Below are 57,671 nucleotides of genomic sequence, written 5' to 3'. Positions count from 1 at the left end.
AGGACCACGGGGTCGACTGCTCGTCGGTGCGGATCTCGCAGACCGCCCACACCGCCCGCTTCGTGTGCACTACCGACCTGGACATGGCGCAGATCGCCTCGTTCTACCCCGGTGCGATGTCCGAGGCCCGCGAGATCTCCATCGCCGACGTGGTGAGCAAGCACAGCGTCGACCTCGTGCTCGTCGGCGCCAACGATCCCGACGCGATGATCCGGCACACCGAGGAGTGCCGCCGGCTCGGCGTCCCGTTCGTCGCCGACCCGTCCCAGCAGCTCGCCCGCCTGGACGGGCAGCAGGCCGAGCAGCTCATCGACGGCGCCGAGTACCTGTTCACCAACGAGTACGAGTGGGGACTGCTGCTGCAGAAGACCGGTCTCACCGAGGACGAGGTGCAGACGAAGGTCGGCATGCGCATCACCACCCTCGGCGGTGACGGCGCGACGATCGTCGACCGCGACGGCAACCAGGTGCAGGTCGGTGTGGTGCCCGAGCGCGCAAAGGTCGACCCCACCGGTGTGGGCGACGCCTTCCGCGCCGGCTTCCTGCTCGGACACCGCTCCGGTCTGAGCATCGAACGGGCCGCGCAGCTGGGCTCGCTGGTCGCGGTGCACGTCCTCGAGACCACCGGCACGCAGGAGTGGAACTTCGACCGCACCGACGCCCTCAAGCGTCTCGCCGACGCCTACGGCACCGCCGCCGCCGACGAGATCGGCGCGATTCTCGGCGCCTGAGCGGCGGAACACCCGATCCTGGAAACGCGACGGCCGCGAACATCCCTGGGGATGTTCGCGGCCGTCGCGTACGGGTCGGGTGATCAGATCTCGACCGGGTAGGCCGGCTCCTGGATCTGCGGCACGATGCGCTTCTCCACGAAGATGCCGTGCCAGACCATGAAGCACAGCACCGTCCACAGACGACGGCTGTGATCGATCGGGCCGGTCCGGTGCTCGTCGAGCATCTTCGCCACCGCGCCCTTGTCGAGCAGGTGATCGGTCTGCGACTCGGCGATCACCTCGTGCGCCCAGTCGAACAGCTCCGTGCCGGCCAGCCAGTGCCGCAGCGGTACCGGGAAGCCCAGCTTCGCGCGGTGCAGCACGTGTGGCGGGACGATGCCCTCCAGCGCCTGCCGCAGCGCATACTTCGTCGTCTGTTTCGTGATCTTCTGGTCCAGCGGAACCTGCGACGCCACCCGGAACACCTCGGAGTCCAGGAACGGCACGCGCAGCTCGAGCGAGTTGGCCATCGTCATCTTGTCGGCCTTGACGAGGATGTCGCCGCGCAGCCACGTGAACAGGTCGAGATGCTGCATCCGTGCCACCGGATCCCAGCCGGCAGACTGCGCGTAGATCGGGGCGGTGACGTCCTGGTGCGTCCATTCCGGACGGAAGTCGCGCAGCACCGAGCGCAGCTGCGCGTCGTTGAAGCTGCGGGCGTTGCCGTAGTAGCGCTCCTCGAGCGTCATCGAGCCACGGTGCAGCAGGCTCTTGCCTCGGGTGCCCTCGGGGATGCGCTCCGAAAGCTTCCCGGCAGCCCGGCGCAGCGCCGGCGGCAGGAACTCGAACGGACGCAGCGACAGCGGCTCGCGGTAGATCGTGTAACCGCCGAACAGCTCGTCGGCGCCCTCACCCGACAGCACGACCTTGACGTGCTTGCGGGCCTCCCGGGCGATGAACCACAGCGGCACGAGCGCCGGGTCGGCCACAGGGTCGTCGAGGTACCAGATGATCTCGGGGATAGCCGCGGCGAACTCGCTGGGGGAGACCACCCGCACCACGTGCCGGGCACCGATCGCGGCCGCCGACTCTGCGGCGACGTCGACCTCGGAGTAACCCTCCCGCTCGAAACCCGCGGTGAAGGTGATGAGCTTCGGGTTGTGGCGCATCGCCAGCGCGGCGATGGCCGTCGAATCGATGCCACCCGAGAGGAACGACCCGACGGTCACGTCGGCGCGCATGTGCTTGGCCACCGAGTCCTCGAGGGCCTCGGCGATCTCGCGGTAACGATCCTGTTCGCGGCCCGCCACGAACGGCCGGACCGGGAAGGTGGGATGGAAGTATCGCGTGGTCTCCGGCTCGGCGCCGGGCGTGATACGCGCGTAGCAGCCCGACTCGAGGCGGCGGATCCGCCGGTGCAGCGTCTCGGGCTCGGGAACGTACTGCAGCACCGTGTAGTGCTCGATCGCACGAGAATCGAGCTCGGTGTCGATGCCGATCACGTCGGCGAGCTCCAGCAGACTCTTTTTCTCGCTGCCGAAGGCGGTACCGCCGGTGCCGGTCGCGAGGAACAGCGGCTTGATGCCGAACGGGTCGCGGGCGACGAACAGCTCGCGGGTGTGCGTGTCCCAGATCGCGAAGGCGAACATACCCCGCAGGCGCTGGACCGCGCGCACTCCCCAGTGGTGGTAGGCCGCGACGATCGCCTCGCTGTCGCCCTCGGTCGCGAAGGAGGTACCGAACGTCTCGGTGAGCTCCTTGCGCAGTTCGAGATAGTTGTAGATCTCACCGTTGAAGGTCAGCGCGTAGCGGTCGGGCTGCTCCGGCGGGCCCCAGCGCAGCGGCTGGTGCGAGTGCGCGATGTCGATGATCGACAACCGGTTGAATCCGAAGACGAGGTCGGCGTCGTGCCAGGTGCCGTGCTCGTCGGGGCCGCGATGGCGCAGGCAGTGCATCGCGGAGTCCACCTTCGCGACGGCGTCGTCGCTGGTGCCGTCAGTGGTCAGAAACCCGAGCAATCCGCACACGCGTGGGTTACCTCATTCCGGTCGGGGGTGTCGCGAAGAACCCCGGTGGGTGCCCAGCGCGGGACACCGCACCGCGCATGACACCGGGAACTACCACTCGGGGTCCGGCGTTGGTTCTACCGAAGTATGCCGCAGACGGTCGACATCGGGCAGCCGCGCCCGGACGCCACTGACGATCACTCGCCCGACAGGAGAAAACCGACGTCACGAGCCGGGTCTTCCGGTCGAAACGCCCAGTCCGACACTTTCTTCGTGCCCCGGCGATGGATAGCGCCCGGGTTTGGTCTACGCTGCGTAGTAATTGGGCCGGCCCTCCGGGTGTGCCCTAGTGGAATTGCGGCGATCAGGAAGGCGTGAACGTGGCGCAAGGTCGGATCCTTCGGCGGTTCGGGCTCGCAGCATCACTCGGCATTGCAGCCTTGGTGCTGACCGGGTGCTCGAGCGAAGAAATCCTTCGTTTCGGCTGGCCGGAGGGCATCACTCCTCAGGCCGAGCGTATGCGTGAACTGTGGACGTGGTCGGTTGTCGCCGCCCTCGTCATGGGAATTCTCGTGTGGGCACTCACCTTCTGGGTGATCATTGCCTACCGGCGTCGGAAGGACGATCCGGAGTTCCCGCGTCAGACGGCATACAACGTGCCGCTCGAGCTGGCTTACACCGCGGCGCCGTTCGTCGCCGTGTGTGTCCTCTTCTACTTCACGGTCGTGGTGCAGAACTACGTCCTGGAGAAGGAAGACAACCCGAACGTCGTGGTCGACGTGACGGCGTTCCAGTGGAACTGGAAGTTCGGCTACCGGACGATCGATCTGCAGGACGGCACGGCCCCTTACAACGGTATCGACGAGGTCGCCGAGGCGGCAGTCGCACAGGAGCCGTTCGACCCGTCCACCGCGCACGGTGAATCGGGTGAGGAGCACGAGGCTCCGGGAGCGATCCACGGCAAGCCCGCCGAGGACCTGTCCTACCTGCACTACGACAAGATCGAGACGATCGGCACCAGCGAAGAGATTCCGGTGCTCGTTCTTCCCACCGGGAAGCGCATCGAGTTCCAGCTGGCGTCCTCCGACGTCATCCACGCCTTCTGGGTGCCGGAGTTCCTGTTCAAGCGCGACGTGAACCCGAACCCGCGTGAGAACAACTCCGATCCGGTCTTCCAGATCTCCGAGATCGAGCGTGAGGGCGCGTTCGTCGGCCGCTGCGCCGAGATGTGCGGCACCTACCACGCGATGATGAACTTCGAGGTCCGCGCGGTCAGCCCGGAGGACTTCGCCCGGTACATCGAGCTCCGCAAGCCGGTCGAGGACGGCGGCGAAGGCCTGTCGAACGCTCGTGCGCTCGAAGCCATCGGCCAGAGCCCGATCGCGACCTCGACGACTCCGTTCAAGACCGACCGCACGGATCGGTCGGCGACCGTCGCCGCAGGCGAGTGACGGCCACCCCCTCCGACAAGGACAAGTGCTGATATGAAGATCGAAGCCAAGCTCTTCGAGGTCGTGACGGTGTTCTTCGTGCTCGTCGCCATCGTGTACGGCGTGTTCACCGGGCTCTCGGACAAGGGCATCGAATGGGCCGGCCTCACGGCCATCGTCCTCTCCGCCGGTCTGACCCTGATCGTCGGAACGTACTTCCGCTTCGTTGCTCGTCGTCTCGACACCCGTCCCGAGGACTACGAGGACGCCGAGATCAGCGACGGTGCGGGCGACCTCGGTTTCTTCAGTGCGGGTAGCTATTGGCCGATCCTGCTCGCCGGCGCAGCAGCGTTCGCCGCCATCGCACTGGCCTTCTACCAGCCGTGGATGATCGTCCTCGCGGTCGCGCTCATCATCGCGGCAGCAGCCGGCCTGGTGTTCGAGTACCACATCGGACCCGAGAAGCACTGAGCCGGTACCCTCGACCACACGGGCGCCGCACCTTCGGGTGCGGCGCCTGCGTCGTTTCCGTCGTCGTTTCCGTCGTCGTTCTCGAGGTTCAGTTCTTCAGGGAGGCCGACGCGTGGTGAGGACGACCCTCGCGGTCGCTGCGACCGTACGATTCGGATCGTCGGTCAGAGCCTCGAGCGCGTCGTCGGCGGCCGACCCGGGGATCTCCGCGAGTGCCTGCGTGAGACGTAGCCGGGCACCGGCATCGTCCGAGCCGCCGAGCGCGTGCTGCAGCAACCGCACGATCTCGGCGGACGACAGCGGCCGATCTGCGAGCAGGCCGAGTACCTCGGCGGCCTCGACGTCCGACCGGCCCTCCACGATCATCTCTACGAGCACGGGGACGGCCACGTCCACCCCTCGCGCCCCGAGCGTCAGAGCCGCCGTGGAACGTGCTTTGGGATCGGTGTCGTCGAGGGCCCCCTCCAGGAGCCTCGTCGATTCGGGCACACGGAGTTCCGCGAGTGTCGCGATCGCCCGTCGCCGCACCGGCACCTCGTCGGAGTGAAGGCCCTCCGCGAGTGCCGGCAGCGCAGCGTCGAATGCCTCCGCTGCTCGGGCGAGCGACCAGCGCAGCGCGCCGGCGACGAACGGATCCTCCTCTGACAGCGCCGCCCGGACCAGCGCTGCGACCGGCAGCGTCGTGTCCTCGTCCTGGGACAGGATCGCCTGCTGGCGGCGGGAGCCGGAATCGGATTCGAACGCGCGCAACAGCGCGACGAGGCGCAGGACGTCGTCCCAGCCGCTGGGGGAGGCCGAGTCGACGCCTTCGAGACGAGCGAGGAGTTCGGTCTCGGCGGCGATCCGTTCGCGCGTGTGCCGGATCAGCTCCTGCACCAGATCCGCCGGAGCGAAATCCGGTTCCCCCAGCGCACGTCCGACCTCGTTCAGCGACAGGCCGAGACTCCGGAGACTCTCCACGTGGAAAAGCCTCCTGAGGTCGTCCTCGGTGTACTCGCGGTAGCCGCCCGAGGTACGGCCAGTCGGCGTCACCAGCCCCAGGCGGTCGTAGTGCCGCAGCATGCGGCTGCTGACACCGGAGCGCCGCGAGACCTCACCGATCAGCACCGGCTCACTCCCGGATACCGTCGGCGCCGAGTGCGGCGACGCGTTTCGCCGACTCCACAGAGAGGACGAACGCGCTGTCGGGGTCGACGCGGATCCGTTCGGTGGCCTCCGCGTGAGCGCGGACGTGCGGGTCGGGGCTGTTCATCGCCGTGTCCAGGACCGGCGCCGCGGCCTCGTCGAGTGCCGCGAGAGCGCGACCGAGGCTCAGTTGTAGGTCGCGGTCGCCGCGGCCCAGTTCGGCGCCGAGAGCCGCAGCGAGGCCGCTTTCCGAGCCCGGTGGCACGAGAGCGACCGCCGCGCGCCACGCGCTGCGTGCCACCTCGTCGTGCTCGTCGTGGAGCATCCCCGAAACCTTCGGCCATGCGACGGGATCGCCGATCTTCGACAACGTGTGCAGGGCCTGACTGCGTGCCTGTGAGACATCCGAACCGAGCTCGGCGAGCAGACGCGGCACGGTCACCCCGGCCGGCAGACGGCACAGCGCCCAGGTCAGCATGTCGCGGACGAAGAAGTCCGGCTCCACCGCGCACCGGTCGACGAGAGCGGTCACCGTTCCGGGATCGGGTGCGGTACCCGACTCGAGTGCGGCGCGCAGACGCACGGAGGCGTCGTCGGCGGACAGGGCCTCGACGAGGCGGGTGGACAGGGCCTCGACGAGGCGGGTGGACGGGTCCTGATGTGTGCGCATGGGAGGCACCTCCTTCACGACCCATTCGAGCGCTTGTCACAGTGTCAAGGTCAAGACGTACGCTCCGGACGATATCCGGTGGGGGATGGGAGAACCCCCGAACGACGAACGGGGCCCCGGACCGTGATGGTCCGGGGCCCCGTTACGAGCCGCTGATGCGGATCAGTGCTGCGACTTGTCGGGCAGCTGGGCTGCGCCGTCTCCGTTGCCGTGGACGCGCTCCTGGTACTCGCGGAGCGTGTTCCGCAGCTCGAGCTCGGCCTCGTGGTGGGCGGCCTCGAGAGCGGCGGCCTCGTCGGCCGGGTCCGGGCTCCACCAGCTGCCGGAGCCGGGCTTGCCGGCGGTGCCGAGCTTGTTCATCCGCTTCGGAACCGGGGCGGCCTGGTACTCCAGCGGGATCGGGTGGCCGTGCTCGTCCACCGGGCCGAGCGGCTGGTGGATTTCGATGTACTCGCCGGTCGGCAGGCGACGGACGATGCCCGTCTCGATGCCGTGCTCGAGCACCTGACGGTCGCTGCGCTGCAGACCCAGGCAGAACCGGTACGCGATGTAGTAGGCGAGCGGCGGGAGCAGGACGAGACCGATGCGGCCCATCCAGGTCGTCGCGTTGATCGAGATGTCGAACTTGTACGCGATGATGTCGTTGACACACATGATCGTGGCGACGGCGTAGAACGCCAGGGCCATGAACCCGATGCCGGTGCGGACCGGCACGTCGCGCGGACGCTGCAGCAGGTTGTGGTGTGCGTCGTCCTTCGTGAACTTCTTCTCGATCCACGGGTAGACCGTGAGCACGACGAACACCAGGCCCATGATCAGCGCGATCCAGAACGGCTGCGGGATCGTGTACCGGCCGAACAGGTACAGCTCCCAGGCGGGCCAGATACGGGCCATGCCGTCCGTCCACATCATGTAGATGTCGGGCTGCGAGCCGGCGGACACCTGCGACGGGTTGTACGGGCCGATGTTCCAGACCGGGTTGATCTGCAGCAGGCCGGACATCAGGGCGAGCACCGCGAAGGTCATCGCGAAGAAAGCACCCGACTTGACGGCGAAGACCGGGAGGATACGAACGCCGACGACGTTCTGCTCCGTGCGGCCGGGGCCGGGGAACTGCGTGTGCTTCTGGTACCAGACCAGCGCGAGGTGCGCGGCGATCAGGGCCAGGATGATGCCCGGGACGAGCAGCACGTGCAGGACGTAGAAGCGCGGGATGATCAGCTCACCCGGGAAGTCGCCACCGAAGATCGCCCAGTGCATCCACGAACCGATGATCGGGATCGAGAGCGTGATGCCCGAGAACGCGGCGCGGAGGCCGGTGCCCGAGAGCAGGTCGTCGGGGAGGGAGTAACCGAAGAAGCCTTCGAACATCGCCAGGATGAGCAGCAGCGAGCCGATCACCCAGTTGGCCTCACGCGGACGCCGGAACGCACCGGTGAAGAACACGCGCAGCAGGTGGACGACGATCGACGCTGCGAACATCAGTGCTGCCCAGTGGTGGATCTGTCGCACGAACAGACCACCGCGGACCTCGAAGGAGAGGTTCAGGGTCGTCTCGTAGGCGCGGGACATACCCACACCGCGCAGCGGCGTGTAGACGCCCTCGTAGATGACGTGCGCCATCGAGGGGTCGAAGAACAGGGTGAGGAAGATACCCGAGATCAACAGGATGACGAAGCTGTAGAGCGCGATCTCACCCAGGAGGAAGGACCAGTGGGTGGGGAACACCTTGTTGATCTGGCGGCGGATGCCCGCGGACAGGTGGTAGCGAGAATCGAGATTCTCGCCGATCTGTGCGGCGCGGGACGGGGTTGCAGTACTCACGGGCGACGCTCCCAGAATGCCGGGCCGAGTGCCTCGATGAAGTCACCGTTGGCGACCAGGAAGCCCTCTTCGTTCACTGTAATCGGAAGCTGCGGCAGTGCGCGAGCAGCGGGACCGAAAATCGGCTTGCCGTACTCCAGCGCATCGAACTGCGACTGGTGGCACGGGCACAGGATGCGGTGCGTCTGCTGCTCGTAGAGCGAGGTCGGGCAGCCGAGGTGCGTGCAGATCTTCGAGTACGCGAAGTAGTCGCCGTAGTTGAAGCTCTCCTGGCCCTTGCGCTTGACGACACGCTCGGTGTCCTCGGTGCGCAGGCGGATGAGCATGACGGCGTTGCGGATGCCGCGCAGGCTCTGCAGCAGAGCGTGGTCGTCACCGCGATCGGACTCGCGGAACGGGAACACCGTCTCCATACCGCCGGCGTCGAGGTCCTCCGGGCGCACCAGGACGATGTCCTGGGGGCGGCCGGTGTCGCGACGCAGGTAGATGGTCTCGCCGGGGTAGCGCGGAGTCCAGCCCGACACCCACAGCGACGACTGGTCACCCTCGGCCCACGGATTCTTGATCAGGCCGCCGAGCGGCATGATCAGACCGAGGCCGAGCGCGCCACCACCGAAGATCGCGGTGCGCTTGATCAGCTTACGGCGCGGCAGGGTGGACGTCTCGAGCGAGTCGGAGAGCTCGGCGACGATCGTCTTGCGATCGACCTCGGGCGAGCCGCCGTCGTGCCGATCCTGGATCGACACCTCCTCGGGGATGAACTTCTTGGTGAACTGCACCGCGCCCACGCCGATGCCGAGGATGGACAGACCCAGGGTCAGTCCGAGCATCGGGGTGTAGAGGCTGTACCAGCCGTAGTTCTCGTCGCCGATGCCCTGGTACTCCCATGGCCAGAACAGGTAGATCGCGATGAACGCGACACCCGCGATGCCCGCGAGGGCGAACCAGAAAGCGACGTTGCGCTCGGCCCGCTTCTCGGCACGCGTGCCTTCGACGGGCCAGCGATCCTTGCGGAACGCGACGTCGACGCCGTCGAGGTTCGTGCCGAGCGTGACGAGATCGTCCCGGCTCATCCGGTCGAGATCTTCGACCGTGTGCTTGTTCGGCGTTTCGCCGCCACTCATGACCTTGCTCCGATCCACAGTGCAGCGCCGACGACGGCGACCATGCCGACGACCCACATGGTCGGCCCTTCGGCACCGGGGCCGAAGCCGCCGAGCCCGTAGCCACCCGGGTCTCTCGTCTCACTGGCGGACTTGATGTACGCGATGATGTCCTTCTTCTCCTCGACCGTCAGCTGACGATCGGAGAACTTCGGCATGTTCTGGGGGCCGGTGAGCATCGCGGTGTAGATCTGCTGCTCGTTGGCCGGATCCAGGTTCGGTGCGAACTTGCCGGACGAGAGCGCGCCGCCGCGTCCGGTGAAGTTGTGGCAGGACGCGCAGTTCTGGCGGAAGAGCTCCGAACCGCGTCCGATGTCGTTGCCGCGCAGTGACGACTGGGCGATCTCGCCGTTCTCGTCGCGGATGACCGTCGGGCCTCCACCGTTGGCCTGGATGTACGCGCCGAGCGCGTCGGTCTGCGCAGCGTCGAACTTCGGGTCCTTGCGGAGGGCCTGGGCCTCGTTGCGCATCATCGGCATGCGGCCCGAGGAGACCTGGAAGTAGACGGCGGCCTCGCCGACACCGATGAGGCTGGGACCGCGGTCCTGGACGCCCTGAAGATTGACACCGTGGCAGGTCACGCAGGAGGTCTCGTAGAGCTGCTGACCCTCGCGGATCAGAGCGCTCTGGTCGTCCTGCGCTGTAGCCACCTGCGGGGCAGGTGTCAGCGCGGAGGCGATGAAGCCTGCGCTGAGGAGACCGAGCGCAAGGACCAACGCTCCGGTGACGCGCCGGCGCATCTTGCGCTGGCGGCGGGACTTCGCAGCATCGGCTGCAGAGGATCGACCGGGCATGTCACCCTCGGAGGCGAGAGGTGGGGATGAACTCATCTGTATCCCTTTTTTTATGTCGGGACGGACTGGACGTCAGGGGGCTGCCTGGGCGTTCAGCTGGCTAACGGATGAAATAAATCGTGGCAAACAGCGCGATCCAAACGATGTCGACGAAGTGCCAGTAATACGAAACGACGATGGCCGCAGTGGCCTGTGCAGGCGTGAACTTGCTGACCTTCGTGCGGAACAGCAGGAACACGAATGCGATGAGGCCGCCGATGACGTGCAGGCCGTGGAAACCGGTGGTCATGTAGAACACCGAGCCGTACACGCTGCCGGGGATGGTCGTGCCGTCCTTCACCAGGGTGATGTACTCGTAGCCCTGACCGAGCACGAAGAAGGTGCCCATGCCGAGGGTGATGATGTACCACCGTCGCAGGCCGAAGACGTCGCCGCGCTCGGCGGCGAAGACGCCCAGCTGGCAGGTGAAGGAAGAAGCGATCAGCACCATGGTGATCGGTACCGCCAACCACAGGTTCAAGTGGGTGGGCGGGGGCGGCCACATGCCCTCCGGGGCCTGTGCCCGTGCCACGAAGTACATGGCGAAGAGCCCTGCGAAAAACATGAGCTCACTGGACAACCACACGATGGTGCCGACGCTGACCAGGTTGGGCCGGTTCAACGAGTGCACGCGCTGTGTGATTGCAGATCCTGAAGTCCCTACTGCGCTCGTCACGCTGGCTAGTATGACCCGTCGTAGTACGTCTTGGGCAATCGGGGCCGAAATCGGCGCGTCCGTGCAGGTCCCGGACCTGTATTTCTCCAGGTGGGCACTCGGTGGCGGGTGCTCGGAGGGGTGCCACACGGGACATTTCGGAGGGTCGCGGAGGTCACGTGCGATCGTGGTGACATGAGTACCGGAAAGGGTGTTCGGGGGTGGCTGCGGTCCCTGATCGGTCGGCGCAGCGAACCGCTCGACGCGAACCGGCCCGACCTGGTCGTGGTCGTCTCGTCCTTCGACGACGCGGAGGCGTGTTCGACGGCGCTCGAGCGTGCCGCCGAGGCGACACCTGTGTGGCAGGCCGAGGACGAGGCGGTTCTGCGGCACCACCTCGCCCTGCCCGCCGACGGGGTGGACCGGGCGGCGGAACTGGCCGGGCAGGACGGCTACGTCGTGGCCGGGACCGGCGACGGGAACGTCCCAGCGGCGGCCGTCGCGGGCGCCTCGGTGATCCTGCAGCGCGTGCAGGTCCTCGATGCACTGCACTGTGCGCAGGAGAAGTCGCGCATGGCCTCGCTCGCCCAGCGGCTCGGTGGAACGGCCCTGGGATGGGACGCTCTGCAACCGCAGGATTCCGCTGGCTAAGCTGACCGGTCGGAGGGCACGCCGGTGCCCGGTGAGGAGCGAGATGCGGCGAGGGCAGGTGCGATGAACGCGACGCGAGACGCGGACGAGGTGACGCAGAACTGGCCCTCCGTCCTGGGAGTGCTCACGGCCGGGCAGAACCTGTCCGCCGCGGAGGCGCGATGGGCGATGAGCGAGATCTTCTCCGACAACGCCACTCCCGCTCAGATCGCGGCCTTCGGTGTCGCTCTGAAGATGAAGGGCGAGACACCCGAGGAGGTGCGGGCACTCGCCGACACGATGCTCGACTACGCCCGGTTGGTCCCGGTCGACGGTGACGTGGTCGACGTCGTGGGCACCGGTGGCGACCGGGCGAACACCGTCAACATCTCCACGATGGCCTCGCTGGTCGTCGCCGCAGCGGGTATCCGCGTGGTCAAACACGGCAACCGCGCCGCCTCGTCCAAGAGCGGCGGCGCCGACGTGCTCGAAGCGCTCGGAGTGCACATCGATCTCGGACCCGACGAGGTGGCCCGCTCGGTCGCTGAGGCCGGGATCGGATTCTGCTTCGCGCCGGTCTACCACCCGGCGCTGCGTTTCGCGGCCGCACCGCGCAAGCAGATCGGCATCCCGACGGTCTTCAACGTCCTCGGCCCGCTCACCAATCCGGCCCGCCCGAGCGCCGGCCTGATCGGGTGCGCCTTCGAACCGCTCGTCCCGACCGTCGCCGGTGTGCTCGCGCAGCGCGGCAATTCGGCGCTCGTCGTCCGAGGCGACGACGGTCTCGACGAACTGACCACCTCCACGACCTCGCGCGTGCACGTCGTCCACGGCGGCGAGGTCCGGGTCGTGACGCTCGATCCGCGCGATCTCGGTATCGAACGGGTTCCGCTCGAGGCACTCCGCGGAGGCGACGCCACGGAGAACGCGGCGATCGCGCGGGCGATGCTGGCGGGGGAGACAGGGCCGGTGCGCGATGCCGTGCTCCTCAACGCCGCCGGGGCAATCGCGGCTTTCCGGGGCGTCGACGGCGTTCTCGAGGATGCCCTCACGGCCGGGCTCGAGACGGCGGCAGAGGCGATCGACAGCGGCCGGGCCACGGCCGTCCTGGAGCAGTGGGCCGAGGTCACCACGCGGCTGGGTGCCGGTTCCGGACAGAAATGACCGGAGAAGAGTAAGGACACACGAACGACGGGCCCGCACTGCATCGGTGCGGGCCCGGCGGTCGTCGGTGGTGCTGCGGGGTGTCAGTTCCCGATCGAGAAGCCGGCCTCGACGTCGGCGCTCGAGTACGACTGGAATGCGATGTGGGTGACGGTCTTCGTCACGCCGTCGATCTTGTTGATGCCCCGGGTGACGACCTCCGCGATCTTCTCGTGGTCGCGGACCCGGACCACGGCCACGAGGTCGACGTCGCCTGCGCAGGAGTACACCGTGTCGACACCGTCGAGGTCGGCCACCGCTTGCGCGGTTTCGGGGATACGGTTCGCCTCGGCGTCGATCAGGACGATCGCGTTGATCATGTGGTCTCCTTCAACCTTCCTCGGGGATTGCATCAGCCTAAGCGGTGCGGGTCGTCGGCGGAGAGGAGCCTGCGGACCGCGCGGGCGTCGCGGGCGAGCTCGGCCCACGTGCTCCACCGGCCCGCACCCCGTGTCGGTTCGCACCAGCCCTCGCTCGCCCGGACGATGCGGATGCCCTCGCCGTCGAGCCAACGTGCGACCAGACCGATCTCCTCCGGGGACGCGCCCCGGAGCGGGCCGGGTGACGGCCGCACCGTCTCGGCCGCGGCGACGATCGCCTCGACGACGGGCATCGGGCGCACACCGCGCGGTGCCACTCCGGCGGACGCGAGACGACCGGCGCGCACGACGGCGAACTCCCACCCGCCCTCGGCCCGCGGTCGCGCGGCGACGAGTTCGTCGACGGCCGCCAGTGCCGCGAGGCGTTGCGTGCGCCGCAGCGCGACGAGGGCGGTGGCGAGGCGGTCGCGCAGGCGGGCGGCGTTCTCGAACAGCTGGTCGCGCACGAGGGCGTCGAGTCGCTGCTGCGCCGATTCGACGGCGTCGTCGGCGGTTCCGCGGACGACCGCGCGCGCACGCTCGACCTGGGCTGCGTAGGCGGAGGCGTCCTGGACCCCGAAGGCGGCTGCGGCGCAGCCCCCGACCGCGACGGGCGGGCAGCGGTCGCCGTGGCGGGCCGTACGGCCGATCCTGCGCGTGCACGTGCGCAGACCGCACATCTCCGCGAGCAGTGCCGCGACATCCGCGGCGTCGGCGCGCACCGAGAACGGGCCGACCGAGTCGGGTCCGGGGGTGCGGCTCACGGCGAGGCGCGGGAACGCCTCGTCGGTGAGGATGATCCACCAACCGCGCATCGGATATTTCGACCGGCGGTTGTAGGGAGGGGTGTGGGCCGCGATCAACCGGAGTTCGCGGACGCCGGCCTCGAGCCCGTGGGCGCATTCGACGTGATCGATGCGTGTAGTGAGCGCGACCATCTCGCGCAACCGCGGTCGCGTCTCGGAGCCCGTGAAATAGGTACGGACACGCCGGTGCAGGTCGACCGCCGTGCCGACGTACAGCACCTCGTCCGACGGGCCGCGGAACATGTAGACACCCGGTTTGCGCGGCAGATGCGCGGCGAGTGCGCGTTTGGCCCTCTGCTCGGCGGTGACCACCGGCATATAGTCGCGCAGTTCGGTGAGGCTGTGGACGCCCTGGTTGCCGACCCGTTCGATGAGGGCGTGCAGGACGTCCACGGTGGCGCGTGCGTCGTCCAGGGCGCGGTGGGTGGGCACGGTGGAGACCCGGAACAGTTCGGCCAGCGCGGACAGCTTCACCGACGGCGCTTCGTCGCGTCCGAGGACGCGGCGGGCCAGCTTGACGGTGCACAGCACCTGGAAGCGGGGCCACGCGAGTTCGCACTGCGCTGTGGCGGCCTCGAGGAAGCCGACGTCGAATCCGGCGTTGTGTGCGACGAGCACCGCTCCGGACGCGAATTCCAGGAAGGCGGGCAGCACCTCCTCGATCTTGGGGGCCGCGTAGACCATGGCGGTGGTGATGCCGGTGAGCTGCACGATGTACGGGGGGATGGGTCGTCCCGGATCGACGAGGGTCGCGAACTCGCCGAGCACCTCGCCCCCGCGGATCTTCACGGCGCCGATCTCTGTGATGGCGTCCTCGGCTGCCTTCCCGCCCGTCGTCTCGAGGTCGACGACGACGAAGGTGGTCTCGCGCAGGGGAGTGTCGAGCTCGTCGAAACCGAGTTGCACGCCGAGGGCGGATGGTTGCGGCGAGGTCATGCGGCAGAGCCTAGGAAGCGTCACCGACACGCCGTCGAGCGGGCTTCGGAGCGGGGGGAGACGAGGATCACACTGCGTTCTTTTCGGCTCGATGAAGGGTAAACGGAGGCCGGAGAACAGACCGATCGGCCTCCGGGAACGACAATCCGGCGAATCGGGCGCATCGCCTCGTCGACGGTCGATGAGTCAGCGTGCCCTGACCTGGTTCTTCCGGAAGGAACTCGGGTGAAACGGGCGCCGGGCCTCTCCCGAGCGGAGGCGCGCCGGACAGTGGCCGTTACCGCGCCGTTATCGGACCGTTGCCCCGCGACGGCATTCCTCCAGGGGTGGGCCGAGAAGGTCGGGTCGCACGGCAAGGCGGTCGACTTCACCGATGCCGTTTCGTAATCTTTTCGAGACCGAGCGGAGAGTTTCCGCCCCACCCCCGGGTCGGAGCCGCACGGTTACCGCCTAATCGCTTCTCCCGTCTGCGGGAGCGGTGAGCCGGGGACCCACACGTAGTACTCGGGGTGAATCCCCTCCGCTGCTCGCGGGGAGGGGTAGGGCTGATCTTCCGGCCCGAACCCGTCAGCTAACTCGGTCGGCGGGTGAACGGAAGAAACGGAGAACGTCCCCTCGTGGTTTCGAACAACAGCACGCGCATCGTCCGGCGCGCACTCGTCGCCGGTGCCATTGCTCTCGGAGCAGTCACCGTCTCGGCCGGCCCGGCGATGGCCGAGCCGATCAACATTCCCGGTGTCGGAACGTTCGACCTCCCGGCCGGTGTGACCGTGCCGCCGGAGATCGCCAACATCGTTCCGCCGGCCCCCGAGGCCGCCCCCGCGCCTCAGTCCGGTTCCTTCACCGCCCCCTTCAGCTCTGTCGGCCAGCGCGCTGCCGACGCCGCGCAGTCGAAGATCGGTGCCCCCTACGTCTACGGCGCTGCCGGCCCGAGCTCCTTCGACTGCTCGGGTCTCGTGCAGTGGGCCTACAAGCAGGCCGGTCTGAGCGTCCCGCGCACCAGCTACGAGCAGGCCTCCGCCGGTGCCCCGGTGGACGTCGCGGCTCTGCAGCCCGGGGACGTCGTGTCGTTCTACGGCGGCAGCCACACCGGCATCTACATCGGCGGCGGCAACATCGTGCACGCCTCCACCTCGAGCCAGCCGGTCAAGATCGCACCGCTGAACTCGATGCCCGTCGACGGCGCCCGTCGCTTCTGATCGGTCGGCGCCCGTCGCTTCTGATCGGTCGGCGCCCGTCGCTTCCGATCGGGCTGAGCACCCCCGCTCCAGCGCCGACGCACTGCCCGAGGAGGGTGGGTCCGGTACGTACCGGACCCACCCTCCTCGTGTGTCTGCACGTCCTTTCCGATGCAGGAACTGCTTGCACAAACGGCCGCTGCGCGGGAGGGCTACTCGCAGGTAGACACAAACCTATGCAATTCCGTAACCTGATCGAGACCTTTGGGAAAGGATGCGAGCCCACGTGGTTTCCGACAGGACGAAGCACCTCGTACGAGTGCAGGACAGGCGACGGACCGGCCGTCCGGCGCTCGTCGTAGCCCTCGTGATGATGGTCCTCGGTTTCACCCTGGCGCCGGCGACGGCGCAACCCGCAGGGGAGAGCCCGGCAGCACGCCTCGAGCACCTCGCGGATCTGTCGCGTCGCAGCGAACAGGCCACCGAGGCGTTGCACGCCGCCGGGGCCGATCTCGAAGCGAAGGTCGCTGCGCAGCACGAGGCCGAGGTGCGTGCCGGCCAGGCCGACGACGCGCTCGGCGCCGCTCGCGCCGAGATCGCCCGCTTCAAGCCCACCGTCGACAAGCTCGCGCGGGCCAACTACCGCGGTGCGCGCACCAACCGGCTGTTCGCCGTCATGGTGAGCGACTCGCCCCAGCAGGTGCTCGACCAGATGGTCCTGCTCGACGTCCTGGGCGAGCAGACCTCGCGTGAGGTCGAGGGCTTCCGGGCGGCCACCGCCGCTGCGGCCGAGGCGGCCGTCGCCGCGCAGCATGCCGCCGACGAGGCGCGTGCCGCCGCCGAGCAGGCCCAGACCCTCCGCGACGAACTCCAGCGGCGACAGGCCGAACTCGAGGAGCAGATCGAAGGGGTCCTGAACGCCTTCGAGGCGCTGAGCGACGCGGAGAAGGCAGAACTCGCCGGCACTCCCTTCCCTCCGGGCCTCGACGCCGAGAAGATCCTGCAGCACCTCGTCCCCGGCAGCAACGGCGCCGCGCTCCGCGCCGCCCTGTCGCGGATCGGCTCGCCGTACGTGTGGGGCGCGACCGGCCCCGACCAGTTCGACTGCTCGGGACTCATGGTGTGGGCGTACAACCAGGTCGGCAAATCACTGCCCCGGTCGAGTCAGGCCCAGGCGCAGGGCGGCATCCCCGTCTCCCGCGACAATCTGCAGCCCGGCGACCTCGTGATCTTCTACGACGACGCCTCCCACGTCGGCATGTACGTCGGCGATGGCAACATGGTGCACGCGTCGACCTTCGGTGTGCCGGTGAAGGTGCAGTCGATCGATCGCTTCCCGTTCCACAGCGCCCGGCGGTACTGACCGGGTAGAGGCGGGATCGCAGCCGGTGGGCGAGGGCGTACGGGACCACCCTCGGACACCGACCTAGACTGACGCGGTGCCCGCGCGATCGTCCTTCACCGCCGGTACCCGCAAGTGGGAACGTCTCGGCCTGGCCGGACTCGTGGTCGCGCTGGTCACGGCAGGACTGCTGCTGGCCGTCGACCCGGTGGACACCGACGACGCCGACAGTCGGGTACGGGCCGAACTGCAGGTCGTGCTCGACGACTGGGCGCACGCCGTCCGGACCGGCGACGACGGGTCCCTCGCGGAGTTGATCGACGACGCGTCTCCGGAACTCCTCGACGCCGAACGGGAGCGGATCGCGGCGATCTCCGCCGTTCCCCTCGCCGATCTCGGCTACGAACTCGCCTCCGAACCCGCGCTGCCCCTGCCGCCCGAGACGATCGCCCGGTTCGCGGCCGACGAGGTACGGGCGCACCGCGTCCACCTGCGGTACGCCGTGGACGGAATCGACGACATACCCACCCGGCGACCGGTGACCGTGCTGTTCGTCCACCGACCGCAGGGCTGGCGGATCGCCGACGACGCACCCGATCTCGCCGGGGCGCAGACCGTCACCTGGCGAGGGCCCTGGGACCACGGCAGCCTCCACCTCGCGACCGCGCAGACCGAGGGTGGTCGCTCGCTCGTGATCGGACACCCGGACAACGCCGCCTTCGTCGACGACCTGGCAGGCGAACTGCCGTCGGTGGTCGAGGCTGTCGACGACCTTTGGGGCGATTCCTGGCCGCGACGCGCACTGGTGGTCGTGACGTCCTCACACGAGGAGTTCTCGCACCTCGTCGGGCCACGACACGACGGCGACGACATCGCGGCCGTCGCGGTCTCCGACGATGTCGACCACGAGCGCGGGATCGCCACCGGGCAGCGCATCGTCTTCAACCCGGCCGCGAGCGACCGGCTGGACGACACCTCTCGCCGGATCGTGCTCGCGCACGAGACGGTGCACGTCGCCGCACGCGCCGGCACCGTGGACGGCTCCCCGATGTGGGTCCTCGAGGGCTTCGCCGACTACGTCGGCCACCGCACGGCCGCGGAGGGCCTCGCCACCGGGCCGGTCGACGTGCAGCGGATCGCGCCGACGCTGACCCGGCAGGTACGGGCGTCGGGTGCACCGACGTCGCTGCCCGCCGACGGCGACTTCATCGGCGACCGGTCGACGCTCGCCTACGAGAGCTCCTGGTCGATCGCCGCGTACACCGCGGACCAGTTCGGACACGACACGCTCGTCTCCCTCTACCGCGCCCTCGCCGCGGGTCCCGTCACCGACGAACACCTCGACGACGTGCTCACAGACCTGCTCGGCGTCGACACCGCCGGCTTCGTGGGCGGTTGGGGTCGCTGGCTCGGAGAGCGCATCCGCGACATCCGCTGACCGGGACGGTCCGGGCCGGGCCCATCGGCACCGTCCGGAGCTCGGGACCCGTCGGCGCCTTCCCGTCGCGCTGCTTCTACGGTGGTCCCATGTCGCGGACCCTGCTGGTGACGAACGATTTCCCGCCCCGACCGGGGGGCATCCAGTCCTATCTGCACGCCTTCGCGAACCAGCTGCCGTCCGACGACCTGGTCGTCTACGCGCCGCGGTGGCGCGGCGACAGCCATGTGAAGTTCGACGCACGAGTCCCCTTCGAGGTCGTCCGTCATCCCACGACACTGATGCTGCCGACACCCGACGTCGCGCGACGGGCCACGCGGCTGCTCACCGAACACGACTGCGACACCGTCTGGTTCGGAGCGGCTGCACCGTTGGCGCTGCTGGCGCCCGTGCTGCGCCGCGCCGGCGCTCATCGCATCGTCGCCAGCACCCACGGCCACGAGGTGGGATGGTCGATGCTTCCCGCCGCCCGGCAGGCGCTGCGGCGGATCGGCGAGCACACCGACACCGTCACCTACGTCAGTCGTTACACGAGGGGGCGGTTCGCCTCGGCATTCGGCCCCGAAGCGGGTCTCGAACACCTGCCGTCCGGGGTGGACACCGACGTCTTCCGGCCGGATCCGGCGGCCCGCGCCGAACTGCGGGCACGTTACGGTCTCGGCGACCGGCCCACCGTGCTGTGTCTGTCGCGCCTGGTGCCGCGCAAGGGACAGGACGTGCTCATCCGCGCGCTGCCCGCGATCCGGAAGCGGATCGACGGTGCCGTCCTCGTCATCGTCGGCGGCGGACCGTACGAGTCGCGCCTGCGGGAGCTCGCGCGCCGCACGGATGTCGAGGAGCACGTCGTATTCACCGGCACCGTGCCGTCGGCCGAGCTCGCCGCGCACCACACCATCGCTGACGTGTTCGCGATGCCGTGCCGGACCCGCGGCGGCGGTCTCGACGTCGAGGGCCTGGGCATCGTGTACCTCGAGGCGTCCGCGACCGGGGTGCCCGTCGTGGCAGGCCGGTCGGGTGGTGCCCCGGAAACGGTGCGCGACGGTCGCACCGGCTACGTCGTCGACGGCACCTCCGTCACAGCCGTCGCGACCGCGGTGTCCGGTGTCCTCGCCGATCCCGATCGTGCCGCCGCGATGGGCGCGGCCGGTCGAGAGTGGGTCTCCAGCGATTGGAGATGGGACGTCCTGGGCGCAAGATTGCGCGGTTATCTCGACGCCTCGGCGCCCCCGAACGAGACGGTGACGCCGTCGGCGGGGTGACCGGACGGGCCGCCGACGCGATATGTGAAGCTGTTCTGCGTGAGCAGCATTCAGGTGGCGGACCAGACCTTCGTAGCGGCGCCTCCGGAGCGCATCGCCGAGGAGGTCGCGGCCCTCGATCGGTGGCGTGCATGGTGGCCCGATCTCGTACTGACCGTGCGGGAGGACCGAGCCGAGAAGGGCATCCGGTGGACGGTGTCGGGTCCGCTCGACGGAACGATGGAGGTGTGGATCGAGCCGGTTCTCGACGGCGCGGTGATCCACTACTTCCTGCACTGCGAGCCGGCCGGTGTCGCGCCCGAGCGGGTGGCGGGTCTCGACCTCGCGGGAATGAACCGTACGCGCCGGGTCCAAGGGAAGGTGATGACCTTCGAGGTCAAGCAGCGTCTCGAGGCCGGTCGTCCGGCAGGTGAACCGCCGCGACACTGAAGCCACCGAAGGAGCGTCGTCCCGATACCGTTGTTCCCACGGTGTGTGATAGACCCTCGGGGCGGGACTGATCGGTGCACACCCGAGGGACCGAGAAAGGGAGCCGTCACCACATGGCCGAGAAGACGAAGAGGTCGATCACCATCGACGCGCCGGCCGAGCGTGTCATGGAGGTCATCGCAGATTTCGATGCCTATCCGACGTGGGTGTCGGCGGCGAAGACCGTGGAGGTCGTGGAACATCGTCCCGACGGCCGCGCCGAACGCGTGCGCTTCGTCCTCGACGCCGGCATCGTCAAGGACACCTACGTCCTGCGGTACAAGTGGGCGTCCGACAACCGTGCCGTGAGCTGGGAGCTCGAGAGCGGTGAGATCCAGAAGGCCCAGTCCGGCTCGTACGTGCTGACCGAGGCCCCCGGCGGCACCACGGTCGTCGACTACCAGCTCACCGTGGATCTCACGATCCCGATGATCGGTCTGTTCAAGCGCAAGGCGGAGAAGGTCATCACCGACACCGCGCTGAAGGAACTCAAGAAGCAGGTGGAGGGCTGAACGTCCGGCACGCCCCGGCCCGCGTGCGATGGTTCCTCGGAAAGGGCGGCGCCGGGAAGACGACCCTTGCCGCGGCCGAGGCGCTCGCGACCGCCCGTGCGGGAGAACCCGTGCTCGTCGTGTCCATCGACCGGGCGCACTCCCTCGGCGACGTGCTCGACCTGCCTCCGGCCACGAACCGGGACGCCGGCGCGACGGACATCCGCACCGTCGAGGACAACCTCGGCATGGTCGAGATCGACTCGCTGCAGCTGCTCCGCACGCGCTACGCGGTCCTCGCCTCGATGGCGGCGCTCGCCGGGACGCACGAGCACGCAGACCAGTTCGACCTGCCCGAGCCCGACGAACTGACCGGGCTTCCCGGCGTCGAGGAACTGCTCGTGCTCGCCGAGGTCGCGCGACTCGCGGACAGCGGACGGTGGGCTCTCGTCGTCGTCGACGCCCCGGCCTCCGCCGACGCCCTGCGCACCCTCACCGCGCCGCGCACGGTCTCCGATTCGCTGGAACGGATCTGGCCTCAGCACAGCCGGGTCGCGGCGGCCACCGGTCCGGACCCCCGCACGGGTGTCTTCGTCGCGCTGTTCGATCGGTTGCTGTCGGGGATCACCGCGGTACGCGACCTGCTCGACGATCGCGGACGCAGCGCCGCGGTGATCGTGGCGACGCCCGACCGCGCCGGTCGTGCCGAGCTCGCACGGGTGCGATCGTGGCTCGCCCTGTCCGGCATTCGCGTCGACGCGGTCGTCGTCAACGGCGTCGTCCCCGCGGTGGGCGGTTCGGGTGCGGCTGCACGGCTGCTGGCCGATCAACGGGCCGCGCACGAGGCGATCGTCGCCGAGATCGGGGCGGCCGTCACCGACGTTCCCGTGATCGTGTGCGAGCGCCGTGCTGCGGAGCCGGTAGGGTTGGCAGCTCTGGAGGAGCTCGCCACGGCGCTCCGCCGCGATGCACTCGTTCCCTCGTCGGAGACCGACGAGCCGGTCCGGGTGCAGCAAGAATCGGGAACGGGGGTGGAGTCGGTGTACGCGATGCGCATGTACCTGCCGCTCGCCGATCCCGCGTCCCTGACACTCGGACGGATCGGCGACGACCTCGTCGTCGGCGCCGACGGCATGCGACGCCGGGTGCGACTCGCCTCGGGGCTGCGGCGGTGCACCGTCTCCGATGCCGAGTTCGACGGAACCGATCTGGTGGTGCGATTCGTACCGGATCCGGCGGTGTGGCCGCTGTGAGGGACGACCACGAAGCCCTGATCTCCGAGTTGTTGTTGCTCGCCGACGCCGTGCTCGACCGCGTCGAGGGCACGGTGCAGCAGTTCGTCGCCGCGACCGGCGACGCGTCGGCTCATACCGCCCCCGATACCGCGACCGGTTCGACGGCGCCGGGTGACGCCGAGGCCGCGACCACCCCGAACGGGTGCGCGTGGTGCCCGCTCTGTGCCGCCGCAGCCCTGGTTCGCGGCGAGAACCACGAACTGGTCAGCAGGCTGGCGTCGAAACTGGCGGCGTTGATCGCGTTGCTGCGGAAGTTCCTCGCGCAGTTCCTGCCCTCGACCGGTGGCGTCCCGCCCGAGCCGACCCCCGATCCGCCGACACGGGATCGTCCGGCCTTCGAGCCGATCTCCGTCAACCTCCGCACGTGAACACGCACGACCCCGGGCTCACGGTCGGGATCGACATCGGGGGCACGAGCATCCGCGCGGCAGCCGTCGACCGTAACGGCGACGTCGTCGACAGTGTGCGCACGCAGACGCCGTCCTCCGCGGTCGCCCTCGAGAACGCGCTGCACCGGCTCGTCGAGCATCTGCGTGAGCGCAACGACATCGGCGCGGTCGGGCTGGGGGTCGCGGGTTTCCTCACCGAGGACCGCACCACCGTGCGGTTCGCACCGCATCTGCCCTGGCGCGATAGGCCGCTCGCCGAGACGCTCACCGAACGCTTCGGGTTGCCGGTCGTTCTCGAACACGACGCCAATGCCGCGGCCTGGGCCGAGTACCGCTTTGGCGCCGCCGCGGGCAGCACGATCGCGGTGATGGTCGCGCTCGGAACGGGCATCGGCGCGGCCCTGCTGCTCGACGGCAGGATCTATCGCGGTGCCTACGGTGTGGCGCCCGAACTCGGTCACCTGCAGGTCGTGCCCGACGGGCGGCCCTGCCCGTGCGGCAAGCAGGGATGTTGGGAGAGGTATTGCAGCGGAACGGGTCTCGTGGACACGACCGTCGAGATGCTCGCGGCCGAACCCGGGCAGTCCGTTCTCGCGGGCGAGATCGCCTCGGATCCCGGATCGCTCACCGGCCGACGGGTCGCCGGTGCGGCCCACGACGGCGACCCCGTCGCTCTCGCGGCCTTCGACGATTTCGCCCGCAGGCTCGCGCTCGGACTGGCGCTCGTCGCCGACGTCTACGACCCCGAGCTCGTCGTCATCGGGGGAGGGGTCTCCGGTTCCGCGCCGTTGTTCCTCGACGCCGCGCGCGAGCACTACGCGGCCGTGACCACCGGCGCCGGCCATCGTCCTCTCGCGCGCGTCCGGGTCGCGCAGCTCGGCGACGCCGCCGGGCTCATCGGTGCCGCCGATCTCGCCCGATCCGCGATCGAAACCTCACGACCGCCGCTGTAGTCGAATTCCACTGGAGGTGAGATTCGCCGGAGGTGAGATTATCGTCACGTCTACGTGGAAAGGGTGGGGTCGAGCACTGGGGCGATGTGCGAGGGGCAGTCGCGTCGTCGTAGAGTCGACCGGCGGGCGGTGCTGCACCGATCCGTGTGGGGGATGATCGGATTCGGGAAGGATGCCATGTGGTACTGGCTGTTCAAGTACGCCCTCCTGGGGCCGCTGCTGTGGCTCATAGGACGTCCGAAGTTCGAAGGCGGCGAGAACATTCCGGCGCACGGACCGGCGATCCTGGCCAGTAACCACCGGGCCGTCCTCGACTCGTTCTACCTTCCCCTCCTCGTACGTCGGCGCATCACCTTCCTCGCGAAGAGTGAGTACTTCACCGGCACCGGACTCAAGGGCGCCTTCCAGCGCTGGTTCTTCTCGTCCGTCGGGCAGGTCCCCATCGACCGCACCGGCGCCGACGCCGCGCAGGATGCGCTCAACGCCGGGGTCCGGGTGCTCGGCCAGGGCAAGCTGCTCGGCATCTATCCCGAGGGCACCCGCTCACCCGACGGACGCCTCTACAAGGGCAAGACCGGCCTCGCGCGACTGGCGCTGGAGACCGGCGTCCCCGTGATCCCCGTCGCCATGATCGGCACCGACCGGATGAACCCCATCGGGTCGAAGATGTGGCGACCGGCGAAGATCACCGTCCGGATCGGTGAGCCCCTCGACTTCTCCCGGTTCGAGGGCATGGGCGGAAACAGGTTCGTGGAGCGCACCGTCACCGACGAGGTCATGTACTCGCTCATGCAGCTGTCGGGCCAGGAGTACGTCGACATCTACGCCGCCTCCCTCAAGAACAAGGGCTCGGCGGACGAGTCGGGGGTCGGGGACACGGGCGCGTCGACGAACGGCAGTGCCGCGACCCCGCCGCAGGACGGTCCCGTCGCGGACCGCGTTCCCGACACGCGTGCCGGGTGAGCAGGTGCGCTACTTCTACGACTGCGAGTTCATCGAGGACGGACGCACGATCGAACTCGTCTCGATCGGTGTCGCCTGCGAGGACGGCCGCGAGTTCTACGCGGTGTCGACCGAGTTCGACCCGACCCGGGCCGGAGCCTGGGTGCGCCGCAACGTCCTCCCGAAGCTCCCGCCCCCGGCGCACCCCGCCTGGAAGTCGCGATCGAGGATCCGCGACGACTTGCTGAAGTTCCTCGTGCCACGACCGGGCATCCGGCCCGAACTGTGGGCGTGGATCGGAGCCTACGACCACGTCGTGCTCGTCCAGCTGTGGGGCACCATGCCCGAACTCCCGGACGTCCTGCCCCGCTTCACCCGCGAGCTCCGGCAGTATTGGGAGGACTCGGGCTCACCGCCCCTGCCCCCGGCGCCGGACGACAACCACGACGCCCTCGCCGACGCCCGCCACAACCTCGCAAAGTTCGAAGCGATCGAGGTTGCTCGCCGGTCGCGGTGACGCGGGTAACGGGGTGCTGCGCCGCTTCCGGCCGTCACGCCATATCCTGGACGGGTGAACTGGACTGTCGACGTGCCGATCGACCGCTTGCCCGAACTTCCCCCGTTGCCCGAGGAGCTGCGTGCCAACCTCGACGCGGCGCTTGCAAAGCCGGCGCTGCAGCAGCCCAGCTGGCCCGAGGAACAGGCCGCGGCGATGCGCACCGTGCTCGAGAGCGTGCCTCCCATCACCGTGCCCCGCGAGGTCGAGGAGCTGCAGAACCAGCTCGCCGCCGTCGCTCGGGGTGAGGCCTTCCTCCTCCAGGGTGGCGACTGCGCCGAGACGTTCGCGGACAACACCGAGCCGCACATCAAGGGCAACATCCGCACGCTGCTGCAGATGGCGGTGGTGCTGACCTACGGTGCGTCGACGCCGGTCGTGAAGGTCGCGCGGATCGCCGGCCAGTACGCCAAGCCGCGTTCGTCCGACACCGACGCGCTCGGTCTGCCGTCCTACCGCGGCGATATGGTCAACTCGCTGGTCGCCGATGCCGAGGTGCGCAGGCACGATCCGTCGCGCCTCGTGCGCGCCTACGCGAACGCGAGCGCCGCGATGAACCTCGTGCGTGCCGTCACCGCCGCCGGTGAGGCCGACCTGCACCGCGTGCACGACTGGAACCGGGCCTTCGTCTCGGCCTCGCCCGCCGGTGCCCGCTACGAGGCGCTCGCCTCCGAGATCGATCGTGGTCTGCGATTCATGGACGCTTGCGGTGTCATCGACCCGAATCTGCGCGCGGCGACGATCTATGCCAGCCACGAGGCTCTCGTCCTCGACTACGAGCGCGCGATGCTGCGCCTCGACAACTCGGGCGACAAGCCGCGCCTGTACGACCTGTCGGCCCACTTCCTGTGGATCGGTGATCGCACCCGCCAGCTCGACGGCGCGCACATCGCGTTCGCGGAACTGCTGTCGAACCCGATCGGTCTGAAGATCGGTCCGTCGACCACCCCGGAGATGGCCGTCGAGTACGTCGAGCGCCTGGATCCGCACAACACGCCGGGCCGACTGACCCTGATCTCCCGGATGGGTCACTCGAAGGTCCGCGATCTGCTGCCCGGCATCATCGAGCGCGTCGAGGCCTCCGGTCACAAGGTGATCTGGCAGTGCGACCCGATGCACGGCAACACCCACGAGGCGTCCACCGGCTACAAGACCCGTCACTTCGACCGCATCGTCGACGAGGTGCAGGGCTTCTTCGAGGTGCATCGCGCGCTGGGCACGCATCCGGGTGGCATCCACGTCGAGCTCACCGGTGAGGACGTCACCGAGTGCCTCGGCGGTGCCCAGGACATCTCCGATCTCGACCTGCACGGTCGCTACGAGACGGCGTGCGATCCGCGGCTGAACACGCAGCAGTCGATCGAACTCGCGTTCCTGGTCGCGGAGATGCTCCGCGGTTGATCGCAGCGGAGATGCTCCGCGGTTGATCGCAGTGGAGATGCTCCGCGGTTGATCGCAGCGGAGATGCTCCGCGGGTAGGGGACAGGCGGTCGGATCAGGGCAGTGCGGTCAGCGTGACCGTGCTGCCCTGTTCTGCTCTCCGCCCCGCCCCGGGATTCTGGCCGATCACGACCGAGCGGTCGGAGTCGCCGAGTTGCCGCACCTCGACCTCGAATCCGAGGCGGGTGAGCTCGTCGCGGGCCGAGCCCACCGAGCGTCCCAACATCGACGGCACCTTCACTGCATTGGATACAAGGAGGGTGACGGTTCCGCCGGCGCTGACGTCTTCGCCCTCCTCCGGGTCGGTGCCGATGACCCGCCCCTCGTCGACATCGGCGTCGAAGACCTCACGGATGTCCCCGACGGTCAGGCCTGCCTCGTCGAGGATGCGACGCGCCTCGTCGACCGGGCGCCCGGTCAGATCGGGCAGGGTCACGGGCGGCGATCCCTTGCTGATCACAAGCGCGACCTCGGACCCCACGGGCAGGACGGTGCCGGGCGCGGGGTCGAGCGCGGCCACTCCGCCCTCGGGCACCGTGGTGCTGAACGCGGTACCGCCCTCGACCGGTTCGAAGGTGCGGCTCCGCAGTTCGTCCTCGACGACGGATCTCTCACCGGCGCCGGGAATGGACGGGACGGTGGGTCTGCCGAGCGACACGAGCAACGCGATCGTGTCGCCGTCGGGCACACGTGAGCCCGCGGTGGGGTCGGTGCCGAGGACGGTGTCGACGGGAACGTCGTCGGAGTACTCGCCCCGGATCTCGCTGGACAATCCGGCCGTCTCGATCGCGGACACGGCCGCCGCCTTGTCGAGTCCCAGCACGGTCGGGACGTCGCTGAGCCGGCCGGCGCCGAGCCACCACCCGGCGATCCCCATGAACAACGCGAGCACGATGATCGCGGCGATCCAACCGGCGGCGGACCGGCGCTGACGGCGGCGGTCGACGGCGTAGTCGGGCGGGGGCGCCACCGGTTCGGTGTCGGGACGCGGATGGGTGCGGGTCGCGACCCGGGTCGGGTGCGGGCGCGTGGCCGGTGCATTCGGGCCGGGCGTGGCCGGCACGGCGGTCTGCACGGTCGTCGGAGCATGCGAGTTCGCGGCCGAGCCGGTAAGCACCGTCGTCGCCGGAGCAGGATCGGCAGGCCCGGAAGCGGCGCCGTCGATGGTGCGGGTCGGTGCCGCGGCATCGGGATCCACCACGGGTGGCGTCCGCACCGCGGATCGTCTCGGAGCCGGAACCCGGTAGCGGGGGAGATCGAGCGTGTCGCATATCTCGCCGAGCGCGACGGCCATCACCTGCGCGTCGGCGTAGCGTTCCGTCGGTTCGCGTTCGGTGGCCCGGCGGACGAAGGCGTCCAGTTCGGGAGGAACCCCGTCGATGGCCGAACTCGGATCCGGCACGTCCTTCTCCACGCGCTGGTACGCCACCGACAGGGACGTGTCGCCGGTGAAGGGAGTGCGGCCGGTGAGCATCTCGTACACGAGCACACCGGCGGAGTAGACGTCGCTACGCGCGTCGGCGCTGCCGATGGTCACCTGCTCCGGAGACAGGTACGCCGCGGTGCCGAGGATCACGCTGCGCGAGGTGGTGGTCGCGGCGGCGACCGCCCGGACGAGCCCGAAGTCGGCGATCTTCACCTCACCGTTGCCGGAGATGAGGATGTTCTCGGGCTTGATGTCGCGGTGCACGAGACCCGCCCGGTGGGCGACGGCCAGAGCTCCGAGGACCGGTGCGGCCACGGCGGCCGCGGCGTGCGGCGGCATCGGCCCGCGTTCGCGCAGCAGCTCGCGCAGGGTGCCGCCCTCGACGAGCTCCATCACGAGGAAGACGTGATCGCCGTCCTGGCCCTGGTCGTAGACCGCGACGAGCCCGGGATGCGTCAATCGCGCGACGGATCTGGCCTCGAACTCGAACCGTGCCAGGAATTGGGGATCGGCCGCGAACTGCGGATCCATGATCTTCACGGCGACGGGACGGTCGAGACGCATGTCGGTGCCGCGGTAGACGGTCGACATGCCGCCCCGCGCGATCTGCGATTCGATGCGATAACGCCGGTCGAGCACGACGCCGACCAGTCGGTCGCCTCCAGCGGTCACCCGGTGTACCCCCGTGTCTCGTGCGTGATGGTGGGACGCCGGTACCCGGGCCTTCGAGGTATCGACGTGACGAAGCTCCGGCTCCGCGTGTGCGGAGCGATTTCGTCCCCGTCGATCGTAGCCAGCTCCCGTGGACGGTAGCCGCGTAGCTGCCTGCGCGGCCGCAGCGATAACGTGGTGGGGTGAGTGCAATCCCTTACTGCGACGACGTTCTCGACCGCTCCGTGCCCGTGGTGCAGCTCGTCGACGTGGCCAAGAGCCTCGGCGTCGCCACCTCCCGCGTACACCAGATGGTGCGCGACCGGCAGCTGCTGGCGTTCAAGCGCGACCGCGTGCCGGTCCTGCCCGAGGCCTTTCTCGACGAGGAAGGAAACGTTCTCAAGGGTCTTCCGGGCCTGATCGCGGTGCTGCACGACGGCGGTTACGAGGACGACGAGATCCTGCGGTGGCTCTTCGCCGAGGACGATTCTCTTCCCGGTGGATGCCCTGTGGCCGCGATGCACACGCAGTCCGCGCGCGAGGTCGTGCGGCGGGCGCAGGCGCTCGCCTTCTGAGTCTCCGGGGCGTCGTTACCGCTTCCGGAGCAGTGAGCCGGCGACGTACTCGGTGATCATGACCGCGGCGCGCGTGCGGCGCGGAACCGTCGCGCGCCGGTCGAGCACCCGGAACCCGCTGCGTTCGACCTCGTCGAGAATCCGCCCGTAGAGCGTGAAGGCTGCGCGGATACCCGGCCGGATCCGGTCGGGGAGTACCTCCAGCCCGGGTTCGGCTTTGCGATATTCGGCGCGGGTCAGCGCGACCGCGTGGGCGAGTGCCCGCCGGACCCTCGGGTCCATCGCGCCGGTGCGCCGGCATTCCTGCAGCAGGTCGATGTCGACCCCGAAGGCCGACCACAGTTCGAGCGGGATGTAGAGACGTCCGCGTTCGAGGTCCTCGCCCACGTCGCGGATGAAGTTGGTGAGCTGGAACGCCGCCCCGAGCGCGGCTGCGGCGGGCGGGGCGGCCGGATCGTCGACGTCGAGGATCGGCAGCAGTTCGAGACCGATCACCGCCGCCGAGCCGTACATGTACTCGCGCAGTTCCTCCATGGTCCCGTAGCGGGGCCGGAACTCGGGCGTGCCGGGCACGTCCATGCGCATGGATCGGATGAACGCCTCGAAATAGTCGATCGGGATGCGGTACTGCCCGATCGTGTCGGCAAGCGCGCGGACCACGAGACCGGTGTGGTCGAGCGGGCCGGGAGCGCCCGCGAGTGCGGCGTGCAGACGGCTGTGCGCGTCGTCGACACCACGGATCGCGGCCTCCGGGTCGTCCACGGCGGTGACGTCGACGATGTCGTCGACGTGTCGGGCGAAGCCGTAGAGCGCGTGCACGGCGTGTCGTCGCGAGGCGGGCAGCAGCCGGGTCGCGAGGTTGTAGGTGCGTCCGTGTTCGGCGGTGAGCTCGGCGCAGTAGGCGTAGGCCCGGGTGAGATCGTCGGCCGCGATCCCCGTGGGGCGCTCAGGCACGGTCGTCCAGGGCAGCGCCGGCGGGTGATGCCGGTCGAGGTCGTAACCGCAGGCGCAGCGGGTCGTAGGTGACCAGCGAACGGGCCGCGACGATCGAGGCGAACACCGCGAGCGCGACGTGCGCGATGTTGTACATCCCGATCGACCCGTCGGGGTTGAAGATCAACATCAGCCATGTCGACAGTGCGACGAGCACCATGAGCACCCGGGGCGACATCGCGAAGGCGGCGGCGACGGCGAGCGGCCAGGAGTAGTACCAGGGCAGCGCGGCGGGCGACAGCAGGGTCACCGCAGTCAGCGCCACGACGATCCCGAAGATCGCGTCGCGCTCGGTGCGGCGGAAGCGCCACCACGCCCACACGAGGATCACCACCAGCGCGATCGCGCAGAGCATGCGTGTGATGTCGAGGACCGATCCGAGCCGCCACGGAGTGACCCAGGTGACGGCGTGCGCCATCATCGTCGGCAGCGACAGCCAGTTGATGATCTTCGACGAGCCGGACAGGGCGGTGAGCCAGCCGATGCCGACACCGGCGAGCAGCGAGGTGCCACCGAAGACCGCGGCGAAGACCCCCAGTCCCAGGCCGACGGCCTTGGCGAACAGGCGCACGGGCGCTGCCGGTTCGCGTCCCTCGGCAAGCGCACGATCGCGTTCGTGGATCATCCACACCCACACCAGGAAGGGCAGTGCCAATCCTGCGGTGGCCTTGATCGCGGCGCCGAGGGAGACCAGGGCGATGCCGCCGAGGTGCCGGCCCTCGAGCACGAACACGATGCCGGCGATCATGAGACCGACCATCAGCAGCTCGTTGTGCACACCGCCGACGAGGTGGATCAGTACGAGCGGGTTCAGCACTGCGAGCCACAGGGCAATCGCGGGATTTCCGCCCATGCGACGGGCGAGTTTCGGCACGGCCCACGCCATGAGTGCCAGGCCGGGAAGCATGGTCAGGCGCCACAGCCAGGTGCCCGTCACCACGTTGTCGTCGGTGATGGACGTGATGCCCGCACCGAGCAGCAGGTGGACGGGCCCGTAGGGCGTGGTCGTCGTTGTCCACACATTGCTGACGTTGTCGAGCAGGACGCCCGGATTGACGACCGGGCCCACCTCGTACGGGTCGAAACCGTCGCGCAGCAGTGCGCCCTGCGCGAGGTAGGAGTAGGCGTCGCGGCTGAACATCGGTGTCGCGACCAGCAGGGGAGCGGTCCACGCGGGCAGCACCGTCCACAGATCGCGCACCGTGACGTGGCCGGCGAGGGTCGCCCGGCCGACGCGCACCCACGCTGCGATCATGAGGAGCACACCGACCCACAGGATGATCCGCGAGAGCAACTGGCCGTGGCCGAACCGCAGCCACGACAGATAGATGTCCTCGAGCAGCGGGTCGATCCGCCGGACACTGCCCGATCCGAAACTGCCGAAGGTCATGAGTACCGCGCCCCACGCGCCGAGCAGCGCGGCATGGCCGGCGGGACTCCTCAGGAATGCGTGCTTCGGACGCTCACCCGCCGGTGCGGCCGTCCCCTCCGGCGCGGGCGAGGTCTGCGGCTCGGCGTCGGGCGAGGCAGGGGACGACATCGGTACGGTTCCTCCCCCGTGGACGTGTGGATGCGCGGCGCGCAGATAGCTGGCGAACGAGGACAGTTTAGTGGAGACGCGGAGCGTGGTGCGCCCGGTGTCACCGCCTTCGCGGAACACCGAGCCGTTCGGCGGCGAGCCTTCCGGACAACAGCACGGTGGGGACACCGACGCCCGGCACCGTCGCCGACCCCGCGAGCACCACGCCGGGAACGGCCGGATCGAGGTTGCGGCGCCGGAACGGTCCCGTCTGCCGGAAGACGTGAGCGCTCGAGAACGGGCTGCCCGCCTGCATGCCACGAGCGTGCCAGGTGGCCGGCGTGTCGATGTGGTCGACGCGGAAACCGTCCGTGATGCCGCCGTATCCGCGGCGGTCGAGGACGTCGAGCAGTTCGTTGCGATAGGGCACCGCGAGCTCGGCCCAGGCGAGCGGAGCGCTGTCGAGGTTCGGGCATGGCGCCAGCACCGACAATGGTTCGTGCTCGACGCCCTCACGGGTGAATCGCAGGCCGGGATCGGACAGTGCCGGTCGCGTGATGAGCAGCGAGGGGTCCGACATCGGCCGGCCGCGTCCGCGGCTGCGGGTGATCTCCGCGAAGGTGCGGTCCCACTCCCCGCCGAAATCGATCACGTGGTGGTGTTGCGCCGCCCAGCCACGGGTCACCCCGGTGGGGATCGACCCGTGCAGCACGACGGCCGACGGCGCGGCCAGCGTGCGGCGGCACCGTCGGCGCGGCAGCAATCCGTCGACCACCGGGGTGTCGGGGGTCAGGACGGCCGCGTCGCACGGGAAGCGCTGTCCGTCGCGGGTGCGGACACCGTCGACCCGACCGGCGGAGAGGTCGAGCGAGGTCACCTCCCGGCCAAGTTCGAGCCGTCCGCCGGCCTCGACGAACGCCGCGGCCATCGCGCGGGCGACCGACCGCATGCCGCCGTCCACCGCGTACACGCCCAGCGACGTGTCCATGTGGGCGATGGCCCCGTAGACGGCGAGGGCCCGTGCCGGAGCGACCCCCGCGTACAGCGCCTGGAAGGTGAAGACGCGGCGCAGGCGCGGGTCGGTGACCCTGCGGTTCACCTGCGCGCCGAGCCTGCCGAACCCGCCCAGTCGGAGCAGACGCGCCAGATCGCGCAGCGCCGCCGGGGACGAGACCAGGTCGAGCGGCGAGTCGAAACTCGCGTCCATGAAGCGGTCGAACTCGGCGTCGAAGATGTCGGCGAGCCACGCGCGCAACCCCAGATAGCGGCGTGCCTCGTCGGGACCGCACACCCGCGAGATCTCCGCGACCATGGCGTCGGGGTCGGAGTGCACGTCGATCGAGGTGCCGTCGGCGAACCGCGCGTGGTAGGCGGGGGACAGTCGCCGGGTGCGCAGGGCCGGCCGGACGGAGTTGCGGTCGGTGCCCACCGCGGCGAGCGCGTCGTCGATCAACTCGGGCATCGTCAGCACGGTGGCGCCGTTGTCGATCTCGTAGCCCGGGCCGTGATAGCTGCCGACCCGGCCGCCGACGTCGTCGGCGCGTTCGAGCACCGTGACGTCCTTACCGGCGCCGCGCAGGTACAGTGCCGCCGACAGACCGGCGAGACCGGCACCGACCACGACGACCCGGTCGGCGCCGGGAACGGTCCGCACCGCCCTCACGCCACCCGTCGCGTCGCCGCGACCGCCGACTCGCGCAGAAGGGCCTTGCCCTCCTCGGTGGCGCCGGACGCCTCGAGCGCCTCGAACGCGCTGTCGGTCAGTTCCGAGATGCGGTCCTCGATTCGGGCGACCGCGCCGAGATCGACGAGCAGCGAGCGGAGGTGCTCGACCTGCGCGTCGGACAGATCGGTCCCGATCGAGGTGCGCAGCAGCTCGGCCGCGGCCGGATCGGAGGCATCGGCCGTCTCCAGTGCCAGCGCGTACAGGACGGTCCTCTTGCCCGAGCGCAGGTCGTCGCCCGAAGGCTTGCCGGTGACCTTGGGGTCGCCGAAGACACCGAGCAGGTCGTCGCGCAGCTGGAACGCCAGGCCGATGTCGGTGCCGAAGCGGCGGTATGCGGCGATGAGGTCGTCGTCGGCGCCGGCGAGGGCAGCGCCGATGTGCAGGGGGCGTTCGATCGTGTACGCCGCGGTCTTGAACCGGTTGACCCGCGTAGCGGCCTCCACCGATTCGTCCGCCGCCACTTCGTTGGCGATGTCGAGGTACTGCCCGCCGAGCACTTCGGTGCGCATCGCGGTCCAGGCCGGGACCACGCGCGCGACGGTCGCGGGGTCGAGCCCCGCCGAGTGCAGCATGTCGTCGGCCCAGACCAGGGCGAGGTCGCCGAGCAGGATCGCGACCGACTCGCCGAACTGCTCCGGCCTGCCGTGCCAGCCGGCCTTCCGGTGCTGCTCGGTGAACTCGACGTGCACGGTGGGGAATCCGCGGCGCGTGGTGGAGGCATCGATGATGTCGTCGTGGACGAGCGCCGCGGCCTGCACGAGCTCGAGCGCGGAGCACGCCTGCAGGACGGCCTCGGCGTCCGGCCCGGTCGGGTCACCACCGGCGCCGAGCCAGCCCGTCCAGGCGAAACGCGGACGCACCCGCTTGCCGCCGCGCAGCACGAATGCCTCGAGCGTGTCGACGGCCTGCCGGTATCCATTGCCCACCGAGTCGACCAGGTCGGAGCGTGAGGTGAAGAACTGCCGGAGGGAGTCCTCCACCCGATGGGGGAGCTGCTCGGCAGACAGGTGAACGGCGCCGGTAGACAGGACGAAACCTCCAGGTCGATGGGTGACGGCACCTCGGAGGCGGGTGAGCCGGAGGTGCCGCGACCAGCCTATCCGCACAGTCGGGTCGTCGCCGGTAGCGACCGCCCCGGGGGCGCCAACTATGCTGGACCGGTGACAAGCGACTTCGTCAGGGCAACCGAGGACGGCGGGATTTCTCGGACCCCGTCGATCGTGGACCGTCTCGGGTCCGCGCGTTCGGGCCGCATTCCGTTCTCCGTCGAGTTCTCCCCGCCTCGCGACGCCGAGGCCGAGGGACGACTGTGGCGCGCCGTGCGGACGTTCGAACGTCTCGGCCCGGCCTTCGTATCGATGACCTACGGCGCCGGGGGCTCCACCCGCGACCGTACGGTCCGGGTCACCGGACGCCTCGCCGAGGAGACCACCCTCCTGCCGGTCGCGCACCTCACGGCCGTCGGGCACAGCATCGACGAACTGCGCGCGATGGTCGGCGCCTACGCCGACCGCGGCATCACCAACATCCTCGCGCTGCGCGGTGACCCGCCGGGCAACCCGCTCGGCGAGTGGGAAAAGCACCCCGAAGGTCTCGAATACGCCGACGAGCTCGTGCGTCTGGTGCGCGAGCTCGGCGACTTCCACGTGGGCGTCGCGTCGTTCCCCGAAGGACACCACCGGTCCCCGGACCTCGATCACGACACCCGCTATCTCGTGCAGAAGCTCCGTGCGGGTGCCGAGTACTCGATCACCCAGATGTTCTTCGACGTCGAGCACTACCTGAGGCTGCGCGACCGGGTCGTGGCCTGCGACGCCGAGCAGGGGCTCAAGCCGATCATCCCCGAGATCATGCCCATCACGTCGCTGCGCTCGGCGCGGCGCAGCCTCGAACTGTCGGGTTCGCACCTGCCGCCCGTTCTCGAGGAGCGGCTGCGGCGCGCGGCAGGCGACGGTCCGGAGGAGAACCGCGCCGCGGTGCGCGAGGTGGGTATCGAGGTGGCGACGGAGATGTGCGAGCGGCTGATCTCCGAGGGTGCGCCGTGCCTGCACTTCATCACGCTCAACTTCGCCCGCGCGACCGGCGAGGTGCTCGACCGCCTCGGCTACGAACTCGAAGCTCCCGCCGCGGTGCAGCCGGCCTGACATCCGGCCCGCGCCGGTTCGGGGTCAGGGCAGGACGCGGGCCTTCCACGCCGCGCGTCCGCTGCGCCGTGCCCGGATCGACGACGCCGTGAGCGCACCGACCGCCAGGACCGATGCCGGGTGCGCCGCGGCGTCCAGCAGATCGTCGACGGGACGGTCCGGAGCGTCCGGGTGTCGGCGTCCTCCCCGCTCGGTGACGCGCGCGAGAAGGCGTGACGTCACGCCCGCGGTGGCACCGGCCACGCCCCAGCGTCGCGTCCGTCCCCCGCCGAGAAGCGCCGCGGTCGGGGGCACGAAGTAGGCGAGGAGATACAGCGCGACCACCGCGGCCGCCCCGACCGGGGATCCGAACGCCGACCACAGCCAGCGGGTGTAACCGCCGATCAGCGGGCGGGCTCCGTCGTACATCCGGCACGACGCCAGTCCGCCCGCGGCCGCGACCGTCGTAGGCAGTCCGGCGCGACGCAGTGTCCGGGCCAGATCCAGATCCTCCGTGGGACTCGCCGCGACCGCGGCGTGCCCGCCGATCGCCGCGTAGGCGCGCGCGTCGAAGACGAGGAACTGTCCGCACGCGACCGCCATCGACGGCCGGTGGGTGCGGTGCGAGACCGCGACGGGGAGCAACGAGAACCACGACCAGAACAGCAGGGGCTGCACGAGCCGTTCGAGCGCCGATCCGGTGAGCTGGTACGGGAACGGTGAGACGAGCGCGGCGTCCTGGTGGCGCAGCAGAGCGACGGCGGCGGCGAGCGCGTCGGGTGCGAGCCGGACGTCCGCGTCGACGAACACGACGATGCCGCTGTCGGTAGTCGATCCGGCGTGGGCGACGGCTGCGGCGCACGCGGCCGCCTTCCCGGTCCATCCTTCGGGCGGTGGCTGTGTCGATCGGACGACGGTGATGCGCTCGTCGCCCTCGGCCGCGGCCGTGGCCAGGTCGGCGGTGCCGTCGGACGAGTCGTCGTCGAGGATCACCACGCGCAGGGCGTGCAGTCCTGTCTGTGCCCGCAGGTCGGAGACGATCGCGGCGATGCGGGGCGCCTCGTCGCGGGCGGGGACGACGACGGTGACCTGCTCGTCGACCACCGGTCCCGGCACGAGACGAGGGAGCGAGACCCGGTTCGCGACGGCAACGGCCGCGCCGTAGGAGGCGACGAGAGCGCCACCGGCGACGAGTCGCGTGAGACCGGGGGACGGGTCGCGCGGAAGGCGGGTCAGGACCGCGTCCCGTTCGCCGACGACCACTGCGGCGCGGGATTGCGGGTGAACCAGGCCGCGCCGGCGATGATCAGCGTGACACCGAAGGCGCCGCCGGCCATGATTCCGGCCCAGCCCGCGAAACCGCGCGTGTTGGGATCGGCGTAGCGCACCTCCGCGCGGAGGGTGCTCACCTCGCCGGCCGGAATCTTCCAGGTCACGACCGAATCCGACTCGCGGGTGCCGTTGGTGGTCGCCACCCGGGCGGGGAACGCGATGGTGAACTGCACGTCGGTGCCCTGGGTGGGAGCGGACTCGAGATCCACACGTCCGTTCAGTGCCACCAGATCGCCCGAGCGCTGCAGGTTGAGCTGGAACATGCCGGCGCTCTGATCGGACATCGTGGCGAGCTGCTGGACGTCGCCGAAGGTGAGGTCGTTGAAGAAGACCTGGCTCCCGACGTAGCCGTCCTGCGAGTACTCCTGCACCCGCACCTTCCCGGCCAGGGCCGAGGGAGCGGTGAGTTCGGGGCCGGGATCGTTCTCGTCGGCGGGGATGGTCGCGGCGACGATCTGCCCCGACACACGGTCGTCGGAGGAGATCCCCATCGTCGCCTGCACGCGCAGGCAGCCGGTGAGGAGCGGTAGGCCGAGGAGCACGAGCCCCACGACCGCGACGACACGACGGCGGACGGACAGGATGGACGACTGCACGGAGAACATGGTGCCAGGCACGGTCATCCTCGTCGGTTCTTCGGGTCGCTCGCGGCGAGTCGTGCTTCGTCCCGCCCGGGACCGGACACGCTTGCGCGCCACGACCGGACGAGTGAGACCAGCAGGGGAAGACCCAGTACCCCCATGACGACCAGCCCGTAAACCGCGGAGTAGCCGAGTTGGGGAGCGTCGAGGAATACGCTGTGGGCGAGGGCCGAACCGAGCCACGTCCACAGGAACAGCGCAATCGGCACGGCGTCGTGCCGGGGCGCGTCGGCACGGTCCGAGCGGGAGTCGACGAGCACGAGTACGGTCGCCATGATCGCGGCGACGAGGAGCCAGCCCGCGTAGTTGGTGAGCGGGATGTGCTCGATCCCGGGCAGGCCGCCGGCGTTGCACCACGACCAGTGCCCGTCCGCCACCATCTGGGGGTCGAGATAGAGATCCCAGCCCAGCATGCCGACGGTGACCGCCGCGACCCTGCCGGGACCGTTGCGGACGAGGCGGGAGGCCACGCACCAGACGGGGTACAGGCCCGCCGACCACGCCAGCGGCACCACCAGCGGGACGTCGAGTGCGGCCGGCCCGAGCCTGTCGGTGACGTAGCTGTAGCAGCCGTAGGGATAGCCGGTCATCGTGCCGACCACCTCGGACAGATACCCGATGCCCGCCGAGCTGACGAACAGGACGACGGCGAAGGTGATGCCGCGGTTCAACGCGGCGTGGACGAGGCAGGCGGCGGTGAGCAGCGTGACGACCGCGACGGTCGCGGCGTCCCGGGCGCCGCCCTCGGTGAGGGGATAGGCGATCTGGGCGAGGACCGCGGCGACGGCCGGGACGATCGGAAGGACCGTCCGCCACCGGGCCGGTCGGGGCGGTGCGGGGACGCGGGTGTCGGTCACCGCGACACCCAGCCCTTCACGCGGTCCACGAGACTGCCCTTGGCGTCGGCGAGGGCGACCCGGGCGGCGTTGCGGCCGCTCGCACCGGAGACTCCACCACCGGGATGGGTCGAGGCGCCGGTGAGATAGAGGCCGGGCGCGTCGGGCACCCGGTAGCCGGACAGCTCCGGCAGCGGACGCCACAGGAACATCTGGTCCAGCGACATCTCCACGTGCATGACGTTCCCGCCGAGCAGGCCGAGTTCGCTCTCGATGTCCGCGGGGGTCTGCACGTGGCAGTGCTCCACGCTCGCGGTGAAGCCGGGAGAGCGCGTCTCCATCTCGGCGAGGATGCGGTCGGTCTCGGCGTCGGCGATGTCCGCCCAGCGACGTCCGCCGCGCAGCGCGTACGGATGCCACTGGGACCACAGCGTGATCTGGTGCTTGCCGTCGGGTGCGATCGTCGGGTCGAGGGCGGAGAAGCTCATCGCGAGGACGGTGGGTCGCGGGGGCAGGTCTCCCGCCATCGCGGCACCATGCGCGGCGCGCAGGTGGGCGCGGTCGTCGACGAGCAGTTGCAGACCGGAGGTCGTCGATTCGGGCTCGTCGCAGCCGCGGTAGCGGGGCAGCGAGTCGGTGCCGAGGCGCAGGACCATGCCGATGCCCGGACCGACCCGCATGCTGCGACGCCAGCCCTCGAGCCGGTCGCGGTCGTATCCGCCGCGGTCGAGCAGATCCAGCGTGGTCAGCACGTGGCATCCGGCGACGACCCTGTGGGCTTGCACCGAGCGTCCCGATTCGGTGCGCACGGTCCACAGATCGCCGGTCCGGCGGATCTCGGTGGCGGCGTCGCCGCAGGTCACCGTGCCGCCATCGGACCGCAGCCGCGACAGCAGTGCCTGGGTGAGCGCACCGCTTCCGCCGATCGCGCGACCCGGGGGAAGGGTGTGCATGAGGGCGGCGAAGCCCACCATCGCCGCGGTGCCGGGTTCGGACATGGGCGGGCCGGACTGCGCGCCGAACCAGGCGAGGGCCGCCTTGAGGGGTTCGTCGTCGAAGTACTCGTCGAGCAGGCTGTCGCCGGTGGTGAGGAACCGGCGGGACAGGGCGCTGCCACCCTCACCCGCGTCGAGTCCCCAGAACGAGGACAGCAGGTGCCGGCCGGTCGGGGGACGGGTGAACGACGTCATCACCGCCGCGCTGCGCGGGCCCCAGTCCTGCACGAAGCGGCGGTACGCGTCGGCCTCGCGGCGTCCGCAGGCGGCCTCGACGGAGGCGCAGGTCCGGTCGAGATCGCGGTGGAAGACGATGCCGGGACGGTCGGAGTCCGCAGGGGGCGGCGCGTACGCCCACGGGTCGCAGTCGATGTAGCGCAGGCCGTGGGCGGCGAGATCGAGTTCCTCGACGATCCCGGAGTGGCGCACCATGATGTGCGCCGAGGAGCCGCGGTCGACGGCATATCCGGGGAAACGTTCGACGGTGGAGACGGCGCCGCCCGGCACGGTGTCGCGTTCGAGAACCTCCACCGACCATCCGTCGCGGGCGAGATAACACGCGGAGACCAGGGCGTTGTGGCCCGAGCCGACGACGACGACGTCGAGTGTGGCGTTCATGGGGTACCGCTTCCGTCCGGATCGCCGATCGTGTGATGGTGGTGCGGAACGAGGTCCGGCTCGAGGGGCAGGCTCCTGCCGAGGACCGCGAACGGGCGGGCGTCGCCGGTGAAGACGAACCGGCGGACGACGTCCTGGAATCCGAACCGACGGTACAGCCGCCACGCCCGGTTGTCCTCGCCCGGCACCTCGGGTGTCGACAGCAGTACGGCCGCTTCCGTGCGTCCCCGCAGCAGCGCCGACAGGAGCAGTTCACCGATGCGGCGTCCCTGCATGTCGGGTCGGACGTGCAGTTCGGTGAGCTCGAAGTAGTCGGAGAGAACGCGATCGATCTCCTCGGGGGACCGTCCGGAATGGCGCATGCCGGCGCGCACCTGCTGGTGCCACCACTGGCGGGTGTCGCCCCGGTAGCCGTACGCGATCCCGACGACGGTGTCCGGATCCTCGGGGAGGCTCGCGGCGAACGCCTGCCAACCCGCGCGGGCCGAATGCTCGGACCACATCGGCGCGCGGTGGTACTCCGTGCCTCGGGGATATCGCATCGCCGCGACGTAGACGGTCAGCAGCGAGGGCAGGTGCGCACGGAAGTCCGCGGGGGAGAGCTCGGTGAGGATCGGGGCGTCCTGGCAGGGATCGGTGGTCATGCGTGACTCGTTCGGGTGGCTCGCGGTGCGTCGGAGGTGCTCGGGTCTCGCTGATCGTTCGGGATGACGTGGCCGCTTTCTCTTGACGGGTTGTCGGTGGGTCCAGCTATATTGAATACGTCGAACGCATGTTCGACATCGGTGATCCGGGGATGTTCGAGGGAAGCGAACATCCCCGGATCACCCTGGGGTCTCCCGCTCGGCGTCCGTGTCGGGCCTCACTCGAGGACAGTGATCTCCGTTCCTCGGCGTTTCGGCGGGAATGCCACCGGATACCGCTCGTTGTAACGAGTGGTGAGACCACGCCGAGGAGGTGCGTGAACATGGCCAACGGTCAGGTCGCGAGTCGAGGCCCGCGCCGAACGTCTCCCACGCTCGGGCCGTCCGCATGCATCGACCATGCCACCTCGGCGCGCGCGGCGACGCTGCTGCGCAAGGCCGACGATCTGCTTTCCGGTGCCGCCGGTGCCGGCGATCCGGGCGAGCGGTTCCGCCTCGCCTACCTGGCGGCGCTGCGCGGTGCCGGTGCGGTGGTCGCGGCCGCGGAGCTGCGCTCCGGGATCCGGCCCCGCCGACCCGCGACGCGCAACGCATGGGCACTCATGGCGCGCGCCGACGAGTCCTTCGCCGTCTGGGCCGACTACTTCGCCGATCGCTCCGCCACCCGCACCGCGGTCGAGGCGGGGGTCGCGCAGGCGGTGGGAGCCGACGAATCCGGTGCCTTCTACGACGAGGTGGGCCACTTCCTGCACGATGTGGAGGGCTATCTCGACGCCGAAGCAGAGCCGGAGGTCGGTGTCGGTGGGTGACTTTCGCCCCTTCACGAGGGCCTTCGCCGACGACGGGATCGAACTCACGTGTGGAGTTTGTGGTCCACAGCGACATCTGCTCGTATTATTGACTCAGGCGGCCGTACGGACGGCCCCCCACCGGATTCGCCCCACGGATCCGGTGGCCACCGTTTAGTGCCGGGGGAGGTACCGTGCCACTCTCCGAGCACGAGCAGCGCATGCTCGATCAGATCGAGAGCGCGCTCTATGCTGAGGATCCCAAGTTCGCCTCGACCGTGCGTGGCAGCCGGTTGGGGATGGCGTCGAACCGGCGGCGGTTACAGGCCGGCGCATTGTTCGTGTTGGGCCTGACGCTGCTGATCGCCGGCGTTGCCCTGCCGCTCAAGCCGGGCGGCTTCCCGATCATCAGTCTGCTCGGGTTCCTCGTGATGTTCGCCGCCGGAGTCTTGTTGCTCCTCGGCGGTCGTCGGCCGTCGACTCCAGGGGCGACGGGCGGTAGTTCCGGTTCCGGAAAGTCCGGTCGAAGTTCCCGCGGCGGCAAGAAGTCCTCGGGTGGTGGCTTCACCAACCGCATGGAAGAGCGGTTCCGGAGGCGTTTCGAGCAGGACTGACCTCCTCGACCATCAGGTGTACCGACGACGGCGCGACCCACGGGTCGTGCCGTCGTCGTTCGTCTGCAGACCTTTCACCGACCCGGCGTCGTCCGCCTCTCCGCCCCTCCACCACCGCGCCCCACTCGCGCAATCTCCGTCTCCCCACCGCCTCCCACCTCGGCTCCGGCCGCAGTGTTTTCCCTGGTCGCCGATTGCTCGGCCCTCGCTCCGCCGGTGGGGCGGATCGTCGGGGCGCCGACAGCGGTGGATCCGTCGTCGTCACGCGAGCGCGTGTCCCCATTTTCCGCCACCTGCTCTGAGCTGGGAATGTGACGACAACACGCGCGGCCGGGCGGCAGTAATCCGTTTCCGGTGGGGCAAAGTGGGGTAATGTGGGGCGCGGCGGGACAAGGTGTCCTGTCGCGCGAAGCATCCGTCCGGCAGCGGGGAGGCGCCGAGTGTTCCTCGGTACCTACACCCCGAAGTTGGACGACAAGGGCCGGCTGACACTGCCGGCGAAGTACCGAGACGAGCTGGCGGGAGGGTTGATGATCACGAAGGGGCAGGATCACAGCCTCACCGTGTTCCCTCGCGACGAGTTCGCCGCTCTGGCCGAACGCGCTGCGAGTGCCTCACGGAGCAACCCTCAGGCACGTGCGTTCCTGCGGAGTCTCGCGTCGGGAACGGAGGAGCAGCGACCCGACTCACAAGGCCGGATCACGCTGTCATCAGCTCACCGCAAGTACGCCGGTCTCACCAAGGACTGCGTGGTGATCGGTTCGGTCAGGTACCTCGAGATTTGGGACGCGACGGCATGGGAGACCTACCTCGCCGAGCACGAAGAAGACTTCTCGGAAGCGAGAGACGAAGCACTACGCGACATCTTGTAACCACGGCTCGGGCTGCGCGGCGAGTGCCGCGAGGCCTCTGCCCGATGTGCCGGCCCTGACGCACTTCCCCAGCGCCAGGTACGGACCGGAGGGCCCTGACGCACTTCCCCGGCGTCAGGTCTCTTCGGACTCGGACAGAGACCTCGAGGCATTCGCCGTCTTCCGTATCCACCCCCGTGGCGGCGAGCACGGTATCGAGACGAGCGACAGGCAGGCACGAGGCATACCACCGTCCACCCGACGAGTACCCGACAGACCGTAAGCGGCCCGAGCAGGATTCCGGAGGACACATGGTGGACGGCGAGCACGAATCCGTCAATGGTACGGATGAGGCCACCGGTGCCGATGTGACATCTGCGGCGGAATTCGGCCACGTGCCCGTCATGCTCCAGCGCGCCGTCGACCTTCTCGGTCCGGCCATCGAGAGCGTCGGTCCCGACGGCGAGGGCGCGGTCTACGTCGACGCGACACTCGGTCTCGGGGGGCACTCCGAACACTTCCTGACGATCTACCCGAGGCTGCGGCTCGTCGGCCTCGACCGTGATACCGACGCACTGGCGATCGCCCGCGAGCGACTCGCACGGTTCTCCGACCGCACAGACTTCGTCCACACCCGCTACGACGGGATCGCCGACGCGCTCGAGAGCGTCGGCCTCGACCGGTACGGCTCGGTCCACGCCGCCCTGTTCGATCTCGGCGTGTCCTCGATGCAGCTCGACGAGGCGGAGCGCGGTTTCGCCTATTCCAAGGACGCCCCGCTCGACATGCGGATGGATGCCACCACCGGCATCACCGCGGCCGATGTCCTCAACACCTACAGTCACGGCGACCTCGCTCGCATCCTGAGCACCTACGGCGAGGAGCGCTTCGCCGGCAGGATCGCCTCCGAGATCGTGCGGACCCGGGCCAAGACTCCCTTCCGGACGAGCGGCGAACTCGTCGAACTGCTGTACCGCACGATCCCGGCGGCGACCCGCCGTACCGGTGGTCACCCGGCCAAGCGCACCTTCCAGGCGTTGCGGGTCGAGGTCAACGCGGAGCTCGACTCGTTGCGCACCGCGATCCCCGACGCTCTCGACGCTCTCGCGGTGGGCGGCCGGATCGTCTTCATGTCCTACCAGTCGCTCGAGGACAAGGTCGTCAAGCAGGAACTGACACCGCGTGCGAAGTCCCGCAGTCCCGAAGGGCTTCCGGTCGAACTGCCCGGGACGGGACCGGAACTGCGCATCCTCACCCGCGGTGCGGAGCGGGCAACGGACGACGAGATCGAGGCCAACCCACGTTCGGCGCCCGTCCGCCTGCGTGCTGCAGAACGAATCGCCAGGAGGTAACCGATGACCGTACAGGTGGCACCCCCGCAGCGCCGGAACCCGGGGCGATCGACCGCAGCGCAGCGTGCCTATCAGCGACGGTCGCAGCGCGCAGCGCAGCTCGGGGTCGAACAGGTGCAGACCCGCGGGCGCACGACGGGTGCCGGACGTGTCCGCACCCGGATCCCGTTCGTCGCCACCATCATCGGGCTCCTGGGCGTGGGCATGGCCGTGACGCTGTTGCTGACCACCCGGGCGACCGAGGACTCCTACGAGCTCAGCGCGGCGCGGTCCCTCAACGAGGAGCTCGCCCAGAAGCGGGCGGTGCTCCAGCGCGACGTCGCCACGGCCGAGTCGGCTCCCGCGCTCGCGGTCGCCGCGGCGGAACTGGGGATGATCCCCACCGGTCAGGTCGCGCGGATCGTCGTCGCTCCGGACGGTTCGGTGCAGGTGGTGGGCGATCCGGTTCCGGCCCAGGGTGCCCCGCCGGTCCCGCTGGATCCGCCCGCCCGAGAGGACGCCCGCGTCCAGACCCCGCTGGCCGGCAGCGCCGGGGCGGAGACCCCGCGGCCGCTCGGTGACGTGAGCGAGGAACCCCGGCCGCGCACCGACACCGAGGGCACGCGTCGGGCCGCGCCATCGGCCGACGGCCGCCCGGTGGGCGAGGAACCGGCACCGGCTCCCGTGCCGGTACCCGCGGCGGAAGCTCCCGCGGCCGCCACGCCGGACGTCGAGGGTGCCGCACCTGTACCGCCCGCGGCAGGACAATCGGTACCCGTGAGCGAACTGCCGCAATCCGAAGCGCCCCGTGAGGCGGCGCCCGAAGCACCAGTCCAGCCCGTGCCGACGGAACCCGAGGGCGGGCCTCGGTGAACAACCGCTCCACCCCTCGGCGTGCACCGCAGCGACGTTCCACCCCGGCGACGCGCGGCGGCCGCGCTCGAATGCCCGCGCCGCGCGATCGCAAGCAGCGCGACCGGACGAGTTTCGCGTTCCGCAACAAGTGGGGCCGGATCGGCATGTTCGGCATTCTGGGCGTAGCCGTCGCCCAGTTGTTGTCCGTGCAGCTCGTCCAGGCCCCCACACTGTCCGCCGAAGCCGCCAGCCAGCGCACCACCCGACTCGTCGAACCCGCGACCCGCGGCACCATCGCCGATCGCAACGGGGAACCGCTCGCGTACACCATGGAAGCGAAGGCGCTGACCTTCCAACCCGTGCGGGTGCGCAAGGAACTCGAGGAGGAACGCGCGAAGGACCCGTCCCGGCCCGAGGTCTCCGAATATCTCGAGGGCGTCGCGTCGGCGGTCCACGAGGCGCTCGGCGCCGCGGCGCCGGAGAAGGACGTGCTCGAGATGCTCGAGAGCGACGAGACCTTCGTCTACCTCGCCCGCGGCGTCGATCCGGGGGTCGCGGCGGAGATCGTCGACGAGTACGACAAGGTCGGCACCGAGCGTCAGGACATCCGTCTGTATCCGGGCGGATCGCTCGCCGCCAATCTCGTCGGCGCGACCGGCTGGGACGGACACGGCCTGATCGGGCTCGAAGCGTCGATGGACGCCGTGCTGGCGGGTACCGACGGTTCGTCCACCTACGACCGTGGATCCGACGGCGCCGTCATCCCGGGCAGCTGGCGCGACCGTCAGCCCGCCGTCGACGGTTCCTCCGTCGAGCTCACGATCGACAACGACCTGCAGTACCACGTGCAGCAGGAGGTCCAGCGCGCGAAGGACCTGTCCGGGGCGAAGAACGCCTCCGCTGTGGTGCTCGACGCGCACACCGGCGAAGTGCTCGCCATGTCGAACGACAGCACCTTCGACCCGTCGATCGGTGTCGCGAACAACCCGCCCGACGCCGAACAGGGCAACCTCGCGGTCAGTTCGCCGTTCGAACCCGGGTCCGTGAACAAGATCATCACCGCGGCCGCGGCGATCGAAGACGGTCTGACCCGCCCCGACGAGGTCCTGCAGGTCCCCGGCACGATCACCATGGCCGGCGCGACCGTCAAGGACGCCTGGGATCACGGGGTCGTGCCGTATACCACGACGGGTGTGTTCGGGAAGTCGTCGAACGTCGGCACGCTCATGCTCGCCGAGCGGATCGGTGAGGACCGCTTCGCCGAGATGCTGCGACTGTTCGGTCTCGGCCAGCGCACCGATGTCGGCCTGCCCGGCGAATCCGCGGGTCTGCTGCCCAGCCGTGAGCAGTGGTCGGGTGGCACCTTCGCGAACCTGCCCATCGGCCAGGGTCTGTCGATGACCCTGCTGCAGATGACCGCGATCTACCAGACCATCGCGAACGACGGGGAACGTGTCCCGCCGCGGGTCGTGCGCGCGACCATCGCGCCGGACGGCACGCGCACCGAGACGCCCCGTCCCGATCCGGTGCGGGTGGTGAGCCCGCAGACCGCCGCGACGGTGCGCGACATGTTCCGTTCCGTCGTCCAGTCCGATACCGGCAACCAGCAGGGCACCGGTGCGGGCGCCGCCATCGAGGGCTATCAGATCTCGGGCAAGACGGGTACCGCCCAGCAGATCGACCAGAACTGCAAGTGTTACTCGAACTCCGACTACTGGATCACCTTCGCCGGCATCGCTCCGTCCGACGATCCGCGCTATGTCGTGGGCATCATGCTCGACGCCCCGACCCGCAGCTCCGACGGCAGCGGGGGCCAATCGGCCGCGCCGCTGTTCCGCAACATCGCGTCGTGGTTGCTGCAGCGCGACGGCGTGCCGCTGTCGGCCGAACCGGAGAGCAAGTTGATCCTCCAGGTCGACTGACGAGGTGACCGTGGCGCCTCGGTAGGCTGACAGGTCGGTAACGTGACACGACGGTCGTCGCCGAGAGCGGATCGGGAACGAACCCGGAAACATCCGTCGGAGTGCCTGCAGACGAGCTGCAGCGAAGCGAGAGGAAACTGGTGCCTGTGCCATCGAGTCCGGATCCGGCTCCTCCGGAGGAGGGGCGGAGACCCGAGCACCCACCGATGACGCAGATCTCGGTTCTCGCCGACGCCATCGGGGCGCGCGTCGAGATCGTCAATGCAGCCGCCGGAGAGGATGCGGCCCGCGCGGCCGCGATCACCGGCATCGACCTGCGCGCCCAGGGCATCCGCCCCGGCGACGTCTTCGCCGCGCTGCCCGGCGCGCGCGCCCACGGCGCCTCCTACGCGGGCACCGCGCTCGAACGCGGAGCGGTCGCCGTGCTGACCGACGAGGCCGGTCGCGACCTCGTCGCCGAGGCCACCTCCGATTCGGTCGCGGTCCTCGTCCATCCCGAACCGCGTGTCGCGCTGGGGGCGGCGTCGGCCACCGTCTACGGACACCCCTCCCGGAGCATGCAGGTCATCGGCATCACGGGCACGTCCGGTAAGACCACGACGTCCTATCTCGTCGAGGCAGGCCTCGTCGCGGCCGGACGCGTCGTCGGTCTCGTCGGGACCGTGGAGACCCGGATCGAAGGCATTCGCGTGCCGAGCAGCCTCACGACACCCGAGGCGCCGCAGCTGCACGCCCTGTTCGCCGTCATGCGCGAACGCGGTGTCGACACGGTCGTGATGGAGGTTTCCAGCCATGCCCTCGCACTCGGTCGCGTGGACGCCACCGAGTTCGCCGTCGGCGGGTTCACCAACCTGTCCCAGGACCATCTCGACTTCCACAAGGACCTCGACGACTACTTCGGCGCGAAGGCCCGGCTGTTCGCCGAGGACTCGCCGGTCCGGGCCCGCCGCGCGGTGGTGTGCACCGACGACGTGTGGGGACGTCGCATGGCCGAGGTCGCGCGCGCGGGCCGCGACGACGCGACCGCAGTCCGCACGGTCACCACAGGTGGCGACGGTGACGCTGCCGGCGCCGCGGCCGATTGGACGGTCACCGACGAGGTCCCCGAAGAGACGGGAGTGCAGCAGTTCACCCTGACCGGTCCGGACGGGATCGCCCGCTGCGCCACCGTCGGCCTGCCGGGCCGCTACAACGTCACCAACGCCGCTCTCGCTGTAGCGCTTTGCGCCGAGGTGGGCGCCGACATCGACGCCGCGATCCGCGGTATCGCCGATGTCGCGGTGCCCGGCCGGGTCGAACGGGTCGAGCGCGGTCAGGACTTCCTCGCCGTCGTCGACTACGCCCACAAGCCCGCGGCGCTCGAAGCGGTCATCGGAACCCTGCGCGCCGCGACCGAGGGACGCATCGCCGTCGTCGTCGGTGCGGGCGGCGACCGCGACCGGACGAAGCGGCCGATCATGGGCGAGGTCGCGGCGCGGGCCGCCGATCTGGTGGTCGTGACCGACGACAACCCGCGAACCGAGAGCCCCGCCGCCATCCGCGCGGCCGTCCTCGACGGTGCACACTCCGTCCCGGCGGCCGAACGCGGCGAGATCCTCGAGATCGGCGATCGCGCCGCGGCGATCGACGCCGCGGTCGCGTGGGCCCGCCCGGGCGACGTCGTCCTCGTCGCCGGCAAGGGCCACGAGACGGGGCAGGAGATCGACGGAGTGAAGCACCCCTTCGACGACCGCGAGGTCCTCGGCGCAGCTCTCGACAAGTACCGGACCGCAGGACCCGACGGTGACCATCCGCCTGCTGCGGGCGGTTCGCATCACGGAGGCAAGGCATGATCCCGATGACACTGGCTCGGATCGCGGAGGTCGTCGGGGGCACCCTGCACGACGTCGACGATCCGTCCGCCGAGGTGACCGGTTCCGTCGAGTTCGACTCGCGACGGATCGGTCCCGGTGGCCTGTTCCTGGCGTTGCCCGGTGCGCGCTCGGACGGCCACGATCACGCCGCGGCCGCCGTCGCCGCCGGTGCGGTGGCGGTCCTGGCCGCACGGCCGGTGGGTGTGCCCGCGATCGTCGTGCCGCCGATTCCGCCGACCGAGACCAACGCCCTCGCGCTCGAACACGACAGCGACGGATCCGGCGCGGCCGTGCTCGCCGGCCTCGCGAAGCTCGCCCGCACCGTGGTGGACACGCTCACCGGCGCCGGCCTCACCGTTGTCGGTGTCACCGGTTCGGCGGGCAAGACGTCCACGAAGGACATGATCGCCGCCGTGCTCGCACCGCTCGGTGAGGTCGTCGCCCCGCCCGGCTCGTTCAACAACGAACTCGGCCACCCCTGGACCGCGCTGCGCGCCACCGAATCCACTCGCTTCCTCGTCCTCGAGAAGTCGGCGCGGGGCCCCGGGCACATCGCGACCCTGACCCGCATCGCCCCGCCGCGGATCGGTGTCGTGCTCAACGTCGGTACCGCACACCTCGGCGAGTTCGGCTCGCAGGAGGTCATCGCCGAGACGAAGGGCGAACTCGTCGAGGCGCTGCCCAGCGCCGCCGCGGGGGGAGTGGCGATCCTCAACGCCGACGACACCCTCGTGTCGAAGATGGCGACCCGCACCACCGGTCGTGTGGTGACCGTCGGGACCGGGTCCGGTGCCGCCTATCGCGCCGAGGACATCCACCTCGACGACCAGGCGCGTGCCTCCTTCACCGCCGTCGTCCCCGGCGCCGACGGACAGGAGCGGCGCGTGCCCGTGCGGCTCGCCGTGCACGGCGAACACCAGATCGGCAACGCCCTGTCGGCGATCGCCGTCGCCGTGGAGTGCGGTGCGACGGTCGAGCAGGCCGCCGAGGCGCTCGCGACGGCGGGTCCCGTCTCGGCGCACCGCATGGCGGTGCAGACCCGATCCGACGGGGTGACCGTCATCGACGACGCCTACAACGCCAATCCCGATTCCATGCGCGCAGCCGTGAAGGCCCTGGTCACCATGGCGCGGTCCGGTCCGGATCGCCGGCGCACCTTCGCGGTGCTGGGGGAGATGGCCGAGCTCGGGGACGACGCCGTCGTCGCCCACGACGCCATCGGGCGCCTCGCCGTGCGCCTCGACGTCACCCGCATCATCGCCGTCGGTGCCACGCGACCGGTCCGGGGTCTGTTCCAGGGCGCCGTGATGGAAGGATCGTGGGGTGAGGAAGCGAGCCACGTACCCGATGCCGACGCCGCGATCGCGTTGTTGCGCGACGAACTGCAACCGGGCGACATCGTGCTCGTGAAGGCATCGCAGTCCGTGGGACTGTGGACCGTCGCCGAGGCCGTCCTCGCGGACGACCCCGGTGCCGGAGACAACGACGCTGCTGTGGGGACGGAGGACGCCCGGTGAGACAGATCCTGTTCGCGGCGGGCATCGCGCTCGCAGTCTCGATCCTGCTCACCCCCCTCCTGATCAAGATGTTCTCCCGGCAGGGCTTCGGGCAGGAGATCCGGGTCGAGGGCCCGCAGAGCCACCAGTCCAAGCGCGGCACCCCCACCATGGGCGGCGTCGCGATCCTCGCCGGTCTGTGGGCCGGTTACTGGGGGTCGCATCTCATCGGTACGGGATACGACGCGGAAGGTCCCACGGCCTCGGGTCTGCTCGTGCTCGGCCTGACGACGGCGCTCGGCGGCGTCGGCTTCCTCGACGACTTCATCAAGATCCGCAAGCAGCGCAATCTCGGTCTGAACAAGACGGCCAAGCTGGTCGGCCAGCTGGTCGTCGCGGTGGGCTTCGGCATCCTCGCGCTGCAGTTCCGCAATGCGGACGGTCTCACCCCGGCCAGCACCGATCTGTCCTACGTGCGCGACATCGCCACGGTCTCGATGGGCTCGATCGTGTTCATCCTGTTCGTCTATCTGCTGGTCAGCGCATGGTCGAACGCGGTGAACCTCACCGACGGTCTCGACGGTCTCGCTGCGGGTTCGATGGCGCTGGTGCTCGGCGCCTACGTCATCATCACCTTCTGGCAGTACCGCAACGCGTGCGCCGTGGAGCCGACCGCCGGGTGCTACGACGTCCGTGATCCGCTCGATCTCGCGTTGCTGTGCGCCGCCGGCGCCGCCGCCTGCATCGGCTTCCTGTGGTGGAACGCCGCACCGGCCAAGATCTTCATGGGCGACACGGGCTCGCTCGCGCTCGGCGGCATGCTGGCCGGTCTGTCCATCACGACCCGCACCGAGCTGCTCATGGTGGTCATCGGCGCGCTGTTCGTCGCGGAGGCCGCCTCGGTGGTCATCCAGGTCGCGGTCTTCCGGTCCAGCCGCAGGCGGGTGTTCCGGATGGCACCCTTCCACCATCACTTCGAACTCGGCGGATGGGCCGAGACCACGGTGATCATCCGGTTCTGGTTGCTCGCCGCCATCGCCTCGGCGATCGGTCTGGCCCTCTTCTACAGCGAATACCTCGCGGCGATCGGGGACTGACCGTGAACGACGAACTCGAACGGCTCAGAGGACGGGCGGTGCTCGTCGCCGGGGCAGGGGTGTCCGGCCGCGCGACGATCGAACCCCTTACCGATCTCGGCGCCCACGTCACCGTCACCGACCGCAACGAGCGGGCACTGGCCGAGTGCGCGGCGCTCGGCGCCCGGACGGTCGACCTCGACAGTCTCGTCGACGACCCCGCTGCGCTGCGCGAGTTCGCCCTGGTGGTCACGAGTCCCGGATTCCCGCCCGACGCCCCGCTGCTCTCGCGCGCGGCCGGCGCGGCGATCCCCATCTGGGGCGACATCGAACTGTCCTGGCGCATCGACCGCGCCGAGGTCTACGGACCGGCCCGTCGGTGGCTGGCCGTCACCGGGACGAACGGCAAGACCACTACGACCATGATGCTGCACGCGATCCTCGAGGCCTCCGGCCTCGGCAGCGTCGCGTGCGGCAACATCGGTCTTCCCGTGCTCGACGCCCTGCGCCGCGACGAACCGCGGGCCGACGTACTCGCCGTCGAGTTGTCGTCCTTCCAGCTGCACTGGGCGCCCTCGGTTCGGCCCGAGGCCGGCGTCGTGCTCAACATCGCCGAGGACCATCTCGACTGGCACGGCGGCATCGAGAACTACATCGAGGCCAAACTCGGTGCGCTCACCGGCGCCGTCGGGGTCATCGGTCTCGACGACCCGATCGCCGGTGGTCTCGGCGACCGGTCCCTTGCCGTGGTCACCGTGGGCTTCACCCTGGGCTATCCCCAGGAAGGCGAACTCGGGATCAGCGGCGAACTGCTCGTCGACCGGGCGTTCGCCGATTCCGCCGTGCTCGCCCGGGTGGACGACGTGACGCCGCCCGGCCCCGCCGGACTGTCCGACGCACTCGCGGCCGCAGCCCTCGCCCGGGCCATCGACGTGCCCGCCTCGGCGGTGCACGACGGCCTGCGACGGCACCGCGTCGGTCCGCACCGCGCCGCGCCGGTCGGGCAGGTCGACGGCGTCGAGTACATCGACGATTCGAAGGCGACCAATCCGCACGCGGCCCGTAGTTCGCTGCTCGCCCGCGACCGCGTGGTGTGGATCGCCGGTGGTCTGCTCAAGGGCGCCCGCGTGGACGACCTGGTCGCCGAGGTTGCGCCGCGACTGTCCGGAGCCGTGCTGCTCGGCCGCGACGCCGGCGACATCGCCGACGCGCTGGCGCGACACGCCCCGCAGGTCCCGGTCGTCGTCGTGGACACGGGCGACGATGAAGCGATGACCGATGCGACGAGCGAGACCGACACGTCTTCGGTGAGGAGGGCCGTGGCACCGGGCGTCGACGGTCCTGCCGCGATGCGCGTGGTGGTCCGGGAAGCGGCCGCACTCGCCTCGCCGGGGGAGACGGTGCTGCTCGCCCCGGCCGCGGCATCGCTCGACATGTTCGCCGATTACGCGGAGCGCGGCCGGAGTTTCGCGTCCGCGGTCGAGGAACTCCGCGGGGGCGGGACGCAACCGTGACCCCTCGGGCAGGAGCGACCCGAGCAGGGGCGAACACCGACGAGCCGGTGGTCGGAGTACGCGGCCGGTTCGGGGCCTGGATGGCGCGACCGCTCGCGTCCTTCCATCTCGTGGTGACGATCGCCGTCCTGCTCACCGTGCTCGGCCTCGTCATGGTGCTGTCGTCGTCGAGCGTCGGCGCGGTGGCCGCGGCGGGATCGGCCTACGGATTGTTCACCTCCCAGGCGATCTTCGCCGTCCTGGGCATGGTGATCTTCTACATCGCGCTGCAGATCCCGGTCCGGGTGATGCGACGCTTCGCCTTCCCGGCGTTCGCGTTCTCGGTCGTGCTGCTCGTGCTTGTGCTCATACCGGGCATCGGTACGGTCTCGCAGGGCACCCGGGGGTGGTTCGTCATCGCCGGTATCTCGTTGCAGCCGGCGGAGATCGCCAAGATCACCCTTGCCGTGTGGGGTGCGCACCTGCTCGCCTCCCGGCGTGGGGAGAACTCGACGCTGCGCGAGATGCTCGTCCCGGTCGTCCCGGCCGCCCTGCTCGTGACCGGCCTGATCGTGCTCCAGCCCGACCTCGGCACCACCGTCTCGATCGTGATCATCGTGATCGCCCTGTTGTGGTTCGCGGGACTGCCGCTCAAGGTGTTCCTCGGGATCGTCGGCACGGCCGCCACACTCGCGGTGATCCTGGCCTTGACGGCCGGCTATCGCTCGCAGCGTGTGCGGGCCTTCTTCAACCCCGGCGACGACCCGCAGGGTGCCGGTTACCAGGCGCGACAGGCGAAGTTCTCCCTCGCGGACGGCGGCCTGTGGGGTCGCGGGCTCGGTCAGAGCCGCGCGAAGTGGAGTTATCTGCCCAACGCCCACAACGACTTCATCTTCGCGATCATCGGTGAGGAACTGGGCTTCCTCGGTGGAGTGGCCGTCATCGGCCTGTTCGGTCTGTTCGCCTATGTCGGACTGCGGATCGCGATGCGCTCGGCCGACCCCTTCCTGCGCCTGTTCACTGCGACGGCGACGACGTGGATCATCGGCCAGGCCTTCATCAACATCGGCTACGTCGTGGGACTGCTGCCCGTGACCGGCCTGCAGTTGCCGCTCGTGTCGGCCGGTGGTACCTCGACGGCCACCACCCTGCTGATGTTCGGCCTGATCGCCAACGCAGCCAGACACGAACCCGAGGCCATCGCCGCGCTGCACGCGGGTCAGGACGGCCGGTTCGCGCGGCTGCTGCGCCTGCGCAAGCCGGAGGCCTACCGGGCCGGTCGCTCCTCGGCGGCGCGTACGGTCGCAGCACGACAGCCGCGAGCGCGGGCCGCGGCGCCCGAGCGCAGTGCCCGCCCCGCGTCGAAAGGTGGGGGATCGCGCAAGCGGCAGTCCCCCGCACCGAACGAGCGGCAACGGGGAGCCGCGACGGACCGCCGGACATCGGCAGGCCGGACGGAACCCCGGGAGGGGACCGGCCGGGCCCGGCGTGCACAACCTGCACGCGAACCGGCTCGCGGCCGGCAGCAGACGAACCGCACGACACGCGGATCGAACGGACGAAGCGGAGAGAGGGGGAACCGTAGGTGAGTGGGGAGAGGCCGGCACTGTCGGTGGTGGTGGCCGGAGGCGGCACGGCCGGTCATATCGAACCGGCACTCGCGGTGGCCGACGCCGTTCGCGCGCTCGTGCCTGACGCGCGGATCACCGCGATCGGCACCGAACGGGGACTCGAGACGACGCTGGTGCCGCGCCGCGGATATCCCCTCGAACTCATCCCACCGGTGCCGCTGCCCCGCAAGCCGACGGTGGACCTGCTGAGACTTCCCGGCCGGGTGGTCTCGTCGGTGCGCCGTACCAGGCAGATCCTCGACGAGGTCGGCGCCGACGTCGTCGTCGGTTTCGGCGGGTACGTCGCGTTGCCCGCCTATCTCGCGGCCGGAGCCGGTCCGCTGCGTCGACGCCGGCGCATCCCGGTCGTCGTCCACGAGGCCAATGCCAGTGCGGGCATCGCCAATCGCATCGGTGCCCTGCGGGCCGAGCGCGTGCTCGCCGCCGTCCCGCGCTCGGGAATCGTCCGGCGCGGTGACGCGCAGATCGTGGGGATCCCGGTCCGCTCGTCGATCACCGGTCTCGACCGCGCCGGGCTGCGCGCGGAGGCACGCCGGCACTTCGGTCTGCCCGACGACGTACCCGTGCTGCTCGTCTTCGGTGGGTCGCAGGGTGCACGCTCGCTGAACGAGGCCGTGTCCGGCGCGTCCTCGGCACTCGCGGAGGCCGGCATCGCGGTGCTGCACGCGCACGGACCGAAGAACACCGTGGACATCCCCGCCCATGTCGGTCACGCCCGCGCCCCGTACGTCACCGTGCCCTATCTCGAACGGATGGACCTCGCGTACTCCGCCGCCGATGCGGTGGTCTGCCGGTCCGGGGCCATGACGGTCGCGGAGGTCTCGGCGGTGGGTCTGCCCGCCGTGTACGTGCCGCTCCCGCACGGGAATGGTGAACAGGAACTCAACGCCCGCCCCGTCGTCGAGGCCGGCGGTGGCAGGATCGTCGCCGACGGCGACCTGACTTCGGACTATGTCGCCACGGAAGTGGTGTCGCTGCTCGGCGACGAGCGGAGACTCGTGGAGATGGGGCGCAGCGCCGCGGCCGCTGGTCACCGCAGCGCCGCAGACGAGATGGCGCGCATAGTGCTCGAGGTTGCCGGAGTGGAACCGAACAGGAGTGAACGATGAGTGCGCAGTTACCCGCTGAACTCGAGCGGGTGCACATGGTCGGTATCGGCGGTGCCGGGATGTCGGGCATCGCCCGGATCCTGCTCGCCCGTGGGGGACAGGTATCGGGTTCCGACGCGAAGGAGAGCCGCGGTGTGCTCGCGCTGCGGGCCCGCGGCGCGCAGGTCCGCATCGGCCACGCCGCCGAGGCTCTCGACCTGCTGGAGGGTGGTCCTACCGCCCTGGTCACAACGTTCGCGGCTATCCCGAAGGACAATCCCGAACTGGTCGCCGCCCGCGAGCGGGGCATCCCGATCCTGTTGCGACCCGCGGTCCTCGCCTCGCTGATGCGAGGGAACCGCACCTTCCTGGTCTCCGGCACCCACGGCAAGACCTCCACGACGTCGATGCTCGTCGTCGCGCTGCAGCACTGCGGCCTCGATCCGTCCTTCGCGGTGGGCGGTGAACTCAACGAATCCGGGACCAACGCCCACCACGGCAGCGGGGACGTCTTCGTCGCCGAAGCCGACGAGAGCGACGGCTCGCTGCTGCAGTACGACCCGAACACCGTGATCGTCACGAACATCGAGGCCGATCACCTCGACTACTTCGGCACGCCGGAGGCGTACACGGCGGTCTTCGACGAGTTCGTCGCCCGCATCGCCCCCGGCGGCCTGCTCGTCGTCTGCCTCGACGACCCCGGCTCGGCGGCCCTCGCCGAGCGCGTCGTCGCCCTCGGCCGCGACGACCTGCGGGTGCAGGGTTACGGCACCGCCGACGTCATCGGCACCGTGGGCGACCACCGCGGCGTTCCCGTCGGGGTGCGGCTGCTCGGCTGGGAGGCCAAGGATGTCGGCGGCGTCGCCGAGTTCCACCTCGCGGGTGAGGATTCGCCGCGCACCGTGCGACTGTCCGTCCCCGGCCGGCACATGGCGCTCAATGCTCTCGCCGCGCTGCTCGCCGCGCTCGAAGCCGGAGCGCAGGTCGACGAGGCGCTGGAAGGCCTCGCCGGTTTCGGTGGTGTGCACCGGCGGTTCCAGTACACCGGCCGCGAACACGGTGTGCGGGTGTTCGACGACTACGCCCACCATCCCACCGAGGTCCGCGCGGTCCTTGCGGCCGCGGCCGAACTCGTGGCGGGAGAGCCGCTGCGCTACACCGAGACGGGTACCGAACGGCCCCGCGTGATCGTCGTCTTCCAGCCGCATCTCTACTCGCGCACCGAGGCGTTCGCCACCGAGTTCGGGCAGGCTCTCGACCTCGCCGACGAGGTCGTGGTGCTCGACGTCTACGGCGCCCGGGAGGAACCGATCCCGGGTGTGAGCGGTGCGCTGGTCGCGCGGGCGGTGAGCAAGCCTGTGCACTACCAGCCGAATCTGTCCGCGGTGCCGCGGCAGGTCGCGCGTCTGACCCGGCCGGGTGATGTCGTGATCACGATGGGTGCCGGTGACGTAACGATGCTGGGCCGGCAGATCCTCGACGCGCTCCACAGCAAACCGGGTCGCTTCCGTCCGGCCGGGGCGGCTCCCGAGCCTGGCGGATTCCGCGCACCCGGCGGTTCCGGACCGGGACCGATCAGCTCGTGACGCCCGCCGCCGTCTCGTCGCGCCGCCGTCGCGGACGACCGCCACGCGAACCGCGTGAGCCCGATGAAGCCCGCGAACGCAGCACTGCCCGCCGCCCGTCCGGGCGGTCGGTGCGCCTGCGGACGGTACTGCTAGGGGCGGCTGTCGTCGCGGTGTTCCTCGGCGCCATCGCGGTGGCGTGGCTGTCGCCGTTGCTGTCCGTGCGGGTGATCGAGGTGGACGGGATCGAGGTCGTCACCTACGACGAGGTGGTCGACGCGCTCGCGGTCGCCGAGGGCACGCCGCTGCTCCGGGTCGACACGGCCGCGGCGGCCCAGCGGGTCGCGACGATTCCGCGTGCGGCGTCGGCCCGGGTCCAGCGGGTCTATCCCTCCACCGTCCGGGTGACAGTGACCGAGCGCGAGGCGATGGTCTTCTTCGACGCCCCCGACGG

The 57,671-nt window shown here is 69.9% G+C and carries 52 protein-coding genes and 1 riboswitch (2 of these 53 cut by a window edge); of the genes, 33 read left to right on the top strand and 19 right to left on the bottom strand.

Annotation, left to right across the window (positions count from 1 at the left end; genetic code table 11):
* Window positions 1–731: the 3' portion of a carbohydrate kinase family protein gene (locus AC6CID_RS06785; protein ID WP_033097585.1), read on the top strand. 244 nt of this gene lie to the left of the window's left edge; the window shows 731 of its 975 coding nt (coding positions 245–975); the start codon falls outside the window, past its left edge; the stop codon is at window positions 729–731.
* An 83-nt stretch (window positions 732–814) separates the two neighbouring features.
* On the opposite strand, the gene asnB is transcribed toward AC6CID_RS06785, so the two are convergent.
* On the bottom strand, window positions 815–2,740 hold the full coding sequence (gene asnB, locus AC6CID_RS06780; protein ID WP_121209168.1) for an asparagine synthase (glutamine-hydrolyzing): 1,926 nt from the start codon (window positions 2,738–2,740) through the stop codon (window positions 815–817).
* Window positions 2,741–3,093: 353 nt separating this feature from the next.
* Here asnB and ctaC point away from each other — a divergent pair, with 353 nt between their 5' ends.
* Window positions 3,094–4,170, top strand: a complete 1,077-nt coding sequence (gene ctaC, locus AC6CID_RS06775) for an aa3-type cytochrome oxidase subunit II (protein ID WP_006554397.1) — start codon at window positions 3,094–3,096, stop codon at window positions 4,168–4,170.
* A 33-nt stretch (window positions 4,171–4,203) separates the two neighbouring features.
* Complete coding sequence (locus tag AC6CID_RS06770; protein ID WP_006554396.1) at window positions 4,204–4,620, top strand: cytochrome c oxidase subunit 4; 417 nt, start codon at window positions 4,204–4,206, stop codon at window positions 4,618–4,620.
* A 96-nt stretch (window positions 4,621–4,716) separates the two neighbouring features.
* Here the strand turns inward: AC6CID_RS06770 and AC6CID_RS06765 are convergent, their stop codons facing one another.
* The 6 genes from AC6CID_RS06765 to ctaE all read right to left on the bottom strand — a co-directional run bounded on the left by AC6CID_RS06765 (window position 4,717) and on the right by ctaE (window position 10,911).
* Window positions 4,717–5,727: a MerR family transcriptional regulator gene (locus AC6CID_RS06765; protein ID WP_064061301.1), complete on the bottom strand. Its 1,011-nt coding sequence runs from the start codon at window positions 5,725–5,727 to the stop codon at window positions 4,717–4,719.
* A 4-nt stretch (window positions 5,728–5,731) separates the two neighbouring features.
* Complete coding sequence (locus AC6CID_RS06760; RefSeq protein WP_498353720.1) at window positions 5,732–6,415, bottom strand: HEAT repeat domain-containing protein; 684 nt, start codon at window positions 6,413–6,415, stop codon at window positions 5,732–5,734.
* Between the two features lie 162 nt (window positions 6,416–6,577).
* Complete coding sequence (qcrB, locus tag AC6CID_RS06755) at window positions 6,578–8,239, bottom strand: cytochrome bc1 complex cytochrome b subunit (RefSeq protein ID WP_024101297.1); 1,662 nt, start codon at window positions 8,237–8,239, stop codon at window positions 6,578–6,580.
* Entirely contained in the window at window positions 8,236–9,363 is a 1,128-nt protein-coding gene (qcrA, locus tag AC6CID_RS06750) for a cytochrome bc1 complex Rieske iron-sulfur subunit (RefSeq protein WP_006550010.1), read from the bottom strand. Before qcrA ends, qcrB begins: the two co-directional genes overlap by 4 nt.
* Window positions 9,360–10,196 (bottom strand): cytochrome bc1 complex diheme cytochrome c subunit, encoded by an 837-nt coding sequence (qcrC, locus tag AC6CID_RS06745; protein ID WP_183079267.1) that lies wholly within the window; start codon window positions 10,194–10,196, stop codon window positions 9,360–9,362. Before qcrC ends, qcrA begins: the two co-directional genes overlap by 4 nt.
* A 100-nt stretch (window positions 10,197–10,296) precedes the next feature.
* The gene (ctaE, locus tag AC6CID_RS06740) at window positions 10,297–10,911 is read right to left on the bottom strand and encodes an aa3-type cytochrome oxidase subunit III (protein WP_006550008.1); all 615 of its coding nucleotides are present in this window, start codon (window positions 10,909–10,911) and stop codon (window positions 10,297–10,299) included.
* Window positions 10,912–11,085: 174 nt separating this feature from the next.
* Here ctaE and AC6CID_RS06735 point away from each other — a divergent pair, with 174 nt between their 5' ends.
* Both AC6CID_RS06735 and trpD read left to right on the top strand, forming a co-directional pair.
* The gene (locus AC6CID_RS06735; RefSeq protein WP_498353719.1) at window positions 11,086–11,541 is read left to right on the top strand and encodes a hypothetical protein; all 456 of its coding nucleotides are present in this window, start codon (window positions 11,086–11,088) and stop codon (window positions 11,539–11,541) included.
* A 63-nt stretch (window positions 11,542–11,604) separates the two neighbouring features.
* Window positions 11,605–12,684: an anthranilate phosphoribosyltransferase gene (gene trpD, locus AC6CID_RS06730; RefSeq protein ID WP_024101295.1), complete on the top strand. Its 1,080-nt coding sequence runs from the start codon at window positions 11,605–11,607 to the stop codon at window positions 12,682–12,684.
* 83 nt (window positions 12,685–12,767) lie between these two features.
* Here the strand turns inward: trpD and AC6CID_RS06725 are convergent, their stop codons facing one another.
* Together AC6CID_RS06725 and AC6CID_RS06720 are read right to left on the bottom strand one after the other, a co-directional pair.
* Entirely contained in the window at window positions 12,768–13,043 is a 276-nt protein-coding gene (locus tag AC6CID_RS06725) for an Lrp/AsnC family transcriptional regulator (protein ID WP_006550005.1), read from the bottom strand.
* Window positions 13,044–13,075: 32 nt separating this feature from the next.
* Window positions 13,076–14,824, bottom strand: a complete 1,749-nt coding sequence (locus AC6CID_RS06720) for a DEDD exonuclease domain-containing protein (RefSeq protein ID WP_121209170.1) — start codon at window positions 14,822–14,824, stop codon at window positions 13,076–13,078.
* 437 nt (window positions 14,825–15,261) lie between these two features.
* Window positions 15,262–15,426: riboswitch (cyclic di-AMP (ydaO/yuaA leader) on the top strand.
* Window positions 15,427–15,441: 15 nt separating this feature from the next.
* On the opposite strand from AC6CID_RS06720, the gene AC6CID_RS06715 reads away from it, so the two are divergent.
* From AC6CID_RS06715 to AC6CID_RS06660, 12 genes are all read left to right on the top strand, one after another.
* Window positions 15,442–16,023, top strand: a complete 582-nt coding sequence (locus AC6CID_RS06715) for a C40 family peptidase (RefSeq protein WP_121209171.1) — start codon at window positions 15,442–15,444, stop codon at window positions 16,021–16,023.
* Between the two features lie 298 nt (window positions 16,024–16,321).
* Window positions 16,322–17,365, top strand: a complete 1,044-nt coding sequence (locus AC6CID_RS06710; protein ID WP_498353743.1) for a C40 family peptidase — start codon at window positions 16,322–16,324, stop codon at window positions 17,363–17,365.
* A 76-nt stretch (window positions 17,366–17,441) separates the two neighbouring features.
* Complete coding sequence (locus AC6CID_RS06705) at window positions 17,442–18,782, top strand: hypothetical protein (RefSeq protein WP_064061300.1); 1,341 nt, start codon at window positions 17,442–17,444, stop codon at window positions 18,780–18,782.
* An 89-nt stretch (window positions 18,783–18,871) separates the two neighbouring features.
* The gene (locus AC6CID_RS06700) at window positions 18,872–20,041 is read left to right on the top strand and encodes a glycosyltransferase family 4 protein (RefSeq protein WP_006554171.1); all 1,170 of its coding nucleotides are present in this window, start codon (window positions 18,872–18,874) and stop codon (window positions 20,039–20,041) included.
* Between the two features lie 39 nt (window positions 20,042–20,080).
* Window positions 20,081–20,470, top strand: a complete 390-nt coding sequence (locus AC6CID_RS06695; protein ID WP_024101289.1) for a hypothetical protein — start codon at window positions 20,081–20,083, stop codon at window positions 20,468–20,470.
* A 113-nt stretch (window positions 20,471–20,583) separates the two neighbouring features.
* Window positions 20,584–21,021 (top strand): SRPBCC family protein, encoded by a 438-nt coding sequence (locus AC6CID_RS06690; protein WP_006554169.1) that lies wholly within the window; start codon window positions 20,584–20,586, stop codon window positions 21,019–21,021.
* A gap of 23 nt (window positions 21,022–21,044) precedes the next feature.
* Complete coding sequence (locus tag AC6CID_RS06685) at window positions 21,045–22,253, top strand: ArsA family ATPase (protein WP_006554168.1); 1,209 nt, start codon at window positions 21,045–21,047, stop codon at window positions 22,251–22,253.
* Complete coding sequence (locus AC6CID_RS06680) at window positions 22,241–22,663, top strand: hypothetical protein (protein ID WP_033097590.1); 423 nt, start codon at window positions 22,241–22,243, stop codon at window positions 22,661–22,663. Before AC6CID_RS06685 ends, AC6CID_RS06680 begins: the two co-directional genes overlap by 13 nt.
* On the top strand, window positions 22,660–23,637 hold the full coding sequence (locus AC6CID_RS06675; RefSeq protein WP_498353718.1) for an ROK family glucokinase: 978 nt from the start codon (window positions 22,660–22,662) through the stop codon (window positions 23,635–23,637). Before AC6CID_RS06680 ends, AC6CID_RS06675 begins: the two co-directional genes overlap by 4 nt.
* 177 nt (window positions 23,638–23,814) lie before the next feature.
* Complete coding sequence (locus AC6CID_RS06670) at window positions 23,815–24,600, top strand: lysophospholipid acyltransferase family protein (protein ID WP_121209298.1); 786 nt, start codon at window positions 23,815–23,817, stop codon at window positions 24,598–24,600.
* A gap of 4 nt (window positions 24,601–24,604) precedes the next feature.
* Window positions 24,605–25,096: a polyadenylate-specific 3'-exoribonuclease AS gene (locus AC6CID_RS06665; protein WP_006554164.1), complete on the top strand. Its 492-nt coding sequence runs from the start codon at window positions 24,605–24,607 to the stop codon at window positions 25,094–25,096.
* A gap of 54 nt (window positions 25,097–25,150) precedes the next feature.
* Window positions 25,151–26,536, top strand: a complete 1,386-nt coding sequence (locus tag AC6CID_RS06660) for a class II 3-deoxy-7-phosphoheptulonate synthase (RefSeq protein ID WP_006554163.1) — start codon at window positions 25,151–25,153, stop codon at window positions 26,534–26,536.
* Between the two features lie 94 nt (window positions 26,537–26,630).
* Here AC6CID_RS06660 and pknB read toward each other — a convergent pair whose 3' ends face one another.
* The gene (gene pknB, locus AC6CID_RS06655; RefSeq protein ID WP_064061296.1) at window positions 26,631–28,673 is read right to left on the bottom strand and encodes a Stk1 family PASTA domain-containing Ser/Thr kinase; all 2,043 of its coding nucleotides are present in this window, start codon (window positions 28,671–28,673) and stop codon (window positions 26,631–26,633) included.
* A gap of 182 nt (window positions 28,674–28,855) precedes the next feature.
* Here pknB and AC6CID_RS06650 point away from each other — a divergent pair, with 182 nt between their 5' ends.
* The gene (locus AC6CID_RS06650; protein ID WP_024101284.1) at window positions 28,856–29,227 is read left to right on the top strand and encodes an Rv2175c family DNA-binding protein; all 372 of its coding nucleotides are present in this window, start codon (window positions 28,856–28,858) and stop codon (window positions 29,225–29,227) included.
* Between the two features lie 15 nt (window positions 29,228–29,242).
* Here AC6CID_RS06650 and AC6CID_RS06645 read toward each other — a convergent pair whose 3' ends face one another.
* The 4 genes from AC6CID_RS06645 to AC6CID_RS06630 form a co-directional block, all read right to left on the bottom strand.
* A complete protein-coding gene (locus tag AC6CID_RS06645) occupies window positions 29,243–30,181 on the bottom strand; it encodes a phytoene/squalene synthase family protein (protein ID WP_019289765.1) in 939 nt (312 codons plus the stop codon).
* Window positions 30,174–31,760, bottom strand: coding sequence for an alpha-(1->6)-mannopyranosyltransferase A (locus AC6CID_RS06640; protein WP_170318566.1), 1,587 nt, complete (start codon window positions 31,758–31,760; stop codon window positions 30,174–30,176). Before AC6CID_RS06640 ends, AC6CID_RS06645 begins: the two co-directional genes overlap by 8 nt.
* Window positions 31,761–31,860: 100 nt before the next feature.
* Window positions 31,861–33,393, bottom strand: coding sequence for a phytoene desaturase family protein (crtI, locus tag AC6CID_RS06635; protein ID WP_024101282.1), 1,533 nt, complete (start codon window positions 33,391–33,393; stop codon window positions 31,861–31,863).
* A 5-nt stretch (window positions 33,394–33,398) separates the two neighbouring features.
* Window positions 33,399–34,445 (bottom strand): polyprenyl synthetase family protein, encoded by a 1,047-nt coding sequence (locus AC6CID_RS06630; protein WP_064061293.1) that lies wholly within the window; start codon window positions 34,443–34,445, stop codon window positions 33,399–33,401.
* A gap of 219 nt (window positions 34,446–34,664) precedes the next feature.
* Here AC6CID_RS06630 and metF point away from each other — a divergent pair, with 219 nt between their 5' ends.
* The gene (gene metF, locus AC6CID_RS06625) at window positions 34,665–35,609 is read left to right on the top strand and encodes a methylenetetrahydrofolate reductase [NAD(P)H] (protein ID WP_170318569.1); all 945 of its coding nucleotides are present in this window, start codon (window positions 34,665–34,667) and stop codon (window positions 35,607–35,609) included.
* 24 nt (window positions 35,610–35,633) lie between these two features.
* Here the strand turns inward: metF and AC6CID_RS06620 are convergent, their stop codons facing one another.
* The 5 genes from AC6CID_RS06620 to AC6CID_RS06600 are packed head-to-tail and all read right to left on the bottom strand — an operon-like array spanning window position 35,634 to window position 40,654.
* Window positions 35,634–36,851, bottom strand: a complete 1,218-nt coding sequence (locus tag AC6CID_RS06620) for a glycosyltransferase family 2 protein (protein ID WP_217579687.1) — start codon at window positions 36,849–36,851, stop codon at window positions 35,634–35,636.
* Window positions 36,821–37,543: an LppM family (lipo)protein gene (locus AC6CID_RS06615; RefSeq protein ID WP_006554154.1), complete on the bottom strand. Its 723-nt coding sequence runs from the start codon at window positions 37,541–37,543 to the stop codon at window positions 36,821–36,823. Before AC6CID_RS06615 ends, AC6CID_RS06620 begins: the two co-directional genes overlap by 31 nt.
* Window positions 37,540–38,418: a carotenoid biosynthesis protein gene (locus AC6CID_RS06610; RefSeq protein WP_006554153.1), complete on the bottom strand. Its 879-nt coding sequence runs from the start codon at window positions 38,416–38,418 to the stop codon at window positions 37,540–37,542. Before AC6CID_RS06610 ends, AC6CID_RS06615 begins: the two co-directional genes overlap by 4 nt.
* On the bottom strand, window positions 38,415–40,010 hold the full coding sequence (locus AC6CID_RS06605; RefSeq protein ID WP_498353717.1) for a phytoene desaturase family protein: 1,596 nt from the start codon (window positions 40,008–40,010) through the stop codon (window positions 38,415–38,417). The genes AC6CID_RS06610 and AC6CID_RS06605 overlap by 4 nt, the downstream gene beginning before the upstream one ends.
* Window positions 40,007–40,654: a GNAT family N-acetyltransferase gene (locus AC6CID_RS06600; protein ID WP_006554151.1), complete on the bottom strand. Its 648-nt coding sequence runs from the start codon at window positions 40,652–40,654 to the stop codon at window positions 40,007–40,009. The genes AC6CID_RS06605 and AC6CID_RS06600 overlap by 4 nt, the downstream gene beginning before the upstream one ends.
* Before the next feature lie 323 nt (window positions 40,655–40,977).
* Here AC6CID_RS06600 and AC6CID_RS06595 point away from each other — a divergent pair, with 323 nt between their 5' ends.
* From AC6CID_RS06595 to AC6CID_RS06530, 14 genes are all read left to right on the top strand, one after another.
* Entirely contained in the window at window positions 40,978–41,463 is a 486-nt protein-coding gene (locus tag AC6CID_RS06595; RefSeq protein WP_006554150.1) for an SAV_6107 family HEPN domain-containing protein, read from the top strand.
* Between the two features lie 173 nt (window positions 41,464–41,636).
* On the top strand, window positions 41,637–42,056 hold the full coding sequence (locus AC6CID_RS06590; protein WP_024101274.1) for an SCO2097 family morphological protein: 420 nt from the start codon (window positions 41,637–41,639) through the stop codon (window positions 42,054–42,056).
* Between the two features lie 440 nt (window positions 42,057–42,496).
* Window positions 42,497–42,928: a division/cell wall cluster transcriptional repressor MraZ gene (gene mraZ / locus AC6CID_RS06585; protein WP_006554148.1), complete on the top strand. Its 432-nt coding sequence runs from the start codon at window positions 42,497–42,499 to the stop codon at window positions 42,926–42,928.
* Between the two features lie 290 nt (window positions 42,929–43,218).
* Entirely contained in the window at window positions 43,219–44,259 is a 1,041-nt protein-coding gene (gene rsmH / locus AC6CID_RS06580) for a 16S rRNA (cytosine(1402)-N(4))-methyltransferase RsmH (protein WP_006554147.1), read from the top strand.
* Window positions 44,260–44,262: 3 nt separating this feature from the next.
* Complete coding sequence (gene ftsL / locus AC6CID_RS06575; protein ID WP_498353716.1) at window positions 44,263–45,111, top strand: cell division protein FtsL; 849 nt, start codon at window positions 44,263–44,265, stop codon at window positions 45,109–45,111.
* Window positions 45,112–45,182: 71 nt separating this feature from the next.
* Window positions 45,183–47,015, top strand: a complete 1,833-nt coding sequence (locus AC6CID_RS06570) for a peptidoglycan D,D-transpeptidase FtsI family protein (RefSeq protein ID WP_006554145.1) — start codon at window positions 45,183–45,185, stop codon at window positions 47,013–47,015.
* A gap of 206 nt (window positions 47,016–47,221) precedes the next feature.
* Complete coding sequence (locus tag AC6CID_RS06565) at window positions 47,222–48,847, top strand: UDP-N-acetylmuramoyl-L-alanyl-D-glutamate--2,6-diaminopimelate ligase (RefSeq protein ID WP_498353715.1); 1,626 nt, start codon at window positions 47,222–47,224, stop codon at window positions 48,845–48,847.
* A complete protein-coding gene (locus AC6CID_RS06560) occupies window positions 48,844–50,385 on the top strand; it encodes a UDP-N-acetylmuramoyl-tripeptide--D-alanyl-D-alanine ligase (protein ID WP_498353714.1) in 1,542 nt (513 codons plus the stop codon). The genes AC6CID_RS06565 and AC6CID_RS06560 overlap by 4 nt, the downstream gene beginning before the upstream one ends.
* Window positions 50,382–51,461, top strand: coding sequence for a phospho-N-acetylmuramoyl-pentapeptide-transferase (gene mraY / locus AC6CID_RS06555; RefSeq protein WP_006554142.1), 1,080 nt, complete (start codon window positions 50,382–50,384; stop codon window positions 51,459–51,461). Before AC6CID_RS06560 ends, mraY begins: the two co-directional genes overlap by 4 nt.
* Window positions 51,462–51,463: 2 nt before the next feature.
* Window positions 51,464–52,954: a UDP-N-acetylmuramoyl-L-alanine--D-glutamate ligase gene (gene murD / locus AC6CID_RS06550; protein WP_498353713.1), complete on the top strand. Its 1,491-nt coding sequence runs from the start codon at window positions 51,464–51,466 to the stop codon at window positions 52,952–52,954.
* Window positions 52,955–53,034: 80 nt separating this feature from the next.
* Window positions 53,035–54,522 (top strand): putative lipid II flippase FtsW, encoded by a 1,488-nt coding sequence (gene ftsW, locus AC6CID_RS06545; RefSeq protein ID WP_498353742.1) that lies wholly within the window; start codon window positions 53,035–53,037, stop codon window positions 54,520–54,522.
* On the top strand, window positions 54,519–55,673 hold the full coding sequence (murG, locus tag AC6CID_RS06540) for an undecaprenyldiphospho-muramoylpentapeptide beta-N-acetylglucosaminyltransferase (RefSeq protein WP_033097602.1): 1,155 nt from the start codon (window positions 54,519–54,521) through the stop codon (window positions 55,671–55,673). Before ftsW ends, murG begins: the two co-directional genes overlap by 4 nt.
* Entirely contained in the window at window positions 55,670–57,238 is a 1,569-nt protein-coding gene (murC, locus tag AC6CID_RS06535; RefSeq protein WP_064061522.1) for a UDP-N-acetylmuramate--L-alanine ligase, read from the top strand. The genes murG and murC overlap by 4 nt, the downstream gene beginning before the upstream one ends.
* Window positions 57,235–57,671, top strand: partial view of a cell division protein FtsQ/DivIB gene (locus AC6CID_RS06530; RefSeq protein ID WP_498353712.1) — the 5' portion only. 337 nt of this gene lie beyond the right edge of the window; only the first 437 of its 774 coding nucleotides appear in the window; its start codon is at window positions 57,235–57,237; its stop codon lies beyond the right edge, outside the window. Before murC ends, AC6CID_RS06530 begins: the two co-directional genes overlap by 4 nt.

It is taken from the genome of Rhodococcus sp. GQ147, from assembly GCF_059759155.1.
Note: the sequence above shows the minus strand (reverse complement) of the source record. Positions and strands in the feature narration are given on the sequence as shown.

What these genes read in the sequence shown, in the direction of transcription:
- murC (WP_064061522.1), top strand. Translation starts at nt 55,670, where the DNA reads ATGAGTGCGCAGTTACCCGCTGAACTCGAGCGGGTGCACATGGTCGGT.
- AC6CID_RS06595 (WP_006554150.1), top strand. Translation starts at nt 40,978, where the DNA reads ATGGCCAACGGTCAGGTCGCGAGTCGAGGCCCGCGCCGAACGTCTCCC.
- AC6CID_RS06640 (WP_170318566.1), bottom strand. Translation starts at nt 31,760, where the DNA reads ATGTCGTCCCCTGCCTCGCCCGACGCCGAGCCGCAGACCTCGCCCGCG.
- AC6CID_RS06760 (WP_498353720.1), bottom strand. Translation starts at nt 6,415, where the DNA reads ATGCGCACACATCAGGACCCGTCCACCCGCCTCGTCGAGGCCCTGTCC.
- AC6CID_RS06725 (WP_006550005.1), bottom strand. Translation starts at nt 13,043, where the DNA reads ATGATCAACGCGATCGTCCTGATCGACGCCGAGGCGAACCGTATCCCC.
- AC6CID_RS06605 (WP_498353717.1), bottom strand. Translation starts at nt 40,010, where the DNA reads ATGAACGCCACACTCGACGTCGTCGTCGTCGGCTCGGGCCACAACGCC.
- AC6CID_RS06565 (WP_498353715.1), top strand. Translation starts at nt 47,222, where the DNA reads ATGACGCAGATCTCGGTTCTCGCCGACGCCATCGGGGCGCGCGTCGAG.
- trpD (WP_024101295.1), top strand. Translation starts at nt 11,605, where the DNA reads ATGAACGCGACGCGAGACGCGGACGAGGTGACGCAGAACTGGCCCTCC.
- AC6CID_RS06720 (WP_121209170.1), bottom strand. Translation starts at nt 14,824, where the DNA reads ATGACCTCGCCGCAACCATCCGCCCTCGGCGTGCAACTCGGTTTCGAC.
- rsmH (WP_006554147.1), top strand. Translation starts at nt 43,219, where the DNA reads ATGGTGGACGGCGAGCACGAATCCGTCAATGGTACGGATGAGGCCACC.
- AC6CID_RS06770 (WP_006554396.1), top strand. Translation starts at nt 4,204, where the DNA reads ATGAAGATCGAAGCCAAGCTCTTCGAGGTCGTGACGGTGTTCTTCGTG.
- ftsL (WP_498353716.1), top strand. Translation starts at nt 44,263, where the DNA reads ATGACCGTACAGGTGGCACCCCCGCAGCGCCGGAACCCGGGGCGATCG.
- AC6CID_RS06560 (WP_498353714.1), top strand. Translation starts at nt 48,844, where the DNA reads ATGATCCCGATGACACTGGCTCGGATCGCGGAGGTCGTCGGGGGCACC.
- qcrA (WP_006550010.1), bottom strand. Translation starts at nt 9,363, where the DNA reads ATGAGTGGCGGCGAAACGCCGAACAAGCACACGGTCGAAGATCTCGAC.
- AC6CID_RS06570 (WP_006554145.1), top strand. Translation starts at nt 45,183, where the DNA reads ATGCCCGCGCCGCGCGATCGCAAGCAGCGCGACCGGACGAGTTTCGCG.
- AC6CID_RS06600 (WP_006554151.1), bottom strand. Translation starts at nt 40,654, where the DNA reads ATGACCACCGATCCCTGCCAGGACGCCCCGATCCTCACCGAGCTCTCC.
- AC6CID_RS06690 (WP_006554169.1), top strand. Translation starts at nt 20,584, where the DNA reads ATGGCCGAGAAGACGAAGAGGTCGATCACCATCGACGCGCCGGCCGAG.
- AC6CID_RS06670 (WP_121209298.1), top strand. Translation starts at nt 23,815, where the DNA reads ATGTGGTACTGGCTGTTCAAGTACGCCCTCCTGGGGCCGCTGCTGTGG.
- AC6CID_RS06735 (WP_498353719.1), top strand. Translation starts at nt 11,086, where the DNA reads ATGAGTACCGGAAAGGGTGTTCGGGGGTGGCTGCGGTCCCTGATCGGT.
- AC6CID_RS06615 (WP_006554154.1), bottom strand. Translation starts at nt 37,543, where the DNA reads ATGACCGTGCCTGGCACCATGTTCTCCGTGCAGTCGTCCATCCTGTCC.
- AC6CID_RS06700 (WP_006554171.1), top strand. Translation starts at nt 18,872, where the DNA reads ATGTCGCGGACCCTGCTGGTGACGAACGATTTCCCGCCCCGACCGGGG.
- ftsW (WP_498353742.1), top strand. Translation starts at nt 53,035, where the DNA reads ATGGCGCGACCGCTCGCGTCCTTCCATCTCGTGGTGACGATCGCCGTC.
- qcrC (WP_183079267.1), bottom strand. Translation starts at nt 10,196, where the DNA reads ATGCCCGGTCGATCCTCTGCAGCCGATGCTGCGAAGTCCCGCCGCCAG.